This is a genomic window from Sphingomonas cynarae, assembly GCF_039537815.1.
GTDB classification, from domain to species: Bacteria; Pseudomonadota; Alphaproteobacteria; order Sphingomonadales; family Sphingomonadaceae; genus Sphingomonas; species Sphingomonas cynarae.
On the sequence record NZ_BAABBF010000002.1, the window covers coordinates 56,285 to 113,955 of the forward strand.

Annotated in this window: 49 protein-coding genes (2 of these 49 running past the window's edge); 36 read left to right on the forward strand and 13 right to left on the reverse strand. The window is 67.8% G+C overall.

Annotation, left to right across the window (positions count from 1 at the left end):
* The 4 genes from fliF to flhA all read left to right on the forward strand — a co-directional run.
* Positions 1–1,422: the 3' portion of a flagellar basal-body MS-ring/collar protein FliF gene (gene fliF, locus ABD719_RS03565; RefSeq protein ID WP_425567103.1), read on the forward strand. It extends 186 nt beyond the left edge of the window; 1,422 of the gene's 1,608 nt are visible here — the last part of the coding sequence; its start codon lies beyond the left edge, outside the window; it ends in the stop codon at positions 1,420–1,422.
* Positions 1,423–1,490: 68 nt separating this feature from the next.
* On the forward strand, positions 1,491–1,781 hold the full coding sequence (gene fliN, locus ABD719_RS03570; protein WP_344692564.1) for a flagellar motor switch protein FliN: 291 nt from the start codon (positions 1,491–1,493) through the stop codon (positions 1,779–1,781).
* A gap of 5 nt (positions 1,782–1,786) precedes the next feature.
* The gene (locus ABD719_RS03575; protein WP_344692019.1) at positions 1,787–3,085 is read left to right on the forward strand and encodes a sigma-54-dependent transcriptional regulator; all 1,299 of its coding nucleotides are present in this window, start codon (positions 1,787–1,789) and stop codon (positions 3,083–3,085) included.
* Between the two features lie 11 nt (positions 3,086–3,096).
* Positions 3,097–5,175: a flagellar biosynthesis protein FlhA gene (flhA, locus tag ABD719_RS03580; protein ID WP_344692020.1), complete on the forward strand. Its 2,079-nt coding sequence runs from the start codon at positions 3,097–3,099 to the stop codon at positions 5,173–5,175.
* A gap of 12 nt (positions 5,176–5,187) precedes the next feature.
* On the opposite strand, the gene ABD719_RS03585 is transcribed toward flhA, so the two are convergent.
* Positions 5,188–5,871, reverse strand: coding sequence for a hypothetical protein (locus ABD719_RS03585; RefSeq protein WP_344692021.1), 684 nt, complete (start codon positions 5,869–5,871; stop codon positions 5,188–5,190).
* 70 nt (positions 5,872–5,941) lie between these two features.
* On the opposite strand from ABD719_RS03585, the gene ABD719_RS03590 reads away from it, so the two are divergent.
* From ABD719_RS03590 to ABD719_RS03650, 13 genes are all read left to right on the forward strand, one after another.
* Entirely contained in the window at positions 5,942–7,447 is a 1,506-nt protein-coding gene (locus tag ABD719_RS03590; RefSeq protein WP_344692022.1) for a flagellar hook-length control protein FliK, read from the forward strand.
* An 11-nt stretch (positions 7,448–7,458) separates the two neighbouring features.
* The gene (locus ABD719_RS03595; protein WP_344692023.1) at positions 7,459–8,130 is read left to right on the forward strand and encodes a flagellar hook assembly protein FlgD; all 672 of its coding nucleotides are present in this window, start codon (positions 7,459–7,461) and stop codon (positions 8,128–8,130) included.
* A gap of 90 nt (positions 8,131–8,220) precedes the next feature.
* Complete coding sequence (locus ABD719_RS03600) at positions 8,221–8,796, forward strand: ATP-dependent Clp protease proteolytic subunit (RefSeq protein WP_344692024.1); 576 nt, start codon at positions 8,221–8,223, stop codon at positions 8,794–8,796.
* Between the two features lie 82 nt (positions 8,797–8,878).
* Positions 8,879–9,670, forward strand: coding sequence for a succinate dehydrogenase iron-sulfur subunit (locus ABD719_RS03605; RefSeq protein WP_192125142.1), 792 nt, complete (start codon positions 8,879–8,881; stop codon positions 9,668–9,670).
* A gap of 4 nt (positions 9,671–9,674) precedes the next feature.
* On the forward strand, positions 9,675–10,136 hold the full coding sequence (locus ABD719_RS03610; RefSeq protein ID WP_344692027.1) for a PaaI family thioesterase: 462 nt from the start codon (positions 9,675–9,677) through the stop codon (positions 10,134–10,136).
* Entirely contained in the window at positions 10,133–11,245 is a 1,113-nt protein-coding gene (gene zapE, locus ABD719_RS03615; protein ID WP_344692028.1) for a cell division protein ZapE, read from the forward strand. The genes ABD719_RS03610 and zapE overlap by 4 nt, the downstream gene beginning before the upstream one ends.
* 206 nt (positions 11,246–11,451) lie before the next feature.
* Positions 11,452–12,414, forward strand: coding sequence for a malate dehydrogenase (gene mdh, locus ABD719_RS03620; protein ID WP_344692029.1), 963 nt, complete (start codon positions 11,452–11,454; stop codon positions 12,412–12,414).
* Complete coding sequence (locus ABD719_RS03625; RefSeq protein ID WP_344692030.1) at positions 12,411–12,947, forward strand: hypothetical protein; 537 nt, start codon at positions 12,411–12,413, stop codon at positions 12,945–12,947. The genes mdh and ABD719_RS03625 overlap by 4 nt, the downstream gene beginning before the upstream one ends.
* Entirely contained in the window at positions 12,944–13,828 is an 885-nt protein-coding gene (sucD, locus tag ABD719_RS03630; protein WP_192125148.1) for a succinate--CoA ligase subunit alpha, read from the forward strand. The genes ABD719_RS03625 and sucD overlap by 4 nt, the downstream gene beginning before the upstream one ends.
* Before the next feature lie 150 nt (positions 13,829–13,978).
* Complete coding sequence (locus tag ABD719_RS03635; protein WP_344692031.1) at positions 13,979–16,951, forward strand: 2-oxoglutarate dehydrogenase E1 component; 2,973 nt, start codon at positions 13,979–13,981, stop codon at positions 16,949–16,951.
* 63 nt (positions 16,952–17,014) lie between these two features.
* Complete coding sequence (odhB, locus tag ABD719_RS03640) at positions 17,015–18,250, forward strand: 2-oxoglutarate dehydrogenase complex dihydrolipoyllysine-residue succinyltransferase (RefSeq protein ID WP_344692032.1); 1,236 nt, start codon at positions 17,015–17,017, stop codon at positions 18,248–18,250.
* A gap of 130 nt (positions 18,251–18,380) precedes the next feature.
* The gene (gene lpdA, locus ABD719_RS03645) at positions 18,381–19,778 is read left to right on the forward strand and encodes a dihydrolipoyl dehydrogenase (protein ID WP_344692033.1); all 1,398 of its coding nucleotides are present in this window, start codon (positions 18,381–18,383) and stop codon (positions 19,776–19,778) included.
* 231 nt (positions 19,779–20,009) lie between these two features.
* The gene (locus ABD719_RS03650) at positions 20,010–20,330 is read left to right on the forward strand and encodes a GCN5-related N-acetyltransferase (RefSeq protein WP_344692034.1); all 321 of its coding nucleotides are present in this window, start codon (positions 20,010–20,012) and stop codon (positions 20,328–20,330) included.
* Positions 20,331–20,338: 8 nt separating this feature from the next.
* On the opposite strand, the gene ABD719_RS03655 is transcribed toward ABD719_RS03650, so the two are convergent.
* Positions 20,339–20,749, reverse strand: coding sequence for a hypothetical protein (locus ABD719_RS03655; protein ID WP_344692035.1), 411 nt, complete (start codon positions 20,747–20,749; stop codon positions 20,339–20,341).
* Positions 20,750–20,875: 126 nt separating this feature from the next.
* Between ABD719_RS03655 and uvrA the strand changes: the two genes are divergently transcribed.
* From uvrA to ABD719_RS03685, 6 genes are all read left to right on the forward strand, one after another.
* Positions 20,876–23,779 (forward strand): excinuclease ABC subunit UvrA, encoded by a 2,904-nt coding sequence (uvrA, locus tag ABD719_RS03660; protein ID WP_344692036.1) that lies wholly within the window; start codon positions 20,876–20,878, stop codon positions 23,777–23,779.
* 192 nt (positions 23,780–23,971) lie between these two features.
* On the forward strand, positions 23,972–24,367 hold the full coding sequence (locus ABD719_RS03665; protein WP_344692565.1) for a T6SS effector amidase Tae4 family protein: 396 nt from the start codon (positions 23,972–23,974) through the stop codon (positions 24,365–24,367).
* Positions 24,364–24,780 (forward strand): hypothetical protein, encoded by a 417-nt coding sequence (locus tag ABD719_RS03670; RefSeq protein ID WP_344692037.1) that lies wholly within the window; start codon positions 24,364–24,366, stop codon positions 24,778–24,780. Before ABD719_RS03665 ends, ABD719_RS03670 begins: the two co-directional genes overlap by 4 nt.
* Before the next feature lie 156 nt (positions 24,781–24,936).
* Entirely contained in the window at positions 24,937–26,025 is a 1,089-nt protein-coding gene (locus ABD719_RS03675) for a glycoside hydrolase family 43 protein (RefSeq protein ID WP_344692038.1), read from the forward strand.
* 76 nt (positions 26,026–26,101) lie between these two features.
* Positions 26,102–29,350 carry a glycoside hydrolase family 2 TIM barrel-domain containing protein gene (locus tag ABD719_RS03680; RefSeq protein WP_344692039.1) on the forward strand — a complete coding sequence of 1,083 codons (3,249 nt, stop codon included), beginning with the start codon at positions 26,102–26,104 and terminating at the stop codon, positions 29,348–29,350.
* A complete protein-coding gene (locus ABD719_RS03685; protein ID WP_344692040.1) occupies positions 29,347–30,726 on the forward strand; it encodes a family 43 glycosylhydrolase in 1,380 nt (459 codons plus the stop codon). The genes ABD719_RS03680 and ABD719_RS03685 overlap by 4 nt, the downstream gene beginning before the upstream one ends.
* Before the next feature lie 18 nt (positions 30,727–30,744).
* Here the strand turns inward: ABD719_RS03685 and ABD719_RS03690 are convergent, their stop codons facing one another.
* Positions 30,745–31,503 carry an N-formylglutamate amidohydrolase gene (locus ABD719_RS03690; RefSeq protein ID WP_344692041.1) on the reverse strand — a complete coding sequence of 253 codons (759 nt, stop codon included), beginning with the start codon at positions 31,501–31,503 and terminating at the stop codon, positions 30,745–30,747.
* A gap of 24 nt (positions 31,504–31,527) precedes the next feature.
* On the opposite strand from ABD719_RS03690, the gene ABD719_RS03695 reads away from it, so the two are divergent.
* The 5 genes from ABD719_RS03695 to ABD719_RS03715 all read left to right on the forward strand — a co-directional run bounded on the left by ABD719_RS03695 (position 31,528) and on the right by ABD719_RS03715 (position 37,534).
* Complete coding sequence (locus ABD719_RS03695) at positions 31,528–32,460, forward strand: transglutaminase family protein (protein ID WP_344692042.1); 933 nt, start codon at positions 31,528–31,530, stop codon at positions 32,458–32,460.
* On the forward strand, positions 32,460–33,275 hold the full coding sequence (locus tag ABD719_RS03700; protein ID WP_344692043.1) for a transglutaminase-like domain-containing protein: 816 nt from the start codon (positions 32,460–32,462) through the stop codon (positions 33,273–33,275). Before ABD719_RS03695 ends, ABD719_RS03700 begins: the two co-directional genes overlap by 1 nt.
* Positions 33,276–33,351: 76 nt before the next feature.
* On the forward strand, positions 33,352–34,785 hold the full coding sequence (locus ABD719_RS03705; protein ID WP_344692044.1) for an amidohydrolase: 1,434 nt from the start codon (positions 33,352–33,354) through the stop codon (positions 34,783–34,785).
* Positions 34,782–36,071, forward strand: coding sequence for an amidohydrolase family protein (locus ABD719_RS03710; protein ID WP_344692045.1), 1,290 nt, complete (start codon positions 34,782–34,784; stop codon positions 36,069–36,071). Before ABD719_RS03705 ends, ABD719_RS03710 begins: the two co-directional genes overlap by 4 nt.
* A gap of 173 nt (positions 36,072–36,244) precedes the next feature.
* On the forward strand, positions 36,245–37,534 hold the full coding sequence (locus tag ABD719_RS03715) for a chymotrypsin family serine protease (RefSeq protein WP_344692046.1): 1,290 nt from the start codon (positions 36,245–36,247) through the stop codon (positions 37,532–37,534).
* On the opposite strand, the gene ABD719_RS03720 is transcribed toward ABD719_RS03715, so the two are convergent.
* The 3 genes from ABD719_RS03720 to ABD719_RS03730 form a co-directional block, all read right to left on the reverse strand.
* Complete coding sequence (locus ABD719_RS03720; RefSeq protein ID WP_344692047.1) at positions 37,506–39,950, reverse strand: S9 family peptidase; 2,445 nt, start codon at positions 39,948–39,950, stop codon at positions 37,506–37,508. The two genes, ABD719_RS03715 and ABD719_RS03720, sit on opposite strands and share 29 nt — an antisense overlap.
* A gap of 78 nt (positions 39,951–40,028) precedes the next feature.
* Positions 40,029–41,420 (reverse strand): UdgX family uracil-DNA binding protein, encoded by a 1,392-nt coding sequence (locus ABD719_RS03725; RefSeq protein WP_344692048.1) that lies wholly within the window; start codon positions 41,418–41,420, stop codon positions 40,029–40,031.
* 13 nt (positions 41,421–41,433) lie between these two features.
* Positions 41,434–42,681: a putative DNA modification/repair radical SAM protein gene (locus tag ABD719_RS03730; protein ID WP_344692049.1), complete on the reverse strand. Its 1,248-nt coding sequence runs from the start codon at positions 42,679–42,681 to the stop codon at positions 41,434–41,436.
* Between the two features lie 158 nt (positions 42,682–42,839).
* On the opposite strand from ABD719_RS03730, the gene ABD719_RS03735 reads away from it, so the two are divergent.
* Positions 42,840–43,604, forward strand: a complete 765-nt coding sequence (locus ABD719_RS03735; protein WP_344692050.1) for an outer membrane protein — start codon at positions 42,840–42,842, stop codon at positions 43,602–43,604.
* A 355-nt stretch (positions 43,605–43,959) separates the two neighbouring features.
* Here ABD719_RS03735 and ABD719_RS03740 read toward each other — a convergent pair whose 3' ends face one another.
* Genes ABD719_RS03740 through ABD719_RS03750 form a run of 3 tightly spaced genes read right to left on the reverse strand, consistent with a single transcriptional unit; the run spans position 43,960 to position 45,982 of the window.
* Positions 43,960–44,709, reverse strand: coding sequence for a DsbA family protein (locus tag ABD719_RS03740; RefSeq protein ID WP_344692051.1), 750 nt, complete (start codon positions 44,707–44,709; stop codon positions 43,960–43,962).
* A gap of 17 nt (positions 44,710–44,726) precedes the next feature.
* Positions 44,727–45,398: a thioredoxin domain-containing protein gene (locus tag ABD719_RS03745; RefSeq protein WP_344692052.1), complete on the reverse strand. Its 672-nt coding sequence runs from the start codon at positions 45,396–45,398 to the stop codon at positions 44,727–44,729.
* The gene (locus ABD719_RS03750; RefSeq protein ID WP_344692053.1) at positions 45,398–45,982 is read right to left on the reverse strand and encodes a DUF721 domain-containing protein; all 585 of its coding nucleotides are present in this window, start codon (positions 45,980–45,982) and stop codon (positions 45,398–45,400) included. Before ABD719_RS03750 ends, ABD719_RS03745 begins: the two co-directional genes overlap by 1 nt.
* Positions 45,983–46,008: 26 nt before the next feature.
* Here ABD719_RS03750 and ABD719_RS03755 point away from each other — a divergent pair, with 26 nt between their 5' ends.
* The 3 genes from ABD719_RS03755 to nudC are packed head-to-tail and all read left to right on the forward strand — an operon-like array spanning position 46,009 to position 49,294.
* Positions 46,009–47,094: an A/G-specific adenine glycosylase gene (locus ABD719_RS03755; RefSeq protein WP_344692054.1), complete on the forward strand. Its 1,086-nt coding sequence runs from the start codon at positions 46,009–46,011 to the stop codon at positions 47,092–47,094.
* Positions 47,091–48,425 (forward strand): serine hydrolase domain-containing protein, encoded by a 1,335-nt coding sequence (locus tag ABD719_RS03760; protein WP_344692055.1) that lies wholly within the window; start codon positions 47,091–47,093, stop codon positions 48,423–48,425. The genes ABD719_RS03755 and ABD719_RS03760 overlap by 4 nt, the downstream gene beginning before the upstream one ends.
* Positions 48,426–48,433: 8 nt before the next feature.
* Entirely contained in the window at positions 48,434–49,294 is an 861-nt protein-coding gene (gene nudC, locus ABD719_RS03765; protein WP_344692566.1) for an NAD(+) diphosphatase, read from the forward strand.
* 133 nt (positions 49,295–49,427) lie between these two features.
* Here the strand turns inward: nudC and ABD719_RS03770 are convergent, their stop codons facing one another.
* Positions 49,428–50,318, reverse strand: coding sequence for a prephenate dehydratase (locus tag ABD719_RS03770; protein ID WP_344692056.1), 891 nt, complete (start codon positions 50,316–50,318; stop codon positions 49,428–49,430).
* Between the two features lie 111 nt (positions 50,319–50,429).
* On the opposite strand from ABD719_RS03770, the gene ABD719_RS03775 reads away from it, so the two are divergent.
* Positions 50,430–51,128 carry a c-type cytochrome gene (locus ABD719_RS03775; RefSeq protein WP_344692057.1) on the forward strand — a complete coding sequence of 233 codons (699 nt, stop codon included), beginning with the start codon at positions 50,430–50,432 and terminating at the stop codon, positions 51,126–51,128.
* Between the two features lie 171 nt (positions 51,129–51,299).
* Here ABD719_RS03775 and ABD719_RS03780 read toward each other — a convergent pair whose 3' ends face one another.
* On the reverse strand, positions 51,300–52,184 hold the full coding sequence (locus ABD719_RS03780; RefSeq protein WP_192125204.1) for an LOG family protein: 885 nt from the start codon (positions 52,182–52,184) through the stop codon (positions 51,300–51,302).
* Positions 52,185–52,215: 31 nt separating this feature from the next.
* A complete protein-coding gene (locus ABD719_RS03785; RefSeq protein ID WP_344692059.1) occupies positions 52,216–52,863 on the reverse strand; it encodes an extensin family protein in 648 nt (215 codons plus the stop codon).
* 404 nt (positions 52,864–53,267) lie between these two features.
* Between ABD719_RS03785 and ABD719_RS03790 the strand changes: the two genes are divergently transcribed.
* The 3 genes from ABD719_RS03790 to ABD719_RS03800 all read left to right on the forward strand — a co-directional run bounded on the left by ABD719_RS03790 (position 53,268) and on the right by ABD719_RS03800 (position 56,414).
* Positions 53,268–54,422, forward strand: a complete 1,155-nt coding sequence (locus ABD719_RS03790) for a phosphoserine transaminase (RefSeq protein ID WP_344692060.1) — start codon at positions 53,268–53,270, stop codon at positions 54,420–54,422.
* Positions 54,423–54,531: 109 nt separating this feature from the next.
* Positions 54,532–56,109: a phosphoglycerate dehydrogenase gene (gene serA, locus ABD719_RS03795; protein WP_344692061.1), complete on the forward strand. Its 1,578-nt coding sequence runs from the start codon at positions 54,532–54,534 to the stop codon at positions 56,107–56,109.
* A 95-nt stretch (positions 56,110–56,204) separates the two neighbouring features.
* Positions 56,205–56,414: a hypothetical protein gene (locus tag ABD719_RS03800; protein WP_344692062.1), complete on the forward strand. Its 210-nt coding sequence runs from the start codon at positions 56,205–56,207 to the stop codon at positions 56,412–56,414.
* Between the two features lie 74 nt (positions 56,415–56,488).
* Here ABD719_RS03800 and ABD719_RS03805 read toward each other — a convergent pair whose 3' ends face one another.
* Positions 56,489–57,671: the end of a TonB-dependent receptor plug domain-containing protein gene (locus tag ABD719_RS03805; protein WP_344692063.1), read on the reverse strand. The gene runs 1,487 nt beyond the window's last position; the window shows 1,183 of its 2,670 coding nt (coding positions 1,488–2,670); its start codon lies beyond the right edge, outside the window; it ends in the stop codon at positions 56,489–56,491.

A 57,671-nucleotide genomic window follows, 5' to 3' on the forward strand; every position in this document is an offset into this window, starting at 1 on the left:
GCGCAGAACGTCGCCTTCCAGCTGTCCGCCGACGGCACCTCGATCATGGCGCCCGAAGAGAAGCTGGCCGAACTGCGCATGAGCATGGCCGGCGAAAAGCTGGGCGGCAAGATCGGTTACGACGTGCTGGACGAGGAGGAGCCGTTTGGCGTTTCCGCCAGCCGCGCCAAGATGAACGAGACGCGCGCGATCGAGGGCGAACTGTCCCGCTCGATCGCCACGCTCCAGAACGTGTCGAGCGCGCGCGTCCACCTCGTCATGCCCGAACGCGCGCTGTTCGCGACGACGCCGACCAAGGCGAGCGCGGCGGTGACGGTGAAGACCAAGGGTCGCCTGCCGGCCGAGGCGGTGCAGTCGATCCGCTATCTCGTCGCCTCGTCCGTGCCCGATCTGGTGCCCGAATCGATCTCGATCGTCGACCAGACCGGCGCGTTGCTGGCCCGTGCCGGCGATGCCTCGACGATGGGCGCGAGCGGTGCCGACGAGCGCCAGGCGCAGGTCGAGGGCAAGCTGCGCGACGAGGTCGAGGCGCTGCTCCAGCCGATCGTCGGCGAGGGCAAGGTCCGCGCCGAAGTGTCCGCCGATATCGATCGCGACCAGACGCAGGAGGAATCCGACGTCTTCGATCCCGACAAGCAGGTGATCGCGCATCAGGTGTCGGTCGGCAGCAAGAACCAGTCGAGCGACAACCAGCCCGGCCCGGAAGGCGCCAGCGTCGCCCAGCAGCTGCCCGAGGCACAGGGTCAGCCCGCCACCCCCGGCAGCAGCCGCACCGAAGGCCGCGAGGAAACGTCGGAGGACACCACCTACGACAACAGCAAGACGCACAGCGTCGTGTTGCGCGGCCCCGGCCGGATCAAGCGGCTGACCGTCGCGGTCATGGTCGATGGCGGCGCGAAGGGTCTGCCCCAGCCGCAGATCCAGCGGCTGACCCGGCTGGTCGAGAACGCGGTCGGCATCGATACGGCGCGTGGCGACAGCGTGGTGATCGAAAGCATGGCGTTCGCGGCGACCGATACCGGTGACGAGCCGTCGATGCTCGACAAGCTGCCGACCGATCAGATCGTCGGCTTCCTGAAGCTGGCGCTGATCGCCGCGGTCGGGCTTGTCGCGATCCGGATGATCCGTCCGTCGGGCGCCGCGGTTCCCGCACTCGCCGCCGCCGGTGTCGATGGCGGAACGACTGCTGCGGCGCTGACCGGTCCCGACCCCGCGACCGGCGAACCCGCCGCGCTTCCCGGTCCGGACGATGCCGCTGGCGCCCAGCGCCGGCTTCCCAGCCTGCAGGGGCTGGATGACGAGATCGCGCTCGCCCAGGTCGACGGGCGGGTGAAGATGAGTGCGCTGCAGCGCGTCGGCGATGCGATTTCCGCATCCCCGACCGAAGCAGCGGCGGTGGTCCGCCAGTGGATGAATTCGTGATGGAGACTTCGATGAGCGACCTGTCCCCCGCCCTGCAGCCGGACATCCCCGGTACGGACGTCGGATCGATGCTGGAGGAATTTGCCAGTGCCCCGCGCCAGGTGGATGACGAGCTGCTGACTGGGCTTGAGGCCGTGTTCGACGTGCCGGTGAAGGTGCAGGCGGTACTGGGCCGGTCGCGGATGCCGATCGGCGACCTGCTGCGCCTGAAGGCCGGGATGGTGATGGAACTGGACCGCCGCGTCGGCGAGCCCGTCGACATCTTCGTCAACGACCGCCTGATCGCGCGCGGCGAGGTGGTGATGATCGACGACTCGCTGGGCGTAACGCTCACCGAAATCGTGCAGCAGGAGCGTTGATTTCCGTGACGATCCAGACGGGCATCCGGTTATTGCTGGTCGGCACGCCGGGCGGTGAACTGCACCTGGCGGCGGCGATGGCGCGCGAAGCGGGGGCCGATGTCGTCTTGGCCGGTGACGCCACCGCCGCGCTGGCCGTGATGCGGCAGCGATCGGTCGGGCTGGTGATGTTCGACGTGATGGCCGACATCGCCAATTTCCTCGCGCGGCTGCGGCTGGAACGCTTCGCGGTGCCGGTGCTGGCGTGCGGGATCGATGCCCCGGCCGATCGTGCGGTGGCCGCGATCCGTGCAGGTGCGCGCGACTACGTACCACTCCCGCCCGACCGCGCACTGATCGCCGCGGCCCTGACGATCGCGGCAGCGGCCCCCGCCACCGAGATCGTCGGCGAGGATGCCACGTTCCGTCGTGCGGTGGATTATGCCCGCCGGATCGCGCCGGGCACCATGCCGGTGCTGATCGCAGGCGAGGCGGGGACGGGCCGGGCGATGCTCGCCCGCGCGATCCATGCCGCCTCCGGTCGTGGCGGTGCCTTCCTGATGGTCGAATGCGGCGGTGTCGCCGCGCCGATCGTCGAGGCCGAGTTGTTCGGTCATCGCCCGGACGAGCTGCCCGGGGTCGCCACCGCCCGCCTCGGCCGGCTGGAGGAGGCACTGGGCGGCACGCTGTTCATCCGCGATATCGATCGCCTGCCCGCCACCGCTCAGGCGCGATTGATGGCGGTGCTGCCGGCGGGGGACGCAGTGCGCCTGATCGCCTCCACCACCCGCGATCTTGCTGGGCTGGCACAGGATGGCGAATTTCGTGCCGATCTCGCCACGCGGCTAGCCGCCACGCAGGTCGTGCTGCCGCCACTGCGCGCGCGCGGGCATGATGTCGTGCTGATCGCCCGGCATCTGATCGCGGAGATCGAGGGTGCGCCGGCGCACGGGATCGATCGCGAGGCGACGCTGCTGCTCGCCGCGCATCGCTGGCCGTGCAACGTGCGCGAACTGGAGGACGTGGTACGCCGCGCCGCCGTGCTCGCTCGTGGCCCCGCCGTCGCCGTAGACGATCTGGTGCTGGCGGACGGCAGCCGTCTGAATGCCGCCGCTCCTGTGGGGCAGGAATGCGAAATGGCGGTCGACAGCCTGATCGGCCGCACCGTCGAGGATGTCGAACGCGCGCTGATCCTCAAGACGCTGGAGCGGTGCCGCGGCAACCGCACCTCCGCCTCCGGCATCCTCGGCATCTCGGTCCGTACGATGCGCAACAAGCTGAAGACGTTCATCGAGGCGGGCATCCCCGTCATGCCGGCGGCGTGAGGAACTGAACGATGGGCGGCATTCTCTCCACCTTCCAGCGCCTCGGCGCCAGCCGCGACATCGCGCTGGCGATCGGCGTGGTCGCGATCATCGCGATGCTGATCCTGCCGATGCCGGCATGGATGCTCGACATGGGCCTCGCCCTGTCGATCACGCTGTCGATCATGATTTTGATGACCTCGCTGTTCATCGAGAAGCCGCTGCAACTATCCGCCTTCCCGACGATCCTGCTGATCTCGACGATGCTGCGGCTCGGCCTCAACCTCGCCTCCACCCGGCTGATCCTGGCGCACGGGCACGAGGGGTCGCACGCGGCGGGTGGGGTGATCGGCGCGTTTGGCGAGTTCCTGATCGGCGGCGATACCGTGATCGGCCTGACGATCTTCGCGATCCTGATCGTCATCAACTTCGTCGTCATCACCAAGGGCGCGGGCCGCATCGCCGAGGTCGCGGCGCGGTTCAGCCTCGATGCGATGCCCGGCAAGCAGATGGCGATCGACGCCGATCTGAACGCCGGCACGATCGACGAGAAGCAGGCGCGCGAACGCCGGACCGAGGTGGAGGCCGAAAGCGGCTTCTACGGATCGATGGACGGTGCGTCGAAGTTCGTGAAGGGCGACGCGGTCGCCGCGCTGCTCATCACCGCGATCAATGTGTTCGTCGGCCTTATCATGGGCGTGCTGGTCCACGGCGTGCCGCTGGCGGAGGCGTTCCACACCTACACGCTGCTGTCGGTCGGCGACGGGCTGGTCAGCCAGGTGCCCGCGCTGATCGTGTCGATCGCCGCCGGCCTGCTGGTGACCAAGGGCGGCGCGGCGGGCAAGACCGGGGTGGCGCTGGGCGAACAGCTCGGCCGGTATCCCAAGGCGTTCGGGATGGTGTCGGTGATGATGGGCGGTCTCGCCATCATGCCGGGGCTGCCCTTCATCCCGTTCGCGGTGTTCGCCGGCGCCACCGGCTGGGCCGCGTGGAAGCTCAACAAGGACGCCAAGGCGCGCGTCGTGCAGGAAAAGGTCGCCGCCGCGCAGGCCATCGCCGCCGAGCCGATCCCGGAGGAGCCGATCAGCCGCACGCTCCAGATCGATGCGATCCGGATCGAGATCGGATATGCGCTGCTGCCGATCATCAACGATTCGGAGGCCGAACCCCGGCTCGACGATCAGGTCCGCGCGCTGCGCCGCCAGATGGCGATCGACTACGGCTTCGTGCTGCCATCGGTGCGGATCATCGACAACATGGCGCTGAAGCCCAACGAATATGTCGTTCACGTCAAGGAGACGGAGGCCGCGCGGGGTGAAATCCGGCTTGATCGCCTGCTCGTCATCAATCCCGGCGGTGATGCCCCCGGCCTGCCCGGCGAACACACGCGCGAGCCGGTGTTCGGCCTGCCCGCGCTGTGGATCGACCGGTCGTTGCGCGACGAAGCGGGGATGCGCGGCCTGACCGTGGTCGACTGCGGCACGATCATCACCACCCACCTGACCGAACTGGTCAAGGACAACATCGCCGACCTGCTGAGCTATACCGAGACGCAGAAGCTGCTGAGTGACGTGCATACCGAATCGGAAAAGCTGGTCGCCGACATCATCCCCTCGCGCATCAGCGTGTCGGGCGTGCAGCGCGTGCTCCAGAACCTGCTGGCCGAAGGGGTGTCGATCCGCGACGTGCCCACCATTCTGGAAGGCGTGGCGGAGGCGGCACCGGTGACGACCAACATCACCCAGATCACCGAGCATGTCCGCGGCCGTCTGGCCCGCCAGATCTCCGCGCAGCAGACCCGCGACGGCGCGATCCCGATCGTGACGCTGTCGAACGAATGGGACGAGGCGTTCGCCGAGAGCATCGTCGGGCACGGTGACGAGCGCCAGCTGGCGATGGCGCCGACCAAGCTTCACGCGTTCCTAGCGCATGTCCGCGAAACGTTCGATCGGCTGGCGGGGGAGGGGGAGATTCCCTGCCTTCTCACCAACCCGTCGATCCGCCCCTTTGTTCGTTCGATCATCGAACGGGTTCGCCCCGCTACCGTCGTGCTGTCGCAGAACGAGGTGCATACCCGCGCACGCATCCGTTCGCTGGGGACGATCGGGTGAGCATTCTCCTTCCTATAATGATGCTGGAGGCGACGCTGCCGCCGCCCCGGAGACCCGCATGATCACGTCCGCCGCGACCGACCCCTTCGCCGCGATCTTCGCGCCGCCGGGCGCCACCGCGCCGACCGGCGATGCGATCGCGACGCCGGCGGGCGGGCTGTTCGGCACGATGGTCGCCGCGACGCCCGCCGCTCCGCCAGTGACGCCTCTCACGTCGCCATCGTTTCGCGGCGCGTTGATGAACGCGACGCTGCCGGTCGGGGCGCTGGTGTCGACCGGGATGCCCGCCGCGCGCCCGGCGATCGCGACGCTGCCATGGCCGGGTGCATCGCCCGTCACGCCGACTGGCCCCATGGCGTCGACCACCATGGTCGCGAATGCCGTGCCAGTCGCGCCGCCCATGATCCCGACAGGCGCATCGCCGACGGACATCGTCCCGATCGCGACCGTCGCGCCTCTGCCCGCGTCGGTGGCACCGACGTCGCCGATGCGGACGGATGAGACGCCAGCTTCGCTTCCCCCCGCCGTCGTCGGGACCATGCCGGCCCCCGCGCCATCGCCAAGTCTACGCAGCGCTGCGGTTGTGGCATCGCTGCCGGCCGCTTGGCCACCGACGCCTGCGGGCGGATCGGCGCTGCCAACTGTAACGTCCACCTTGGCAAGCTTGCCGACCCCGACGGGGATAGGCCCCACCATCCCGCTGGCCGCCGCACCGCAGCCCGACGAGGCGCTGCGAGTCGCTTCCGAGGCAGGCCCTGTCGGGAATGTGCCGCTGCCCATCGTCCCGTTCTCAGGTTCGGAACTGCCCGGCTCGGCCAATGCCGCGCCGGCAGCTGGTCGGCTGTCCGGTGCATCGCCGTCCGATGTCATCACCCCTGTCCTGCCATTGACGGGCAACGCGGAGCAGGCTGCATCGGGCAAGCCGATGCTGGTCGCCGCGCCGTTGCCCGACCTCGTGTTGCGCACCGACCCCGATGCCGGACCGGCGCTGAACGATCCCACTGCCGATCCCGTACCGGCCATGTCATTGGCCAGCGGCGGCGAGCGGGCTGTTTCTGGCAAGCCGATGCTGGCCGCCGCGCCGTTGCCCGACCTCGTGCTGCGCACCGACCCCGATGCCGGCCCGACGCTGGGTGATCCCGCACCCGTCAATGCGCCGCCTGTCGTTGTTCCCCAGTCCGTTGACAGCACAACTGCACCGACACCGACACCGACACCGACACCGACCGGCGTCGACGTCGCCAAGCCATCTGCCCCGCGCAAGCCCGCTATGGCACCCGCACCGGTGCCTATGGTCTTCGCCCCGGCGCAGACGTCGCCGGTCGTCGCCCCCGTCGCGGTGAAGGGGGCGGGGGCCCCCGTCGAGCCTGCCCCGGTCGAGGACGGCGCATCGGCCGATGCCGAGGACATTGATCCGGCGGCCACCGCCTTCCCGCAGATGACGGCACTGCCGCCCTTGTTGCCCGACATCGCCGCCGCGCCGTTGCCGGAAGCCGCTGCTGCCACGCCGGATACGTCTGCCGACACCGATCCGGGCAGCTCTAAGCAAGACGCTCCGATGACCGCTCCTGTCGCCCCAGGCGCAACCCCCGCCCTCGGGCAGCCGCCCGCGATATCCGGCAAGGTCGAGGTCGCGGCATCTGCCGATCACCCGGCCGCCGTTGCCGCTACCGGGCTGCGTCCGGTGCGTGAGGAGGCGGCACCTGCCGATCAGAAGCCGGTGACGGCCGCCACCCCCGATCCACGTTCCTTCGCCGCGCTGGTCGAGCCGAAGGTGGTCACGCCCGCGCCGGCCCCCATGGCGACGGCAGCGTCGCCGGTGCCGGAAGCGCGCGTCGCGGCCGAGCGGGGGCGGATGGGGCATGAGATGGCGGTCGCCATTGCCCGCCATACCGCCGAGGGCGGCGGCGAGGCACTGACCGTCCGGCTCAATCCCGCCGAGTTCGGCCGGATCGACGTGACCCTGTCGTTCGACGATCGCGGCACATTGCGCGCGGTGCTGGCCGCCGAAACTCCGGCTGCGCTCGATCTGCTGCGCCGCGACAGTGCCGATCTCGGCCGGGCGCTCAGCGATGCCGGGATGCGCACCGACGCACAGAGCTTCCGCTTCGACACGCGACAGGGCGGGGCGGATGCCGGCGGGCAGGGCGCACAGGGCCAGCCGCGCTGGCAGGCGGCCGCCACCCCGCGCAACGCATCCACGACCACTGACCTGCCCGAACCCGAATATCGCCCGCTCCGCTCGCGCGGCGGCGTCGACCTGATGGCCTGAAGGATCGAATCATGACCACCACCACCGTCGTCACCGGCGCCACGACCTCCGCTGCCGGTACCCCCACCACCCTGGCCAAGGTCGGGGCGGATTTCGACATGTTCCTGAAGTTGCTCGTCACCCAGATGCAGAATCAGGACCCGTTGAAGCCGATGGATTCGACCGAATATACCCAGCAGCTCGCGCAATATTCACAGGTCGAACAAACCGTGAAGCAGACGACTGCGCTCAACGACATCCTGTCGCAGCTGTCGACGCAGAGCCTGACGCAGGCGAACGCGCTGATTGGCCGCGAGGTGGAGGTGGACACCAACGTCGCCGGCCTTGCCGGGCAGAGCGCGGCGCAATGGGGCTATCAGTCCACCCGCGCGGTCGCCACGATCGAGATGACGGTGAAGGACGCATCCGGCGTCACCATGTCGACCAGCACGGTCGACGCCAGCGGCACGACCGGCCGGTTGGCCTGGGACGGGACGACGAAATCGGGCGGTACGGCCAAGGATGGCGGCTACACGCTGTCGGCAGTGGGGCGCGACGCGTTTGGCGTCGAGGTGCCGATGACGCTGACTAGCGTCGGCAAGGTATCGACGGTGGAGGCGAAGGCCGGCGTGGTGACGCTGGGCGTGAACGGCTTGCAGGTGCCGATGGCCCGGCTGGTCCGGCTGGCCGATGGGGCGGAATGACGATGCCGACGGGCCGCCGCTAGGTATCGAATAGTCGAAAAAGACCAGCCAGGGCTGGAACCGCGTCCGTGCCGGTCGGTTGCCCGCGCCATGACCAACCAGAACGGCAAGGCCACACAATATCCGCTTCTCGCCAACCCGCATGTGCAGTTGCACGGGCCGGTCGACGAGGCGATGTACACCAGTTTCAAGGCGCAGGTGATCGATGCCCCGACCGAAGGACCGCTGGTGGTGTCGATCACCACGCTGGGCGGCGACCCGGAAATGGCACGGGCGATGGGAGACGGCATCCGCCTGATCCGCGAATATACCGGGCGCGACACATTGTTCCTGGGCAAGGTCGCGGTCTATTCGGCGGGTGCTACCTTCATGTCGGCCTTCCCGGTCGACAGCCGTTTTCTGACGCGGGGCAGCCGCATCATGATCCACGAACGGCAGATGCAATCGACCATCCAGCTGAACGGACCGCTCAACACGCTGGAATACACGTTAAAGGCGAAGCTGCACGAAATCGAGGATTCGATCCGTATCCAGAACGAGGGATTCGAGGCGCTGATCCGCGGGTCGCAGGTTTCGATGGACGAGCTTCTGGAAAAGGCGCCGTCCAATTGGTATATTGAGGCGGACGAGGCGAAACGCCTGGGGCTCGTACTCGACGTGATCTGAGTTACCGCGCCGCAACAGGAGGGTTTGCCCGGATCGCGCCCGTGTTGTAACGGCTCGGGCAATCACCTGACGGGAACCCTTCATGGCCGAATTCGCCCTCCCCAAGAACAGCAAGATCAAGCAGGGCGTCACCCATGCCGCGCCGAGCGCTCCGGCGGAAAAAGGCCGGCTGAAGAAATTCAAGGTCTATCGTTACGATCCCGACAGCGGCGAAAATCCCCGCTACGACACGTTCGAGGTCAATCTGGACGAGTGCGGGCCGATGGTGCTCGACGCGCTCATCAAGATGAAAGGCGAGCAGGACAGTTCGCTGACCTTCCGCCGCTCGTGCCGCGAAGGCATCTGTGGCTCCTGCTCGATGAACATCGACGGGCGCAACGGCCTCGCCTGCACCACCGCGATCGAGGATGTGAAGGGCGAGGTGCGTATCACCCCGCTGCCGCATATGGACGTGGTGAAGGATCTGGTGCCGGACTTTACGCACTTTTACGCGCAGTACAGTTCGATCAAGCCGTGGTTGCAGACCGTCACGCCGCCGCCCTCGGGCAAGGAGCGGTTGCAGTCGCCGCAAGACCGGCAGAAGCTCGATGGCCTGTACGAGTGCATCCTGTGCGCGTGCTGTTCGACCTCGTGCCCCAGCTACTGGTGGAATGCCGACAAGTTCCTAGGGCCGGCGATCCTGTTGCAGGCCTATCGCTGGCTGGCGGACAGCCGCGACGAGATGACCGGCGACCGGCTCGACGAACTGGAGGATCCGTTCCGTCTGTATCGCTGCCACACGATCATGAACTGCGCGAACGTCTGTCCCAAGGGGCTGAACCCCGCCAAGGCGATCGCCGAGATCAAGAAGATGGAAGCCGAACGGATCGTCTGAGGTCTTGAGCGACCCGTTCAGCGATGCTCCCGCCCCCGGCCAGCCGGGCTGGCGGGAGTGGAAGCCGACCGATCCGACGCGCTTCAATGCGGTCATGGGTCCGATCGTCTACCGGGCGGAGGGTGCCATCGTCCGGGTCCGGATGATGCCGGGTCGCGAACATTCCAATGTCCGCGATGCAGTCCATGGCGGCGTCACGCTGGCCTTCATCGATATCGCGCTGTTTGCGGCGGCCCGTGCGTCCGGCACGATCATCGCCGGCACCGGCGTGACGCTGGGGCTGGACACGCAATTCATCGGCGAAGGCGCGATCGGCGAACCGATCGAGGCGCAGGTCGAATTGCTGCGCGAAACCGGCCGTCTGCTGTTCCTGCGCGGACTGGTGGTGCAGGGGGATGACGACCGCCGGGTCGCAGCCTTCTCTGCCACGATCCGCAAGCCTCCGTCGGTCAGGAAGGACTCATGACCACCGACAACCTTGGCGTCATCGCCGCCTATGACGCGCTGATCGCCGCCGGCGAACTGCGCCCCGATCCCGAACAGGCCGCCGCCGCCGCCCGCCTCCAGTCGCTCGCGACCGAACTGGAACATCCCCGCACTACCGGCTTCTTCCGCCGCAAACCGGTGCCCGCGCGCGGCGTTTACATGTGGGGCGATGTCGGGCGCGGCAAATCGATGCTGATGGACCTGTTCTACGACCATGTGGCCGTGCCGGCCAAGCGCCGGGTCCATTTTGCAGAGTTCATGATCGAGGTCCATGGCCGCATCGCGGTGGAGCGGCGCAAGGAGCAGGGCGACCCGATCCTCCCCGTCGCCGCGGCGCTGGCGCAGGAAGCCCGGTTGCTCGCTTTCGACGAGATGATGGTGACCAACAGCCCCGACGCGATGATCCTGTCGCGGCTGTTCACCGCCTTGATCGAGGCGGGGGTGACGATCGTCACCACCTCCAATCGTGCGCCGGTCGATCTCTACAGGAACGGTCTCAACCGCGAACATTTCCTGCCCTTCATCGCGCTGGTGCAATCGCGTCTCGACGTGGTGACGCTGAACGGCCCGATCGATTACCGGCGCGACCGGCTGGGCAGCCAGCGGACCTGGCTGGTTCCCAACGGGGCGGCGGCGACCGCCGATCTCTCCGCCGCATTCTTTCGCCTGACCGATCATGAAGTGACCGAACCGATCCCGTCCGAGGATCTGGTGGTGCAGGGCCGCACGCTGCATGTGCCCAAGGCATTGAAGGGCGTCGCGGTCTTCTCGTTTAGGAAACTGTGCGGCGAGGCTCGGGGCGCGGCCGACTATCTTGCGATTGCCCGTCGTTTCCATACCGTCATCCTCGTCGGCATCCCCCGGCTGGGCCCGGAGAACCGCAACGAGGCCGCGCGCTTCGTCGCGCTGATCGACGCACTGTACGAACACAAGGTGAAGCTGCTTGCCGCGGCGGATGCCGAGCCGGGCGATCTCTATGCGGCGGGGGACGGCGTATTCGAATTCCAGCGGACGGTGAGTCGGCTGGAGGAGATGGGGTCCGACGACTATCTCGCGCAGGGTCACGGCGCGGATGGCGAGGCACGCTGACAATATTGACGCACATCTCGGCAGCCGGGCCAGCGCGACAAACCCCATGGTAAATGGCGGGGCTGCGAGTTCTGACGGGGCGCATTCATGGAAACCGGTCGCTATTGCACTTGCGAACCATCCGCAATAATGCCATTTAAGCCTTGCCCTACGCGCATTATGCGCGTACCCGCCGCTTCCAATCACCGCCACGGAGAAGGATTGGAATGGCCCGCAAGAAGATCGCGCTGATCGGCGCCGGTAACATCGGCGGCACGCTCGCGCACCTCGCCGCCCTCAAGGGCCTTGGCGATATCGTGCTGTTCGACGTGGTGGAGGGCGTGCCGCAGGGCAAGGCGCTTGATCTGTCGCAGTGCGGGCCGGTCGAGGGCTTCGATGCCACCATCACCGGGTCCAACGACTATGCCGATATCGCGGGGGCGGACGTCATCATCGTCACCGCCGGCGTCGCGCGCAAGCCCGGCATGAGCCGCGACGACCTGCTCGGCATCAACCTGAAGGTGATGAAGGCGGTCGGCGAGGGGATCAAGGCCAACGCGCCCGACGCGTTCGTGATCTGCATCACCAACCCGCTCGACGCGATGGTATGGGCGCTGCGCGAATTTTCCGGCCTGCCGACCAACAAGGTCGTCGGCATGGCGGGCGTGCTCGACTCGTCGCGGTTCAGCCACTTCCTCGCCGACGAGTTCAAGGTCGCGGTGAAGGACGTGAACACGTTCGTGCTGGGCGGCCATGGCGACACGATGGTTCCGGTCGTGCAGTATTCCACGGTTGCGGGCATCCCGGTGCCTGACCTGATCGCGATGGGCCGCACTACGCAGGACAAGATCGACGCGATCGTCCAGCGCACCCGTTCGGGTGGCGGTGAGATCGTCGCGCTGCTCAAGACCGGCTCCGCCTATTACGCGCCCGCCACCAGCGGCATCGCGATGGCCGAGGCGTATCTGTACGACCAGAAGCGCCTGCTGCCCTGCGCCGCCTATGTCGAGGGCCAGTACGGCGTTGACGGCCTCTATGTCGGGGTCCCCGTCATCATTGGTGCCGGCGGCGTCGAGGAGATCGTCGAGGTCAAGCTGGACGACGAGGCGAAGGCGAACCTTCAGGTGTCGGTCGACGCGGTCAAGGAACTGCTGGTCGCGTGCAAGGGCATCGACGAGAGCCTGAATTGATCATATTCCGCGCCATTGATTTGACGGTGCGGCGGGGGATGGCAGCGGCGTTATGCGCCGTGGCCACCCTAGCCAGTCCGGTGGTGGCCGAGGGCATGGGTATTGCCTCGCAAGATGAAATTCTCGCAGGCATCCGGTCCTGTACCAATGGTGTCGGCCCGGCGGGGCTTGATGAAGCGCATTTGATCGCCGATGGTTGGTCAAAAGGTTCGATGTCGTCAAAAGATGGAAAGCCCGTCGAAAACGGACTTATCGTTTACGGCAAGGGCCATTTGATGGTCCTTACGTCCAACGCCGGGCTTGGCCAAATGCAGTTATGCAATTTTGTGGCAAAGATCGCTTCTGTCCAAGCTTTTCCCAAGCTTCAGGCGGCGATGGCATCCACCTATGGCGTGCCATTCAAAGATAATGGCAAGGGCGATCAGTATTATCGCGCGTCTAATAGCCATTTGATCAATCTGGTATTTACCGGCAGCAGCGATAGGCCCTCTGTTCGAGTCGCCGTCGGCTATGTCTCTCAGGAGTCAAAATGAGTATTCTCGTCGACAAGAACACCAAGGTCATCACGCAAGGCATGACCGGCGAAACCGGCAGCTTCCATACCAAGGCGGCGCTGGAATACGGCACGCAGATGGTCGGCGGCGTCACGCCGGGCAAGGGCGGGACCGAGCATCTCGGCCTGCCGGTGTACAACACCGTCGCGGAGGCGAAGTCGAAGACCGGCGCCGACGCATCGGTGATCTACGTGCCGCCGCCCTTCGCCGCCGATTCGATCCTGGAAGCGATCGACGCCGAGATTCCGCTGATCGTCACGATCACCGAAGGCATTCCGGTCCTCGACATGGTCCGCGTCAAGCGTGCGTTGTCGGGCAGCAAGTCGCGGCTGATCGGCCCGAACTGCCCCGGCGTGCTGACGCCGGGCCAGTGCAAGATCGGCATCATGCCGGGTTCGATCTTCAAGCAGGGTTCGGTCGGCGTCGTCTCGCGCTCCGGCACGCTGACCTATGAGGCGGTGTTCCAGACCTCGAACGCCGGTCTGGGTCAGACCACCGCGGTCGGCATCGGCGGCGATCCGGTCAACGGCACCAACTTCATCGACGTGCTCGAACTGTTCCTGGCGGACGAGGCTACGCAGTCGATCATCATGATCGGCGAGATCGGCGGCGACGCCGAAGAGCAGGCTGCGCAGTTCCTGATCGACGAGGCGAAGCGTGGCCGCAAGAAGCCGATGGCCGGCTTCATCGCGGGCCGCACGGCACCCCCGGGTCGTCGCATGGGCCATGCCGGCGCGATCGTGTCGGGCGGCAAGGGTGATGCCGAGAGCAAGATCGCGGCGATGGAAGCTGCCGGGATCAAGGTCGCGGCCTCTCCGTCGGAACTCGGCTCGACGCTGCTGTCGGTGCTGAACGGCTGAAAATCCTTCTCCCCTTGCGGGAGAAGGTGGCGTCCGCAGGACGCCGGATGAGGGCGGGGGGGTCGCAATCGGCGTCCCCCTCGCTCTTCCGGGCCTTCGGCCTGGGTCCCTCCCGCTCCCGCAGGGGAGAGGGGTAGAAGGAAGAAGACGATGGGCTACGAAGGTCAGGATTTCAGCGACATCGCACAGGGCGTGAGCCCGGCGTTCATCGAGGCGCTGTACGCGAAGTTCGGTACCGATCCCGGCTCGGTCGATGCCGGCTGGCGGACCTTCTTCGAAGGACTGGAAGGCAGCGCTCAGGGGCCGAGCTGGCAGAGCAAGCGCTGGCCGCTGACCACCACCGACGACCTGACCGCCGCGCTCGACCCGACCCAGATGGAGCCCGCGCCCAAGCCCGCGCGCGGGGGCAAGCCTGCCGCGGCTGCCGCGCCGGCGCCATCGAAGGACGATATCGTCAAGGCGGCGGGCGATGCGATCCGCGCGCAGCTGTTGATCCGCACCTACCGCGTCCGTGGCCATCTCGCCGCCAATCTCGATCCGCTGGGCCTGACCAAGCGCGAGATGCCCGAGGATCTGAAGACCGAGCATTACGGTTTCACCGATGCCGATCTCGATCGCCCGATCTATCTCGGCGGCACGATGGGCTTCGAATGGGCTACCGTCCGCCAGCTCGTCGACACGTTGCGCAAGAATTACTGCGGCAATGTCGGTCTGGAATATATGCACATCGTCGACGTCGAGGAGCGTCGCTTTCTGCAGGAGCGGATGGAGGGCCAGGACAAGGCGATCGAATTCTCCATCGACGGCAAGAAGGCGATCCTCAACAAGGTGATCGAGGCGGAGCAGTGGGAGAAGTTCCTCGGCCGCAAATATGTCGGCACCAAGCGGTTCGGCCTCGACGGCGGTGAATCGATGATCCCGGCGCTGGAAAGCGTCATCAAGTACGGCGGCCAGTACGGCGTGCGCGAGATGGTGTTCGGCATGGCGCATCGCGGCCGCCTGAACGTCCTCGCCAACGTGATGGCGAAGCCGCTGCGCATCATCTTCCACGAATTCGCCGGCGGTTCGGCGAACCCCGACGATATCGGCGGTTCCGGCGACGTGAAGTACCATCTCGGCACCAGCCACGACCGTGAGTTCGACGGGCACAAGGTCCACATGTCGCTCGTCGCCAATCCGTCGCATCTGGAGGCGGCCGATCCCGTCGTCCTCGGCAAGACGCGCGCGATCCAGACGATCGCGAACGACCTGAACGATCACGTCGCCTCGCTGCCCGTGCTGATCCACGGCGACGCCGCGTTCGCGGGGCAGGGGATCGTGTGGGAATGCCTCGGCTTTTCCGGCATCCGTGGCTACAACACGGGTGGCTGCGTCCACTTCATCATCAACAATCAGGTCGGCTTCACCACCAGCCCGCAGTTCGCGCGTTCCTCGCCCTATCCGTCGGACGTGGCGAAGGGGGTGCAGGCGCCGGTTTTCCACGTGAACGGCGACGATCCCGAAGCGGTGACCTTCGCGACCAAGATGGCGATGGAATTCCGCCAGAAGTTCCATCGCGACATCGTGATCGACATGTGGTGCTATCGCCGCTTCGGTCATAACGAAGGTGACGAGCCCGGCTTCACCCAGCCGCTGATGTACAAGGTCATCAAGGATCACCCGCCGGTCAGCGACATCTACGCCAGGCGCCTGATCGGCGAGGGCGTGATCGACCAGGTATGGGTGGACGAGAACGTCCGGCAGTACGTCACCAGGCTGGAAGGCGAGTTCGAGGCGGGTACGAGCTACAAGCCCAACAAGGCGGACTGGTTCGCCGGTCGCTGGACCGGCCTGTCCGCGCCGACCGAGGGCAGCCCGACCCGGCGTAGCGCCGACACCGGCATCACGCCCAAGCTGTTCGACTTGCTCGGTCGCACGCTGACCACGGTGCCGGAGGGGCTGGCGATCCACAAGACGCTGGGCCGCGTGCTGGAGGCCAAGCGCCAGATGTTCGCCACCGCCAGCAATTTCGACTGGGCGACCGGTGAGGCGCTGGCGTTCGGCTCGCTGTTGTCCGAGGGATATGGCGTCCGCCTGTCGGGGCAGGATTCGGGGCGCGGCACCTTCTCGCAACGCCACGCCGTCTGGGTCGACCAGACCGACGAACACAAGTTCGTGCCGCTCCAGGGGATCGAGCATGGCCGGTTCGAGGTGCTGGACAGCCCGCTGTCCGAATATGGCGTGCTCGGCTTCGAATATGGCTATGCGCTGGCCGATCCGAAGACGCTGGTGCTGTGGGAGGCGCAGTTCGGCGACTTCGTCAACGGCGCGCAGATCATGATCGACCAGTTCATCGCGTCGGGCGAGGCCAAGTGGCTGCGCGCCAACGGCCTCGTGATGCTGCTGCCGCACGGGTACGAAGGGCAGGGGCCGGAACATAGCTCGGCCCGGCCGGAGCGGTTCCTGCAGCTGTGCGCAGGCGACAACATGCAGGTCGCCAACTGCACCACGCCGGCCAACTACTTCCACCTGCTGCGCCGGCAGATGCACCGCAGCTTCCGCAAGCCGCTGGTGGTAATGACGCCGAAGTCGCTGCTCCGCCACAAGCTGGCGGTGTCGGTGGCGGCCGATTTCCAGGGCGACAGCCACTTCCGTCGCCTGCTGTCCGACACCAACGGCGCCGCCGACGAAGCAACGACGCGGCTCGTCCTGTGCACCGGCAAGGTCGCCTATGACCTGATCGAGGCGCGCGACGCGGCTGGTGATACTGACACCCAGATCGTCCGGGTCGAACAGCTTTATCCCTTCCCCGGCGATGCGATCGCGGAGCGGGTGAAGCGGATGCCGAACCTGCGCGAAGTGGTGTGGGCGCAGGAAGAGCCGAAGAACAACGGCTACTGGTTCTTCGTCGAGCCCCTGATCGAGGAGGCGCTGGCGGAAGCGGGCGCGGCGGTGAAGCGCGCACGCTATGCCGGTCGTGCGGCCGCCGCGTCGCCCGCGACGGGCCTTATGAAGCGCCACACCGCCGAACAGGGGGCGCTCGTCGCCGATGCGCTCGGCCACAATGTGCGCGAGGAAATCCGCCGGACGCGCGCGGAGGGCAGCACCACCACCGCCCGCCCCGCGCAGGCCCCCGCCAGCTGATCGCCCACCCCCGATACCCCCGATAATCGCTCCGGTTCCGGCCGGGGTTGGAAGGATAGAATGATGGCCACCGAAGTCACCGTCCCCGTACTGGGCGAATCGATCACCGAAGCGACGTTGGGCGAATGGCTCAAGCAACCCGGCGACGCGGTCGCGCTCGACGAGCCGATCGCCAGCCTTGAGACCGACAAGGTGTCGGTCGAGGTGCCCAGCCCCGTCGCGGGCGTGATGGGTCAGCATGCGGTTGCGGTCGGCGATACGGTGCGGGTCGGCGCGATGATCGCCACCGTCGATGCCGGCGGCAGCGCCGCGCCCAAGGAGGCCGCGCCGCAGCCCGCCGTCACCCAGACGCCCGCCGCCCCGGCACCGTCGCCGGCCCCTGCCGCCGAGACCGAGCCGACCGGTGACAGCCCCGCCGCGCTCAGCCCCTCGGTCCGCCGCGCGGTGCTGGAGCACGGCGTCGATCCCGCCACGATCAAGGGCACCGGCAAGGACGGCCGCATCACCAAGGAAGACGTCGAGGCCGCCGCGCAGAACAAGCCTGCCGCCGCACCGGCGCCCGCTGCCGCACCGGCCCCTGGCGCCACTACGACCGGCGGGCGCAAGGAAGAGCGCGTCCGCATGACGCGTCTGCGCCAGACGATCGCCAAGCGCCTGAAGGAAGCGCAGAACACCGCCGCGATGCTGACGACGTTCAACGACGTCGATATGACCGCGGTGATCGAGGCGCGTGCCAAGTACAAGGACCTGTTCGAAAAGAAGCATGGCGTTCGCCTGGGCTTCATGGGCTTCTTCGTGAAGGCCGCGACGATGGCGCTGAAGGACATCCCCTCGGTCAACGCCTCGATCGAGGGCGATGACATCGTCTATCACGACTATGCTGACATCTCGGTCGCGGTTTCCTCGCCCGGCGGCCTCGTCGTGCCCGTGATCCGCGACGCGCAGGACCTGACGGTCGCCGGCATCGAGAAAACGATCGGCGACTTCGGCAAGCGCGCCAAGGAAGGCGCACTGAAGATGGACGAGATGAAGGGCGGTACCTTCACCATCTCGAACGGTGGCGTGTTCGGCTCGCTGATGTCGACCCCGATCATCAACCCGCCGCAGTCGGCGGTGCTGGGCCTCCATCGCATCGAGGACCGCCCGGTAGTGGTGAACGGCCAAGTCGTGGTGCGTCCGATGATGTACCTCGCACTCAGTTACGATCACCGCCTGATCGACGGCCGCGAAGCGGTGAGTTTCCTCGTCGCGCTCAAGAATGCGATCGAGGACCCGACCCGCATTCTGATCGACCTGTAAGGCATAGCACGCAGCCTGTTCCCCGGCGGAGGCCGGGGCCCAGTTGGGAAGGCGGATGTAACGGGGCGCGGCGTTCACCATATATGCCCCGCAACTGGGCCCCGGCCTCCGCCGGGGAACGGAGATGAAGATGGCTAACGAATACGACTATGACGTCCTCGTGATCGGCGCCGGCCCCGGTGGCTATGTCGCCGCGATCCGGGCTGCGCAGCTGGGGCTGCGCACCGCCTGCGCGGAAAGCCGCGAGACGCTGGGCGGCACCTGCCTCAACGTCGGTTGCATCCCGTCCAAGGCGCTGCTCCATGCGTCCGAACTCTATGCGGAGGCGACCGGCGGTCACCTCGCCAAGTTCGGCGTCGAGATCCAGGGCGCGACGCTCAACCTTGATCAGATGCACGCTGAAAAGGCCAAGGCGGTCGGCGAGCTGACCGGCGGCATCGAATATCTGTTCAAGAAGAACAAGGTGACGTGGCTGAAGGGCAAGGCCGCGTTCAAGGATCACACCACCGTCACCATCGGCGACCAGACCGTCACCGCGCGCGACATCGTGATCGCGACCGGATCCTCCGTCACCCCGCTGCCCGGCGTCGAGATCGACCAGAAGATCATCGTCGACAGCACCGGCGCGCTGGCGCTGCCCAAGGTACCCGAACATCTCGTGGTGATCGGCGGCGGTGTGATCGGGCTCGAACTCGGCAGCGTGTGGAAGCGACTGGGCGCGAAGGTCACGGTCGTCGAATATGTCGATCAGATCCTGCCCGGCTTCGATGGCGAGGTCCGCAAGGAGTCGGCCAAGCTGTTCAAGAAGCAGGGCTTCGAGCTGATGACCTCGACCAAGGTCACCGGCGTCGCGGTCGATGGCACCGCGGCGACCATCTCGATCGAGCCCGCCGCCGGTGGCGAGGGCACGACGCTGACCGCCGATGCCGTCCTCGTCGCGATCGGCCGCAAGCCGAACATTGATGGCCTTAACCTGGAAGCGGCCGGCGTGAAACTGACCGAGCGTGGGCAGGTCGGCATCGACCATGATTTCCGCACCAATGTCGACGGCATCTGGGCGATCGGCGATGTCGCCCCCGGCCTGATGCTGGCGCACAAGGCCGAGGACGAGGGTGTCGCGGTGGCGGAGAACATCGCCGGCCAGACCGGTATCGTGAACCACGACGTGATCCCCAGCGTGGTCTACACCATGCCCGAGATCGCCGGTGTCGGCTTGTCCGAGGAAGCCGCCAAGGCAAAGGGCGAGATCAAGGTCGGCAAGTTTCCCTTCGCTGCCAACAGCCGCGCCAAGACCAATCGCGACACCGACGGGTTCGTGAAGGTGATCGCGGATGCCAAGAGCGACCGGGTGCTGGGCGTCTGGATCATCTCGTCGCTCGCCGGCACGATGATCGCGCAGGCCGCGCAGGCGATGGAGTTCGGGGCGACCAGCGAGGACATCGCCTATACCTGTCACGCGCACCCGACCCATGCCGAGGCGCTGAAGGAAGCCGCGATGGCGGTGCAGGGCAAGCCGATTCACATTTGAGCCCGGTCGCGCGCCGTCGCAGCAAAGCAGCGGCGCGCCAAAGGTGGCCGGGCCGGCCGGCGGCGCCCAGGCGCCGTCCGACGTCACGGGATTTACTCCCGTGACGTCCCGCTGTTGTTTGGCCCGACTTCAGATGCACCGCAGATCATGCCGCAAATTGCTTCATCACACTCACAATGACGGCGTGAAGGCGAGCGATATCGTCGCACGGAAACCGCATCGGCTGGGCCGATGATCCATGATTCGCCTCGCCTCGCGCTGGAAGCCGAGTGCCTTCATCTGACCCGCGTCTATCTTCCCGCCCTTGCGACCGCACGGGGATGGCCAATCCGGGCGGATCATTGTTTCCAGCGTATCCTGCTCGACCATAGCTATGGCGGCTGTTGGTACGATCACGTCACCGGTCGCCCCGCCTTTGCCCACGCCGATACCGCAGCCCTGATGCGGGCCGTTTCCCTCGGCCGCGCCGCGATCGCGGGCGACGCGGATATGGCGATGCTGAATCGACAGTCGCTGATCTGGCGCCGCAAGCCTGCAAGCCGGGCAGGGTAAGACCGACGCTACCCCTTCTTCCCGAACAACCGCGCCAGCACCAGTTCCGCCGCCTCACCGATCGCACCGGCGATCGCGTCCGGATTGGGCGAGCGGGTAGTGCCCTGTGGCGCGGCGGGCTGCACGGGTGGCACCGTATCGGCCGCCTCCGGCCGGGGCGGAACCGGCGGCACGGGCGGGGTCGGCGGACTAGCGGACTTCGCCAGCGCATCGGCAGCGGCGCGCAGGCCGGTCGCCATTGCGACACGGGCGGCGGGGGATTGCAACTGCTGGGTCACCATCGCGGCAATCCCGGCGAGCGGCAGCGAAAACGAACCCGATCGTGCCGCGCCATCGCCATGCTTCGCATCATGGCCGGTTTCGTGCTTGTGGCCATGCTTGTCGCCGTGGCGATCCTTGTGCTTCTTCTTGCCCATCATGCGGCTCCGCCATTTGTGTATCAGGGATATAATACACGGATCGCCGCTCGCAACTGGTGACCGTGCGGCAGCGTTCCTATCTTGCCGCTCTGGCGTTTCACGTGGAACAGAAGTAGAACCCTCCCCATGCTGACCAAGATATCCGTCCGCGGCGCGCGCGAGCACAACCTCAAGGATGTCGACATCGACATTCCCCGCGATACGTTGACGGTGATCACCGGCCTGTCCGGTTCGGGCAAGTCGAGCCTCGCCTTCGATACCATCTATGCCGAGGGGCAGCGCCGCTACGTCGAATCGCTGTCGGCCTATGCACGTCAGTTCCTGGAACTGATGCAGAAGCCCGATGTCGACCATATCGAGGGCCTGTCTCCCGCCATCTCGATCGAGCAGAAGACGACGAGCCGCAATCCCCGTTCAACCGTGGCGACCGTCACCGAAATCTACGATTACATGCGCCTGCTCTGGGCCCGCGTCGGCATCCCCTATTCGCCGACCACGGGGGAGCCGATCGCCGCGCAGACCGTCAGCCAGATGGTCGACCGGGTGCTGGCGCTGCCGGAGGGGACGCGCGCCTATCTGCTTGCCCCCGTCGTGCGCGGGCGCAAGGGCGAGTATCGCAAGGAACTGGCCGAATGGCAGAAGGCGGGCTTCACCCGCGTCCGCATCGACGGCACCATTCACGAGATCGACGAGGCGCCCGCGCTCGACAAGAAGTTCAAGCACGATATCGAGGTCGTCGTCGATCGCATCGTCATCAAGGCCGACATCGCGACGCGGCTGGCGGAGAGTTTCGAGACCGCGCTGAAACTCGCCGATGGCCTGGCATATTTCGACCCCGCCGATCCGGTCGAGCCCCACACCCCGAAATCCGAGGTGCTGGGCGACAATGCGCCGCCGGGCCGCATCGTGTTCTCCGAAAAGTTCGCCTGTCCGGTGTCGGGCTTCACCATTTCGGAGATCGAGCCGCGCCTGTTCTCGTTCAACGCGCCGCAAGGCGCATGTCCGGCCTGTGACGGCCTTGGCGAGAAGCTGATCTTCGACGAAGACCTTGTCGTCCCCAACCATGCGTTGACGATCAAAAAGGGCGCGGTGGTGCCATGGGCCAAGTCCAACCCGCCGTCGCCCTATTACATGCAGGTGCTGGGCAGTCTGGCCAAGGCGTATGATTTCAGCCTCGATACGCCGTGGTCCGACCTGCCGGTCGATGTCCAGGCGCTGATCCTGCACGGGTCGAAGGGCAAGCCGGTCACGCTGACCTTCGTCGACGGCAAGAAGAAATACGACGTGTCGAAGCCGTTCGAGGGGGTGATCGGCAACCTTAACCGCCGCCTGCTCCAGACCGAGAGCGCGTGGATGCGCGAGGAACTGGTGAAATACCAGTCGTCGCGCCCGTGCGAGGTGTGCGGCGGCGCGCGCCTGAAACCGGAGGCGTTGGCGGTGAAGGTCGCGATGCAGGACATCGCCCATGCCACCCGCCTGTCGGTGGTCGATGCGCTGGCGTTCTTCACCGATCTGCCGACGCATCTCGGTGACCAGCAGCGCGCGATCGCGGAGCGTATCCTGAAGGAAATCGTCGAGCGGCTCGGCTTCCTCAACAATGTCGGGCTCGATTATCTCAACCTCGACCGCACCAGCGGCACGTTGTCGGGCGGCGAGAGCCAGCGTATCCGGCTGGCATCGCAGATCGGCAGCGGCCTGTCGGGCGTGCTCTACGTACTCGACGAACCGTCGATCGGGCTGCACCAGCGCGATAACGACATGCTGCTCGCCACGCTGCGGCGGCTGCGCGATCTCGGCAATACCGTGCTGGTCGTCGAACATGACGAGGATGCGATCCGCACCGCCGATTACGTGATCGACATGGGGCCGGGCGCGGGCGTCCACGGCGGCCAGATCGTCGCGCATGGCACGCTGAAGCAACTGCTGAAATCGAAGACCAGCATCACTGCCGATTATCTGAACGGCACGCGCGAAGTGCCGGTGCCCGCCAAGCGGCGCAAGGGCAGCGGCAAGAAGCTGACCGTCCACAACGCCACCGCCAACAACCTGACCGGGGTGACCGCGTCGATCCCGCTCGGCACCTTTACCTGCATTACCGGCGTGTCGGGATCGGGCAAGTCGAGCTTTACGATCGACACGCTCTACGCCGCCGCCGCGCGCGAACTGAACGGCGCGCGCATTCTGGCGGGCAAGCACGACAAGGTGACGGGCCTCAACCATCTCGACAAGGTCATCGACATCGACCAGTCGCCGATCGGCCGCACCCCGCGATCCAACCCGGCGACCTATACCGGCGCCTTCACCCAGATCCGCGACTGGTTCGCCGGCCTGCCGGAATCGCTGGCGCGCGGGTACAAGCCCGGCCGGTTCAGCTTCAACGTGAAGGGCGGCCGGTGCGAGGCGTGCCAGGGCGACGGCGTGCTGAAGATCGAGATGCACTTCCTGCCCGACGTCTATGTCGAATGCGATGTGTGCCACGGCGCCCGCTACAATCGCGAGACGCTGGAGGTGAAGTTCAAGGGCCACAGCATCGCCGACGTGCTGGACATGAACGTCGAGGATGCCGCCGAGTTCTTCAAGGCGGTGCCGCCGATCCGCGACAAGATGGCGATGCTGGTCGAGGTCGGCCTGGGCTACGTCAAGGTCGGGCAGCAGGCGACGACGCTGTCGGGCGGCGAAGCGCAGCGCGTGAAGCTGGCCAAGGAACTGGCGCGCCGCGCCACCGGCAACACGCTCTACATCCTCGACGAACCCACGACGGGCTTGCATTTCGAGGATGTCCGCAAGCTGCTCGAAGTCCTCCACGCCTTGGTCGAACAGGGCAACACTGTGGTGGTGATCGAACACAATCTCGATGTCATCAAGACCGCCGACTGGGTGCTCGACCTGGGGCCTGAAGGCGGCGTGAAGGGTGGCGAGATCGTGGCCGAAGGCCCGCCGGAGGTGGTGGCCAAGGAACCGCGCAGCTTCACGGGGCGGTATCTGGCGCCGTTGCTTAAGGGGCGGGGGGAACAGGTGGCGGCGGAGTGACGGGGCCGAGCGTGGGTTTGGGGCGCCCCCCCTTGAGGTCGTTGGCTAACCTAGGTTGACGGGAATAGATGAGGGACATCGCGATATGGCCAAGCCTGTTCTTTCCAGCATCTGGGCGGCGTTTCCCGATCATGTCGCCTACCCCAGCCTTCGCGACCTCTACACGCATCTGGGTGGTACGGCCGCGCGTAAATCGAAACCCCCGGCTTCGGGCCGAACGGCAATACCTGCGCCAGTAGATTGAGCATGGCATTCAACGCCGGTGGTACGCCGATCACCATCGCTGCCGCCCGTGCTCAGACGCTCGGTGCAGCCGATGGGTCGCGGATCATCTTCCGTGTCACCGAATTTCGCGCCTATCTCATACGACTGCTCGGCAAGCCGTCGCTCGACGATGCCAGTCCCTATGACAGCGCATTTCGGGGCAAGCGCGGCATCGTAGCCTTCACCGTCAGTTGGTCCGATGCCAGCGGACATATCGCGTTGTGGGTCGGCGCACGGTATCGTGAACCCAAGCATGATAATTATACCAGCTATGCCAGTGGCAGCGCGAAGACTTCGCGTGGCGAGTTCTGGAAGCTAGCATGATGCGTTCGGCGATGATGGCCTTGTCGCTGCTTGCCGCTTGTGGCGGTCATGCCGCATCGACCGGCGCTGGTGCCCGGTCACCCTTGCAGGACGATCTGGTCGCCTATGCGACGGCCAGTTGCTTTACGATGCAGCAGAATAATTATCTGAAGGACCAGGGGCAGCGATGGGCTGGCGCGATCATGCAGGGAGCGCATGGACCAATTGAGAAATGGGTGCCGGTTACTACTGCCGTGAAAGCAGAGCTCGCCCGATCGGGTGTAGCGGAGGGCCAGGGTGAAGGCCCGATGGCACCGGCCGTGACACTTCCCGTAATGACATGTGGACGGATCGCCACGACTTCGGGCGTTCGCCAGGCAATCGGGGCAGCCGTAACGGCATTGGCAAACGATTATGCCGTCAAGTCGCGCTAGGCAGGACAGGGCGGCCTGACGATCAGCCCGCCGGTATCTCGCCTATCCAATGTGGCTGCGCATACAAAGTCTTGCTTCAAGGAAGGGCAGCGTCGCAGCTTGCCCTTCTTTCCACCGCCTGCGACAATCCGTCCGACAAATTGGTGGGAGAGACGGATGCGGTATCGAACCTTGTCGGCGATCGCCGGCATCCTGCTGGCGGCCGCGCCGGTTGCACTGGCCGCACAACAGCCGCCCGCCCCCGCCGCCGATATGCTCCTCATGCCCCAGATGCGGCTGCACGATCCGTGGATCGTCGCGGACAAGGCGGCCGGTACCTATCACCTATTCACCCGCAACGACGCCCGGATGACGGGGGACGCGCGGCTGGGGATCATGGCCTATACCAGCCGCGATCTGAAGCATTGGACGACGCCGACTCTGGTCTTCGCCTGGCCGAAGGGTGGCTGGGCAACCGACGGGGCCTGGGCACCGGAGGTGCATCCATGGCGCGGGAAATGGTATCTGTTCGCCACCTTCCACAACGAGAAGCTGCCGCTGCCGTCCAGGGGCGCCCGCCCGCTGCATCGCCGGTCGACGGTGCTGGCGGTGGCGGATCGGCCGGGCGGGCCGTTCACGCTGGTGCGCGGCGGCGAGTCGGTGGCGCCGGCGGCACAGATGACGCTCGACGGATCGCTCTATGTCGATCCGGCGGGCAAGCCGTGGATGGTCTATGCGCACGAGTGGGTTCAGACCGATATCGGCACGATCGAGGCTGTGCCGCTGAACGACGACCTGTCCGCCGCCGGCTCGCCCCGCGTGCTGTTCCGCGCGAACGAGGCGCCTTGGGCGCTGGCGCAGCCGCAGGCGGATGGCACGAACATCTACGTCACCGATGGCCCCGAGCTGTTCCGCACGCGCACCGGCACGCTGCTGATGCTGTGGTCCAGTTACGGCAAGGGCGGCTATATCCAGGGGATCGCGCGATCGAAGACGGGCGATCTCGCCGGGGGGTGGGAGCATCTGCCACCGCTGGTCCGGCGCGACAGCGGCCATGGCATGGTCTTCCGCGCGTTCGACGGGCGGCTGATGATGATCCTCCACCGCCCCTTCACCCGCGCGCTGGGGAAGTTGTATGAATTGCGCGACGAGGGCGACACCGTCAGCGTGGTGCGCGAGGCGACCGAACTCGATCTGGAGGCCTATCCCACGCATCCCTGCGGACCGGGAAAGCGGCCGGCAGGGGGTGATCCCGACGAGTGCTGACCGGGCGGCGGGTTGCGTCGGCCGGGGTGGCCTGTATTGTCATACAAGAAGACGAAATGGTCGGGAGAGGAACGACGTGAAAAAGGGATCGGTCACGCTGGGGATCAGCGCGCTGGCGCTTGCCACCGCCACCGCGCAGGCACAGCAGGGAGCGCCGCAGGTACAGCCGGTGCAGGTCGATCCCGCCCGGCCCGATTGGGAGAACCCGGCGGTCTATGCACGCGGTAAGCTGCCCGCAAGCGCGACAGGCTTTCCCTTCGAAAACCGCGAGCGGGCGCTGGCCGGCCACCGCACCCAGTCGTCGCGCTTCCTGCTGCTGAACGGTGACTGGAAATTCTCGTTCTCCCCCGATGCGGACCGGCTGCCCGCCGGGTTCGAGCGGCCGGATTACGACGTGTCGGCGTGGAAGAGCATCAAGGTGCCGTCGGACTGGCAGACGCAGGGTTATGACCAGGCCCGCTACAATAACATCACCTATCCCTTTCCCGCCAACCGCCCGCTGATCCCCCATGCGACCAACCCGGTCGGCTCGTACCGCCGCGATGTCGAGGTGCCGGCCGGCTGGACCGGGCAGGACGTGATCCTGCACATCGGCGCGGCGGGATCGGCGTATAAGGTCTGGGTAAATGGCCAGGACGTCGGCTATTCGGAGGACAGCAAGCTGCCGTCCGAATTCGACGTGACGCGGTTCGTGAAGCCGGGCCGCAACACCGTGGCGATCCAGGTCGTCCGCTGGTCGGACGGCAGCTATCTGGAGGATCAGGACTTCTGGCGCGTCTCGGGCATCGAGCGCGAGGTGTTCATGATGGCCGCGCCGAAGACGCGGGTGCGCGACGTGTTCGTTCATGCCGGGCTGGACAAGGCGTATCGCGACGGCGTGCTGTCCACCGACCTCGCCGTCACGCCCGCCACGCAAGGAATGACCGCGCGCATAACGCTGATGGACGGCGACCGGCCGGTGCTGGTGAAGGAGGCACGCGTCGCGCCGGGCAAGGCGGAGCGCGTCGTCACGCTGGCCGCGACGGTGTCGGGCGTGCGTGCGTGGACCGCAGAAACGCCGAACCTCTACACGCTGATGGTCGAACTGCTCGATGCAAAGGGGCAGGTGGTGCAGGCGACGCCGCAGAAGATCGGCTTCCGCACTGTCGAGATGCGCGACGGGCGTGTCTCGGTCAACGGCCGCCCGATCGTCATCCGCGGCGTCAACCGGCACGAGCATGATCCCGAGACGTTCCACGTCATCTCGCTGGAATCGATGCGCCGCGACATCGAGTTGATGAAGCGCAACAACATCAACGCGGTCCGCACCTCGCACTATCCCAACGATCCGCGCTGGTATACGCTGGCCGACGAATATGGCCTGTACGTGATGGACGAGGCGAATATCGAAAGCCACGCGTACATGGATTACGCGAACAAGCATCCCGAACTGCGCCCAAAGCTGCAGATCGGCTTCGACCCGGCATGGGAGGGCGCGCATGTCAGCCGCGTCACCAACATGATGGAGCGGGACAAAAACCATCCCTCGATCATCTTCTGGTCGTTGGGCAACGAGGCGGGGATCGGCTCGAATTTCGAAAAGGCCGCCGCGGCGCTGCGCGGGCGCGATCCGGGCCGGCTGATCTCGTACCTCGGCTGGGGCACGCTGGATCGCGGCACCAACAAGCCCAATCCCTATGTCGACATCTATGCGCCGATGTACGACGAGATCGAAAAGATGGTCGACTGGGTGAACGACACCACCCAGACCCAGCCGATGATCCAGTGCGAATATGCCCATATGCAGGGCAATTCCGGCGGCAATTTCAAGGATTACTGGGACACGATCTACGCCCATCCCGCCAAGTTGCAGGGCGGTTTCGTGTGGGACTGGGTCGACCAGTCGATGTACCGCTACACGAGGGACGGGCGGCGTTACTGGGGTGACGGCGGCGAATACGGCCCCAATCCGGGCGGCGATATCGAATTCGGGGACGGACTGACCCAGCCCGATCGCACGCCCAACCCGCATCTCTACGAGGTACAGAAGGTCTATGCGCCGATCCAGTTCGAGGGGTTCGACCCCGCCACCGGCCGCGTCACGGTGCGTAACCGGCACGACTTCCGTGACCTGTCGGGCTTCGCGTTCGACTGGGTGATGGAGGAGGACGGCGTGGCCGTCGCGCAGGGGCCTTTGCCCGCGATGACCACCGCCGCCGGGGCGACGCAGGCGGTGACGCTGCCGCTGCCGACGACCGCGCGCAAGCCGGGATCGGAATATTGGGTCACCGTCCGCGCCCGGGCGAAGGCGGGATCGGTACCGCTGGTACCCGCCGATTACACGATCGGCTGGGACCAGTTCGCGCTGGCGGCCACCCCGAAACCGGCGTCGGCGTCGGCGCGGGCCGGCGCGGTGGCGGTGCGCGATGCGGGCGGCGCGGTGCGGCTGTCGGCGGGCGACGCGGTGCTGACGATCGACCGCAAGACCGGGTTGATCGACGGCTATGCCCGGGGCGGCGCCACGCTGGTCAGCGGCGGCGCGCCCAATTTTTGGCGCGCGGAGACGGACAACGACACGCTGACCGGCACCATCGCGCAGATGAAGCCGTGGAAGGGCATGTCTGAAACCCGACAGGTGCGATCGGTCACCGTGCGCAAGCTGGGCGGCGGTGCCGCGGAGGTGCGGGTCGACCATGCGCTGGGCGACGGCGCGGCGCGGTTCGTGACCAGCTACACGATGGCGGGCGACGGATCGGTCGCGGTGGCGGGCGAGTTCACGCCGCTGAAGACCGATCTGACGCCGCCGATCCGCATCGGCCTGTCCTATGCGATGCCCACCACGATGAAGACGGTGGAATGGTTCGGCCGTGGCCCGCACGAAAGCTATGTCGATCGCAAGACCGGCGCTGCGATCGGCCTGTGGCGCGGGGCGATCGCCGACCAGAATCACGATTACATGCGCCCGCAGGATACCGGCAACAAGGTCGACGTGCGCTGGATGGAGGTGTCCGGCACCGCCGGGACGGGGGCGGGTGGCCTGCGGGTAACCGGTGAGACGCCGCTGATGATGAACGCGCTCGCCTTCCCCTATACCGACCTCTATCGCCGCGCGCCGGGGACGTGGAAGTCGAGCGACATCGTGCCGCACGGTCAGGTATCGCTGCTGATCGACGCCGCGCAATGGGGCGTCGGTGGCGACACCGCGTGGAGTGCGATCGGCCAGCCGCGCAAGGAATACCGGACGAAGCTGGCGCCGACCCGCGTCGCGTTCCGTCTGGAACCGTTCGTGGGCGAGGGCACCACACCCGCCAAGGCACGGCCTGCCCGCGCGACGGAAGTGCAGTGAAGGCCGCCGCGATCGCCCTCGCGGCGCTGGTCGCGGGGGCGGCCACGCCCGTCGAGGCGCAGGCACCGGTAGCACCGGCAGAGGCGCGGTGGGATGCACCCGGTGCGCGCAACCCGTTGCTGCCGGGCTATTTCGCCGATCCATCGATCGTTCGCCACGATGGCCGCTGGTACATCTATGCGACGATCGATCCCTGGGGCGACGACCGGCTGGGGCTGTGGCAATCGACCAATGGCCGCGACTGGACCTTCTCGACGCCCGACTGGCCGACCAAGGCGGCGGCGACCGGGCCTACCTCAAACGGGTCGAAGGTCTGGGCGCCCTCCGTCGTGCGGGGCAAGGACGGCCGCTGGTGGATGTACGTATCGGTCGGCAGCGAGGTCTGGGTGGGCACCGCCCCATCGCCTGCCGGGCCATGGCGCGATGCGAACGGTGGCAAGCCGCTGATCGCGAAGACGTTCGATCTGCGCTACCACATGATCGACGCCGAGGCGTTCGTCGACGATGACGGGCAGGCGTATCTCTATTGGGGGTCCGGGCTGAACTGGGTCAACGGCCACTGCTTCGTCGTGAAGCTGAAGCCGGACATGGTGACGTTCGACGGCACCCCGCGCGACGTGACCCCCGGTCATTATTTCGAAGGCCCGTTCATGTTCAAGGCGAACGGGCGTTACTTCCTGACCTATAGCGACGGCAACACGACGAAGGACACCTATCAGGTCCGCTACGCGACCGGATCGTCGCCGCTGGGGCCGTTCACCGAGGCGGCGGGGAACCCGATCCTCGCCACCGATGCTGCGCGCAATATCGTCAGCCCCGGCCATCATGCGATCTTCCGGTCGGGTGGTCAGCCCTATATCCTCTATCACCGGCAGGGACTGCCCTGGCCGACCGGCGGCGATGCGGTGTTGCGGCAGGTGGCGGTCGATCCGCTGACGGTGCGCGGCGACGGTACGCTGGCCCGCGTCGCGCCTTCGCACGGTAGCGACGTGAAGGGTTTTGCGGCCAGGCGCACGCCGGGCCTGCCATGGACGGCGAGCGGAGCGGGGCTGGATGCGCTGCATGGCGCGGCGCACGCGGCGGACGATAATTACGCGACGTTATGGAAGCCGCCGGTCGCAGGTCCGCAGACGATCGTCGCCGATCTGGGCCGCAGGCGGGCGGTACGCGAAAGCCGGCTGCGCCCCGAATATGCGACCCGCGCCTACCGGTTCGGGATCGATGCGTCTGACGACAGGCGCACGTGGCGGACGGTGGCGGCGGTGGCCGAGCATCGCGGCTCGCCGATCGTCGTGCCCCATGCCGGCACCGCGCGGTATCTGCGGGTGACGTTCGCCGGGGCGGATGCGGGATTGTGGGAGTGGGGGATCGACTGATCCATCCCGCTATCGTTCCTACTCTCCCAGCACCGTTGCCAGCCGCCGCGCCCATGCCGCCACCCCGGCCGCATCGGCCAGCAGGTCCTGCCGCACTTCAAGTTCGACATAGGGACGGTCGGGATAGGCGTGGCGGGGCACGGTATGATCGATGCCATCCATCCGGTACGGTTCGTTGTCGCCCACCGTCAGCGCCGGTTCGGCGCGCAGCCGGGCCAGCGTGCGGTGGGTCAGGCTCAATTCGCCGCGATCGTGCAGCACGCCGACCTGCCATGGCCGCGCCACGCCTGCCATCACCGGGGTGAAGCTGTGCAGCGACACCAGTTGCGTGCGCCGTCCGCCCGCATCGCGCCGTGCCAGTTCGGCGGCGATCGCCGCCTGATAGGGCGCGTGGATCGCCGCCCTCCGTGCCGCGCGATCCGCATCGGTCAGCCCTTCATTGGCTGGAATGGGGGTGCCGTCGCTGACCGCCGGTATCGCATCGGCGCGGTCGGGATCGCGGTTGCAGTCGATCACCAGCCGTGAATAGGTCTGGCGGATGAAGACGGCATCCAGCATCGCCGCCAGCGCCTCGCCCAGACCGGCGATGCCGATATCCCAGCCGATGTGCCGGTCGAGATCGCCCGACCCGATCCCGAGTGATCCGAGCGCCGCCGGCACGACCTTGCCGGCATGATCGCCGATCAGCAGCAGGTCGGATCGGCCGCCCGGATTGACGATCTGCACGGGATCGGGATCGTTAAGCCCCAGTAACGGTTCTACGGGGGTATCAAGCATTATGGGCCATGGGGGGTCTGCCGGTTGCCGTTCCTGAACCTGTCCCATGTCACGGCCTACAGCTATCGTCACCCCGTGTCGTTCGGCGAACACCGGGTGATGGTGCGTCCGCGCGAGAGTTTCGACCAGCATCTGCTCGACGCGCGGCTGACGATCTCGCCCGAACCCGCCGATGTGCGGTGGTTGCAGGACGTGTTCGGCAACGCGGTGGCGATCGCCACGTTCGACCGGCGCGCGAAGGAACTGGTGTTCGACAGCCGGGTGCGGGTGCTGCACACCCCCGCCGAGTTGCAGCATGTCGATATCGAGGAATATGCCCGGTCCTATCCCTTCACCTATTCGTCGGAGGAGATGCCGGACCTGTTGCGCTCGATCGAGCGGCAGCATCATGATCCGCTACGGCTGATCGACAGCTGGGCACGCCGCTTTGTCAACCCGGCCGGGCGCACCGACACGCTGGCGATGCTGTCGGACATGACCACCGCGATCCGCCGCGAATTTACCTATGTCCCCCGCGCCGAAAAGGGCACGCAGAGCCCGATCGAGACGCTGTCGCGGATGAAGGGCACCTGCCGCGACTATGCGATGTTCATGATCGAGGCGGTGCGCGCGCTGGGGTTTGCGGCACGGTTCGTATCCGGCTACGTCTATGGCCCATCGAGCGGCGACATGCCGGTGGGCGGCGGCAATACCCATGCCTGGGTGCGGGTGTACCTGCCGGGATCGGGCTGGGTCGAATTCGATCCGACCAACGGCATCGTCGGCAATCGCGGGCTGATCCGCGTCGCCGTGGTCCGCGATATCTATCAGGCGGTGCCGGTGTCGGGGACGTGGAGCGGGTTTCCCGGCAGCTTCCTCGACATGACCGTCACCGTCGACGCGCGCATCGATCCCGCCGACGCGCCCCCTGCGCTTGCTGCCCCCACCGCTGCCCCCGACATGAGGAAAACCGGCTGATGCTGATCCGTGCTGGCTATGACATCGCCTTCGATGCCGAGGTGGCGACACCGATGCTGGCGATGCTGAGCGTCCATCCGTCCCGCAACAAGGATCTGCGCACGCTGCACCGCATCGCCGCCGATCCGGCGGTGCCGATGTACGATTACCAGGACGCGTTCGGCAATGTGTGTACCCGGATCACGATCCCGGCGGGCGGCGTGACGCTGTCGTGCGATTTCGTGGTGGAGGATGACGGCCTGCCCGATCCCGCCGCGCCCGATGCGGTGCAGCACGCGGTGGAGGACCTGCCCGACGACGTGCTGATCTTCCTGCTCGGCAGCCGGTATTGCGAGACGGACCGGCTGTCGGACACCGCCTGGTCGTTGTTCGGCCATATCCCCGCCGGGTGGGAACGGGTGCGCGCGATCGTCGAGTTCACGCACAACCATGTCGAATTCGGCTATCACCATGCCCGCGCGACCAAGACCGCATGGGATGCGTATCAGGAGCGGCAGGGCGTGTGCCGCGACTTCGCCCATCTGGCGATTACGCTGTGCCGCTGCATGAACATCCCGGCGCGCTACTGTACCGGCTATCTCGGCGATATCGGCATCCCGCCGGTCGATGCGCCGATGGATTTCTCCGCATGGTTCGACGTGTATCTGGGTGGGCGTTGGCATACCTTCGACGCACGGCACAACCATCCGCGCATCGGCCGCATCCTGATGGCGCGGGGCCGCGACGCCACCGATACCGCGCTGACCACCGCGTTCGGGCGGACCACCCTGGTCCGGTTCGACGTCCATACCGACGAGGTCGATGCCGTCGCCTGACGCGTAATCGCCCGGCAGGCCATTTACGCTGCCCGATCGGTCGCTTACCATCCCCGCCAACGACCAAGGGGGCGACATGGCGATACGGGGTTTGTGGGCGGCGACGGCGCTTGCCGGGGCATTGGTGCTGGGTGGCTGCGCAAGCAAGGGCGACGAGCGGCCGCAGACCGCATCAGCCAAGCCCAAGGCGCCCGCGCCCGGCCGGGGCAAGGGGTACGACCACGATCCCTTCCCCTCCACCTATCGCGCCTATCCCGGCGTGCCGACGCTGGTCACCAACGTCACCATCTATGACGGCGAGGGCGGCCGGATCGAGCGTGGGTCGGTGCTGTTCGCGGACGGCAAGGTGGTGGGCGTCGGGCAGGGCCTGACCGTTCCGGCCGGCGCGACCGTGATCGACGGCACCGGCAAATGGGTGACCCCCGGCATCATCGATATCCACAGTCATCTGGGCGATTACCCCAGCCCCGGCGTGCAGGCGCTGTCCGACGGCAACGAGGCGACCGATCCGGTGACGGCGGACGTGTGGGCCGAACACAGCGTGTGGCCGCAGGACCCCGGCTTCGGCCGCGCGCTGGCCAATGGCGGCGTCACCACGCTTCAGATTCTGCCCGGCTCCGCCAACCTGTTCGGCGGACGATCGGTGGTGCTGAAGAACGTCTATGCCCGCACGATGCAGGGGATGAAGTTTCCGGGAGCGCCCTATGGCCTGAAGATGGCGTGCGGCGAGAATCCGAAGCGCGTCTATGGCAGCAAGGGGCGCAAGCCTGCGACCCGGATGGGCAATGTCGCGGTCGATCGGCAGACCTGGGCGAAGGCGGCCGACTACAAGCGCAAATGGGACCGGTACGAGGATCAGGGCGGCGACGAGCCGGGCCGCGACATCGCGATGGATACGCTGCGCGGCGTGCTGTCGGGCGAGATCCGCGTCCAGAACCACTGCTACCGCGCCGACGAGATGGCCATCGTGATGGATATGGCCAGGGAGTTCGGATACAAGGTGACGGCGTTCCACCATGCGGTGGAGGCGTACAAGATCGGCGATCTGCTGAAGCAGAACGACACCTGCGCGGCGGTGTGGGCCGACTGGTACGGCTTCAAGATGGAAAGCTATGACGGCATCGGCGAGAATCTCGCGCTCCTGCACAAGGCGGGGGCGTGCGTGATGATCCATTCCGACGACGCCAACGGTATCCAGCGCCTGAATCAGGAAGTGGCCAAGGCGCTCGCCGCCGGTCGCCGCGCGGGTATCGAGGTGTCGGACGCGGCGGCGTGGCGGTGGCTGTCGTTGGCGCCGGCAAAGGCGCTGGGGATCGACGATCGCACCGGCAGCCTGAAACCCGGCAAGATGGCCGATGTGGTGCTGTGGAACGGCGATCCGCTGAGCGTCTACACGCGGCCGGAGAAGGTATGGGTCGACGGCGCGCTGCTCTACGATGCGGATGATCCCAAACGACGGCCGGTCAGCGATTTCGAGCTGGGCCAGCCGGGCGAAGGAGACGTGAAGTGAAGGCGCTCCTGCTCCTCGCCGCCGCATTCGTGGCCGTGCCCGCTGCGGCGCAGACCATCGCCATCACCGGCGGCACCGTGGCGATCGGCGACGGTTCCGCACCGATCCCCGGCGGCACCGTCGTGATCCGCGACGGCCGCATCGTCGCCGCCGGGCGCGGCGTTGCGGTGCCGGCGGGCGCGCAGACGGTGGACGCCACCGGCAAATGGGTGACGCCCGGCATCGTCGCGGGGATCGGCAGCCTCGGGCTGGTCGATGCCGGCGGCGTCGGCGAAAGCAACGATGGCGGTGCGCGCACCTCGCCGTTCAACGCCGCGCTCGACGTGTCGACCGCGCTCAATCCCAATGGCGTCATCATCGGCAACGAACGCGCCGGCGGCGTGACGCGCGCGATCGTGACCAGCGACGCCAGCACGTCGATCTTCGGCGGGCAGGGGGCGATCATCGATCTGGGCGCCGATCCCGATCCTGTCACGAAGCCCCGCGCGTTCCAGTATGTCGAGCTGGGCGAAAGCGGCGCGGACCATGCCGGCGGCAGTCGCCCCGCCGCCTATGCGATGCTGTTCGACGCCTTCGCGCAGGCCGCCGATTACCGCCGCAACCCCGCCGCGTTCGACGGGCGCGGGCGCGACGCCCTGTTGAAGCGCGCCGATGCGGAGGCGCTGTTGCCGGTGCTCGACGGGCGGATGCCGCTGGTGGTCCATGTCGAGCGTGCCAGCGACATCCGGCAGGTGCTGACCCTGCCGCGTCGCTATCCGTCGCTGAAGCTGGTGCTGGCCGGCGCGGGCGAGGGCTGGATGGTGGCGCAGGAGATCGCGGCGGCGCGGGTGCCCGTGATGGCGTCGGCGATCGCCGACCTGCCCGCCTCGTTCGAGCAACTGGCGGCGACCGAATCCAACGTCGGCCGGATGACGCGGGCGGGGATCACCGTCGGCGTGCTGTTCGACGGCAGCGGTGGCGAACACGGCCTGACCCAGTTCGCGGGCAATCTGGTGGCGATCGGCAAGGTGCCGGGGGCGACCGGGCTCGACTGGGGTCAGGCGCTGGCGACGATCACGTCGAAACCCGCGCAAGTGATGGGGCTGGACGCCGAGATCGGCTCGCTGCGCCCCGGCCGCCGTGCGGACGTGGTACTGTGGAGCGGCGATCCGCTCGAACTGTCGTCGGCGGCGGAGGCGGTGTGGATCGACGGCCGTTCGCAACCGATGAATTCCCGCCAGCGCCGCTTGCGCGACCGGTATCTGACGCCGGGCGAGACGGCGCTCCCCAAGGCGTATTCGCGGTAGGGGCAGTCATCGATCTTCCACCCCGGCGGAGGCCGGGGTCCAGTTGCGATAGCGGTGGTGATGCCCAACTGACGTTCCCCCAACTGGACCCCGACCTCCGCCGGGGTGGTGAATCGGTGGGGCTGATGGGCCTCATTCAGCAATGATTTATAGCGATCCGGTAGGAAGGGTGCGTGTCTATTTTTCGCCCCTCGACCGCAATCCGCCTCGCTGCCGCACTGATCTTCGTCGGCTCCACCGGCGCGGTCGCGCAGACTCCGCCGGTCCACCTCCAGACCGTCGACGAGGCGGTGGCGCAGGATGCCGCCGCCTATGCGGGGCGATACGCGGTGCCGCTGGACGATGCGGTGCGGCGGTTGCGGGCGGAAGCGGAGACGGTGGCGGCGACCGATGCGATCGCCGCCGAATTCGGCGACCGGCTGGCGGGGATCGCGATCGAGCATGTACCGGCGTTCCGCATCGTTGTGCTGCTGACCGCCGGCGATCCGGTGCCGGGGCGCATCCTGCCGGCGGGCGGGATGACGGTGCCGGTCGATTTCCGGGTCGCGACCTCGGCGACGCGGGCACAGTTGCTCGCCGCGCTGACGCAGCATCAGCCGGCGATCCGCGCCGCGTTGCGCCGCCCGCCCGGTATCGGGATCGACCAGCGGACGGGCGAGCTGGTGGTGATGGTTGCGGGGGTGGACGCGGATCATGACGGGGTGGCGACGTTGCAGGCGCGCTTCGCCGCGATGACCGGGGTGCCGGTGCGGGTGCGCGCGGTCGATCGGGCGGACTTCGACATGGCAGGCGACATGCAGGACACCGGCACCGACATGGTGGCGGTGGAGGGCGGTGCCCGCGTGGTCGGCACCAGCCCGGTCGATGGCCGGCGCTATGCCTGCACCACCGGCTTCTCGGTGACGGACGGGGTGCGGCAGGGCGTCGTCACCGCCGCGCACTGCCCGGACACGCTGTCCTATATCGATCCGGCGGGCGGCGCGGCGGTGGCGTTGCCGATGGTCGGGCAATGGGGCTGGGGCCATCAGGACGTGCAGGTCAACGTGACCGCCGGGGCGGCCAGCCCCTATTTCTATGCCGACACGCCCAAGCGGCTGGCCCGCCCCGTCACCGGCCAGCGCCGCCGCACCTCCGCCCGCGCGGGCGACACCGTGTGCCATCGCGGCGAACGGACCGGCTATAGCTGTTCGCCGGTCGAACTGACCGACTTCGCGCCCGCCGGCGACCTGTGCGGGGGCGCGTGCCTGCCGACCTGGATCACCGCCGCCGGCCCGACCTGCAAGAGCGGCGACAGTGGCGCGCCGGTGTTCGCGGGCACCACCGCGCTCGGCGTGTTGAAGGGCGGCAGCTACCGTAGCGACGGCAGCTGCGCCTTCTACTTCTATATGTCGACCGACTATCTGCCGGATGGCTGGTCGCTGATCCGCGCTCCCGTCATCCAGCCGGTGCCGCCGCGACCTTGACCGGCTTGACGTAGCGGTCGAGCCAGTCGGTCATCTGCCACAGCGTCTCGCCGGTCGATTCCGCCGCGCGGTAGCCATGCGGCTCGCCCGGCAGCACGACGTAGCGCACGGTGGCGCCATTGCCCTTCAGTGCGGCGTACATGCGTTCGGACTGGATCGGGAAGGTGCCCGAATTGTCGTCCGCCTGCCCGTGGATCAGCAGGATCGGTTCCTTGATCCGGTCCGCATAGGAGAAGGGCGACATCGCGTTGTAGGTCGGTGCCGCCTGCCAGTAGGTGCGCTGTTCCGCCTGGAAGCCGAACGGGGTCAGCGTGCGGTTATAGGCGCCCGAGCGGGCGATGCCGGCGCGGAACAGGTCGGTATGCGCCAGCAGGTTGGCGGTCATGAACGCGCCGTAGCTGTGCCCGCCGACCGCCATCCGGTTGCGATCGCCGACCCCCAGCGCGACGACCGCATCGACCGCCGCCTTCGCATCGGCGGTCAATTGCTCGACATAGGTATCGTTGGGCTCCGCGCCGTTTTCGCCGACGATCGGCATCGCCGGATCGTCGAGCACCGCATAGCCCTGCGTCAGCAGGAACAGGTGGCTGATCCCGCGCGGCCGGGTGAAACGGTTGCCCTGATCCACCGTCTGCCCCGCGGTCGCGGCGCTGGTGAATTCGGACGGGTAGGCCCAGAGCAAGGTCGGCAGCGGGCCGTCGCGCTTCGCCTCGTACCCGGCAGGTAGGTACAATGTGCCCGACAGCGGCAGGCCATCGGCGCGCTTGTAGGTGATCGTCCGCTGCGTCACCCCCGCCATTGCCGGTGCGGGATCGGGGAAGCGGGTGATCGGTTTGGCCGATCCGCCCTTCGCCGCGCGGACATAGTAATTGGGCGCGTCCTTCGCGCTTTCGCGGCGGGTGAGCAAGCGCTTGCCGTCATCGTCGAGCAGCGCGACGACATCTTCGTAATAAGGGGCCTTGGCGGTCCATAGCCGTTCCTGCGCGCCGCCCGCGACCGGCAGCGTGGCGAGGAACGGGAAGGCACCGTCCTTCGTCGCGCCCTCGCCGGTCACGAACACCGCGCGGCCGTCGCGGGTGAAGCGCATCACCGGTTTGCCCGCCGCGTTGTTCTCGGTGATCGGCTGGCCGGGATCGCCATATTGATCCTGATAATTGCGCGTCAGCATCAGCCGCGCGGTGCCCGGCCGGCCCGGCGACACGGCATAGCGATGCTCGGTGCGGGTGCGCCATTCGGCATCGGCCACGATCGCGAACCCGTCATTGCCCCATGACGTGCCGCGATAGCGCGCCTGCGTTTCCGCCAGCGTGACCGGCGCGGCGGCGAAGGGCGCGGCCTGCATCAGGACGCGGTCGTGCAGCGCCACCTTCGCGCGGGGGTTGCCGCCGTCGAGCGCCTCCGCCCAGACGAGCGTCGCGGGGGCGTCGGCGCGCCATTCCACCTCGCGCGGGCCGGTGACGACCGCGTCGAAATCGACCGCGAGATCGTCGGCGAGCGGCCGGTCGACGATGGTGCGGACCGGCTGGCCGTCGATCGTCGATACCGCGATCTCGGTCGGGAAGAAGCGCGCGGGCAGCAGATAGCTGTAGGGGCGCTTCAGCCGCTCGGTCATGAGGTAGCGGCCATCGGGGGAAGCGGCGAAGTCGGTCCACAGCCCCGCCTTGCCGATCGTGGCGGCGGCCCCGCCGTTCACCGGTACGCGGGTGAGCAGGCCGGTGAAATAATAATCGAACAGCCGTTCGTCGGCGGCGTCGCGGATCAGATCCTCATAGGTGCGGGCGGCGGCGGTGCGGCCGGTGCTTTCCTGCACGATCGGGCCGCCCGGCGCGTCGCCCGCCACCGGCGCGGGGCCGCGTGCGGGATCGACGGTGCGGACGATCACCGCGCTGCTGTCCGGCAACCATGCATAGGGCGCGCCGGAAAAGGCGGCGTTGACGTGATCGACCAGTTGCGTCGCGGTGCCGTCGCGCGTCACCGTCCACAGCGCCAGCCCGGCCGGACCCTGCACCACCATCGCCAGCCGCTGGCCATCGGGGGACCAGCTGGCGTTGCTGAACCGCGCGCCGGCGGGCAGCGCCACCTTCACCTGTTTGCCGCTGGCCAGATCCTGCAGCGTCAGCGCGTTCAGCCACTGGACGCGCACCTCCGCCTGACCGTTGGTGGCGGGATCGATGCGATAGCCGCCCAGCCGCAGAATCGGGCGCGACAGGTTGGCGATCGTCGGCAGGTTCTCGCGACCCCAGATCGCGATCACGCGGTGATCGGGGCTGACCGTGACGCCCGGCGTGGGTGCCTGCGCCAGTATCCGGGCGATGGCGGGCGGCGCGGGGTGATAGGTGGCCGGGGCCTGGGCATGGCCGGGAATATGGGTGGTGGTGGCCAGCAGCAGCGCGGCGGCGATCGGATATGGCTTCACGGATAGGGTCCCCTGAACGATGGCCGGAGTGTGCGGGGCGGAACCGCCCGCCGCAACCCCATTCTTCAGGCCCATTCTTCAGGCGAGCAGCGCGTGCGCCTGTCGCAAGTCCTCGACAAAGCGGCCGAATTCCTCATCGGCCATCGCCTGATCGGGCAGGCGCAGCAGATAGCTGGGGTGGACGGTGATCCACGCCGCGCCGCCATCGGGCAGCCGCAGTTCGCGCCCGCGTTCCCGCCCGATCGTGACGACGCGGCCGAACAGCGAGCGGGCGGCGGTGGCGCCCAGCGCCACCGTCATCTTCGGGCGGACCAGCATCCGTTCCTGATCGACCCACCAGCGGCACGCCTCGATCTCGCCCGCGCCGGGCTTGGCGTGGATGCGGCGCTTGCCGCGCTGTTCGTATTTGAAATGCTTGACCGCGTTGGTGACGTACACCCGCGACCGGTCCACCCCCGCCGCCGCCAGCGCGCGGTCGAACACCTGCCCCGCCGGGCCGACGAAGGGGCGGCCGGCGATATCCTCCTGATCGCCGGGCTGTTCGCCGACGAACATCAGCGGCGCATCGACCGGCCCCTCGCCGAACACGGTCTGCGTCGCGGGCTTGTAGAGCGGGCAGCGGGTGCAGCCGGCCGCCTCCTCGCGCAGGGCATCCCAGGCGATCACACCGTTGCCGCCGACGGTATCGCGGGCCGTATCGATCATCCTTGTCTCCCGTGCCTGCGCGCCGGCGATCAGTTGCGGCACCAACGCGGTTTCGGGCATGTTTTTCCAGTATTTGCGCGGCATCTCCTTCAGCATCGCGCCGACCTTCACGCGGGCGGGATTGAAGATGCTGGCGTAATAGGTCTTCCACACCTCCTCGACCGGATCGCCGTCGGGCGCCTCCGCCTTGGTGGCGCCGGGACCCTCGCTGAGCGAGGTGCCGTCCCAGTGGAGCGAGGCGGCGGGGGTCAGGATCGACCATCTCATGCTGGCGAAACGGTTGACGAAGAAGGCGGCGTTGGCGCGCAGGATGTGGTGTTCGGGCTCGAACCACGCGACGTAGCGCGAGCCGTGATCGTCAGGCATGTCGCGGAAGCGCAGAAAGGCGCGCATCTTGTGGATGTCGCGGCGCACCCCCTTGGCGATGGTATCGAGCCGGCGGACCAGCGGATCGGCGCGGTCCTCGATCAGTTTCGGTTGCCGCCGCAGCCGGACCAGCAGCGTGTAGAGCAAGGCGAAGCGTTCGGGATCGGCGGCCAGCACGACGCTGCGCGCCAGATCGACGAAGGCACGGGGTACGGAGAAGGCGATCGTGGTCGAAGGCGGCGGCGCATCGGCATTGCCCTCGCCCGCGAACAGGTCGGTGGGCACGGTGCCGACCTGCCAGACCACGTCGTCGGGGGGCACGCCCTGTGCGGTGAGACGACGGGCGGCGTCGCGCCAGCCGTCGAAATCGTCGGGATCGGTCAGCGTGACGGTGTGCATCAGGATCGACGCATCACGCCGCGAACAGCTCCAGTTGCTCCTTCTTCGGCGCGACCAGCGGTTTCAGGTCGGCCTGATCGGACAGCACCACCGGCCGCCAGTCCTCCGCGACGATGAAGGGGCGCAGCCGGGCGATCGAGACGGTGAGGCGGGCGACATCCTCCAGCCGCAGCTTGCGCCAGCGGCGGGTGGCGAGGATGCCGTTCACCGCCTTCACCCCCAGACCGGGAATACGCAGCAGCATTTCGCGGGGGGCGCGGTTGACGTCGACGGGAAAGCGGTCGCGGAACTTGAGCGCCCAGGCCAGCTTGGGATCGATGTCGAGCGGCAGCATCCCCGTCGCGTCGTCGGCGGCGGCGACCACCTCCTGCGCGGAGAATTCGTAGAAGCGCATCAGCCAGTCGGACTGGTACAGCCGGTGTTCGCGCATCAGCGGCGGGCGTTGCAGCGGCAGCACGTCGCTGGCATCCGGGATCGGGCTGAACGCGGAATAATAGACGCGGCGGAGCGCGAACCGGTCGTAGAGCGACGAGGCGCGGCGGACGATATCGCCATCGGTGGCGGCATCCGCGCCGACGATCATCTGGGTCGACTGGCCGGCGGGGGCGAAGCGGGGGGCGGACTTGTACCGCTTCACCGCATCCTTGTTGTCGACGATCGCATCGGTATTGGCGGCCATCGCGCCCTCGATACGGGCGGCATCCTTTTCGGGGGCGAGCCGCTTCAGTCCGCCCACGGTCGGCAGTTCGACGTTGATCGAGATGCGGTCGGCGTACAGCCCGGCCTGATGCACCAGTTCGGGATCGGCATCGGGGATCGTCTTCAGGTGGATGTAGCCGCGAAAGTGATGATCCTCGCGCAGGGACCGCGCCACCTCGACCATCTGTTCCATCGTGTAGTTGGACGAGCCGATGATGCCGGACGAGAGGAACAGCCCCTCGATATAGTTGCGGCGGTAGAAGGAGAGGGTGAGGTTCACGACCTCCTGCGCGGTGAAGCGCGCGCGGCGGACGTTCGAGGACTTGCGGTTGATGCAGTAATGGCAGTCGAAGATGCAACTGTTGGTCAGCAGGATCTTGAGCAGCGAGATGCAGCGGCCATCGGGCGCATAGGCGTGGCAGATGCCCATACCCTCGGTCGAGCCGATGCCCTTGCCGTCCGCCGAATTGCGCTTGGCGGTGCCGGACGACGCGCAGGACGCATCGTATTTCGCGGCATCGGCGAGGATCGCCAGCTTCTGTCGTGTGTCCAGCTGCGCCATGCGTTCGATATACGTTCCGGGACAGGCGCTCACAAGGGCGGGCCGGGCGGCGGATTATCCTGCGTTACATCAGGGGGATCGGGGCGGAATCGGGATGAGTCCGGAACGGGGGCGCGTGCCTGACGGTTGGCGGGGATCGATCGAACGGGGAGACGGTGGTGAAGGCAGGAGTGACGGCGAGCCTGTTGGTGATCGCGGGATTATCGGGGGCGACGCCGGCGTCGGCGCAGACCTTTATCGATGTGTTCGCGGGACGATCGATGCCGGAGGACACGGCGGCGACGATCACCGCTGACGAGGCGCGGATCAACGGCACGATCGTGCCGGCGCGGCTGCGGATCGACGTGGCGTCGCTGGAGCCGACCAGCTCGACGATCTACGGCGTGCGGATCGGGCACTGGTTCGGGCGGATCGGGCTGGCGATCGATGCCGCGACGCTCGATCCCGATGTCCGGCGGCAGACGATCCGGGCGACCGGCAATCTGCGGCTGGAGGAGGAATTGTTCGGCGAGCCGGTGACGATCGATCCGGGCCGGTCGGTATCGGTCGATATCCCGCGCGTGACGGTGCCGACCACCGGCACGGTCGCGGCGCTGGCGATGGTGCGGCTGCCGATCGGCGCGACCCCGGCCCGACCGGCGGGTAGATTCGCCACCTATGCCTTTGCCGGTCCTGCCTATCTGGTCACCGATTCGGACCTGTCGGGCAATTGGGGACTGCGGGCGGGCGGCGGCGTGAAGCTGGCGCTGACGCGGACGCTCTCGCTGTTCGGGGAGTATCGCTACACCCGGATCGCCGCCGATGCGGTGGCGGGGCGGATCGGCGGCGAGGCGATGGGTGTGCGCGGCAGCACCGGCGATATCCGCATTGATCTAAATGTGCGCAATCACAGCGCGGTAGGGGGCGTGGGCCTCAGTTTCTGACGGCGTGGGGCCGTGGAAAGTCACGGTGGAAAGTCACGAACGTCGCATCCTACAGGGGTGCGGGCGGCCGGTCGTGGGGGGGACGGGAAGGGGCGTGGCCGGTCGGTGAGGGGCGGTGGTGGGCACCATAGCGCTGATCGTGGGGTGTAGGACAGGGGGCCGTGCCGTATCCGCCCGTCATTGCGAGCGTAGCGAAGCAATCCAGGCCGCGCGCGTGACGCTCTGGATTGCTTCGCTGCGCTCGCAATGACGGAAAGGGGGGGGCGGTAAAAGGGGGGCGAGGGCAGTGACGGGGGCGTCGCCATGAGGGCGGCGGGGCGAGGCGCTCGCCGCCCCATCCCGCCACCCGCCGCGCTTACGCGCCGGCGGCCTTCAGCGCGGTTTCGAGCTGCGACCACGTCACCGTGTTGGGCACGGTGTTGCCGTTGATGATGAAGGTGGGGGTGCCGGTGACGGTGCCGTCCTGCGTTGCCTTTTCGGTGGGCTTGGCGACCTCTTCCAGCCGGGCCTGGCTGGACAGGCACTGGCGGGCCTTCGCCTCCGGGATGCCGCGCTGCTTGACGAAATCGATCGCGCCCATCGCCTCGGCCAGCGTCATGACCTGTTGCAGCGGGGTCTGCGACTGGAGCGCCTGCTGCTGCGCGGGGCTGATCGCCTGCAGCTTGTCGAGGAACCCGTTCTGGTTGGCATACATCTGTTCGAGGACGGGGAAGAACGCCGCCTCCGTGGTGCAGGTGCCGAGCAGGGTCAGCACCAGATCGGGCGCGCCGTGGACCAGATAGTCGCGGAATTCGAAGCTGACCTTGCCGCTGGCGACATAATTGTCGGTAAGCGGCTTGAACCCCTCGCGCGCGAAGGCGCCGCAGGTGGGGCAGGTGCGTGCGCCATATTCGACCAGCTTGATGGGTGCGTTGGGGTTGCCCATCACATAGCCCTGTTCGGTCTTGCTGACGGTTTCCGCCCAGCTGCGCCCCGCCGGCGGGGTGACGGCGGCGACCGGCGCGGCGGTGGCGGTGCCGGTGTCGTTACCGCCGGTGCCGCCGCCCGAACAGGCGATCAGCGCGAGGGGGGCGAGGAACAGGGCGGGCAGGGTGGCGAACTTCATGGGAGAGGCTCCTGGAATTAGCGGGCGCCGGCGGCGCGCAGCAGCGGCATCAGTTGCGGCCAGCCGACATTGGGGGCGAGCTTGCCGTTGATGAAGAAGGTGGGCGTGCCCTGTACCTCGGCCGGCAACGAGCCGCTGAGGGCCAGCAGCTTCTCGGTCGCGGCCTTGTCGGCGAAGCAGGCGGCGATACGCGGTTCGGCCAGCCCCTGCGCGGTGGCGATCGCGGTCAGCCCGGCGGCATCGGCCAGCCTGCGCGCCGCGACCTCCGGCGCCATCGCCTGCAACGCAGCGGCGTTGGTGCGGATATAGGTGCCGCCCTTGTCCAGCCACTGGTCCTGCGCGGCCATCACCGCGGCATGGGCGGCGGCGAAGCGACGCGGCCCGCCGCAGCGCGCCACCGTCGCCGCCGCGAAATCGAGCGGATCGCGGACCAGATGCCGCACCTCCAGGCTGGTCGAGCCGGAGCGGATCATCTGCCCCTTCAGCACCGGTTCCGATTCCACCGAGAAATGCGCGCAGTGCGAACAGGTGTAGCTGGCCCATTCGGTCAGCTTCACCTTCGCCGCCGGATTGCCGACGACATAAGCGCCGTCGGGCTTCATCGTCGCGGTTCCCCGCCAGTCGCGGGCCGGGGCCGCGAAGGACAGGGCGGGAACGAGGGCGAGCAGGGCGAGGAGACCGAAGCGCATCACGATACCTTGGGCAGGCCCCGGGTCGCGGCGACCCCGGCGGCGAGGGATTCCAGCACCGCCCGCAGTTCCGGGTCGGCGATCGATTTCAGCCCCTCGCCCATCTCGACGGGTACGGGGCGCAGCGCGGCGGGGGCGGTGCGGGCGGCGGGACGGGCGATCACCTCGCCCTGCCTGATCTGGATGCGCGCGACGGCGGGATAGCCGAAGAAGCGGTTCACCCGCTCCATGATCTCCGGGATGACATGCTGCATCATCGGCGCATGGGCACCGCGCACGGTGAGAGTCAGCGTGCCGTCCTGCTTCTGACCGATCGGGAAGCGCAGCGATTCGGGGGCGGAGGCGCGGGCCAGTTTCTCGCCGACGATATCGGGCCAGCGGCTGACGATCGACGACTGGACGAAGCCGAACCGGCGAAACGCCGCGCCGCCGATATCGGGCAGCAGTTCGGCGACCGCACGCGAGCGATTCGACCGTTGCGGCTCGGCGATCCGGGTGCGGATGGTGGAGGGGGATTTGGGGGAAGGGCCGGGTGCCTGACCGGATACTTGATTGGATTCGGGGACGCCGACGCGCTTGCTCATGCCGCGTCCCATGCCATAGCGATCCCGTGGACGCCAAGCACTCTTCGATCGCGGAGCAATCGATCCCGGCGCAACTGCTGGCCTGGTACGATGTCGCCGCGCGCGACCTGCCGTGGCGCAGCCGGCCGGGGCAGGCGGCCGACCCGTACCGGGTCTGGCTGTCGGAGGTGATGCTGCAACAGACCACGGTCGCCACGGTGCGCCCGCGCTTCACCGCCTGGGTGGACCGCTGGCCGAGCGTGGCGGCGCTGGCGGCGGCGGACGAGGCCGATGTGATGGCGGCCTGGGCGGGGCTGGGCTATTATGCCCGGGCGCGCAATCTGGTGAAGGCGGCGCGCGCGGTGGTCGCGGATCATGGCGGCGCGTTTCCGGATACCGAGGCGGGGCTGCGCGCGCTGCCGGGGCTGGGCGCCTATACTGCCGCGGCGGTGGCGGCGATCGCGTTCGGGGAACGCGCGGTGGTGGTCGACGCCAATGTCGAGCGCGTCGTGGCGCGGCTGTTCGCGATCGAGACGCCGCTGCCCGCCGCGCGGCCGGCGATCCGCGCCGCCGCCGACACGATCACGCCGGACGCTCGTGCGGGCGATTTCGCGCAGGCGATGATGGATCTGGGCGCGACGATCTGCACGTCGCGCCGGCCCCGGTGCCTGCTGTGCCCGATCCGTGCCGATTGCCGCGCGCATGCCGCCGGGATCGAGGAACGCCTGCCCGCCAAGGCGGCGAAGCGCGCGAAGCCGCAGCGATACGGCACGATCTTCTGGCTGGAGCGCGGGGCCTGCGTGCTGCTGGTCCGTCGACTGGACAAGGGGCTGCTGGGCGGGATGCGCGCGCTGCCGACGGGGCCGTGGGTGGAGGCGCCGCCGGGGCTGGCGGGGGCGCCCGTCGCCGGCCGGTGGCGGCTGCTGGACGACCGCGTGGCGCACGGCTTCACCCATTTCGATCTGGAGCTTGCGCTGGCGACGGGCGTTGCGCAGGCTGGAGACGAACCAGCGGGGGAGGGGAGCGAATGGTGGCCGATCGCCGACCTGCCCCGCGCCGGGTTGCCGACCCTGTTCGCCAAGGCCGCCACCGCCATCACCACCGCTACCCCATCGACCGGAGACCGTGAATGACATCGATCCGCGCCGTCACCACCGCGCTGCTGGCGCCCCTGTTGCTCGCCGCCCCGCCGCTGGCGGCGCAGGCGGTCCGGCAGGATGCGCCGCCGCGCACCGTGCCGTCGATCCGGTCGAACCGGCCGACCCCGGCGCCCGATCCGCGGCCGCTGCCCGCGACGGCGAACCTGTTCGATGGCTATGTCCGCGCCGGCAAGATGCCCGGCATCGTCGGCCTGTTCGGGTTCGGCGCGATGCCGGCGATCACGGTCGCGGCGGGGCGGATCGCCGATGACGGTGCGGTCGCCGGGCCGGACAGTTTGTGGCGGATCTATTCGATGACCAAGCCGATCACCGGCATGGCGGCGATGCTGCTGGTGGAGGAGGGCAGGATCGCGCTCGACGATCCGGTGTCGAAATACATCCCGGCGTTCGCGAAGATGCGGGTGCTGACCAGCCCGGACACCAGCCTCGCCGCCGTCCCCGCCACGCGGCCGATCACGATCCGCCACCTGATGACGCATACCGCTGGCCTGAGTTACTCGATCGTCGCCAGGGGGCCGCTGCTGCGGGAATATGAGCGGCTGGGCCTGTTGCCGCTGGCGATCAATCCGGCCGCCGAGGCGAAGATGCGGCTGGTGCGGCCGAAATCCCTCGCCGAATTCGCCGACCGGGTCGCGACGGTGCCGCTGGTCGCGCAGCCGGGGACGAAGTGGAGCTATTCGATCGGGCTGGACGTGCTGGGCCGGGTGATCGAGGTGGCATCGGGGATGCCGTTCGACCGGTTCCTCCAGACGCGGTTCTTCACGCCGCTGGGCATGAATTCGACCTTCTTCACGGTGCCGGCGGCGCAGGCGGCGCGGTTGGCGACCAACTACACCTTCGTCGGCGACGATCGCGTGCCGCTCGATCCCGGTGCGACCTCGATCTTCCGGCAGCCACCGGCCTTTCCCTATGGCGGGGCGGGGCTGGTGTCGTCGGCGCGGGATTACGACCGGTTCCTCGCGATGCTGGCGAACGGCGGCACGCTGGACGGCACCCGCGTGATGAAGGCGGAAACGGTGCGGCTGGGCATGTCCAACCTGCTGCCCGCGGGCGTGTTCTTCGAAACCGACGGGGTGAAACAGGGATATGGCGCGGGTGGCTTCGCGTACATCGTCGACCAGCCCGGCGGGCTGGCGAAGGGCGCCTATGGCTGGAGCGGCGCGGCAGGGACGCTGGGCTGGGTCGATCCGGCGCGGCAGGCGCGCGGCACGGTGATGGTCAACTACATCCCCGGCCAGCGATACCCGCTGGCCAAAGAAGTCGGGGCGGCCTTGCAGCAGGATGTCGCGACGGCGTTGCGGTGACGGGGGCGATGACCGGAACCGCGATCGGCTTCACCGGCGGCGTGCTCGACCGGGGCGATGCGATCCGCCACGACCCCGCCGCCTTCGCCGCGCTGCGCCGCGATCCGGCGGCGCGGTTGCTGGTGCTGGACGGGTACGAGCCGGCGATGGCGGCGGGCGAACTGGGCTGGACGGCGATCGATCCGGGGATTGCGGACGGCGATCTGGTCCTGCTCGGTCTGCGCGATGGGACCGGCCATTTCGCGCGACTGGCGGACGGACCGGCGCGGGGCCGATCGTTCGAACTGATCGCGGCGCTGCACGGCCTGCGGGCGGGGGAGGCGGCGACCTATGCGGCGGCGCGCAGCGTGCTTGACTGGCATGCCCGCCACCGCTTCTGCGCGAATTGCGGACAGGCGACCGCGGCGTTCCGCGCCGGCTGGGGCCGCGCCTGCGCCGCCTGTTCGACCGAACATTTCCCGCGCGTCGACCCGGTCGTCATCATGATCGCCGAGCATGACGGGCGCGCGCTGCTGGGCCGGCAGCCCGCCTTTCCGCCGGGGCGCTATTCGGCGCTGGCGGGGTTCCTGGAACCCGGCGAATCGATCGAGGAGGCGGTGGCGCGCGAGATCGGCGAGGAGGCGGGGATCGCGGTCACCGACGTGCGCTACGTCGCCAGCCAGCCCTGGCCGTTCCCGTCATCGCTGATGATCGCCTGCACCGCGAGGGCGACGGACGACGAGATCGTGCTGGACCGCAATGAGCTGGAGGACGCGATCTGGGTCCCGCGCGAGGTGGTGCGCGCGGTGCTGGCGGGAGAGCCGGGACCGTTCCTGCCGCCGCCGCCCTATGCGATCGCCTATACCCTGCTGACGGCGTGGGCGGGGTGACATTGCCCCGTTTCATCCCGTCATTGCGAGCGTAGCGAAGCAATCCAGTGCCGGATCAGGAACGCCCTGGATTGCTTCGCTACGCTCGCAAGGACGGATGGGCGGGTGTCCGTTTCCATCCTCCGGCGCGGCCTTACCCCCGCTCGCGTGCCTGTCGGTAGGTGCCGAGGATGCGGACCCATTTGGAGTGGAAGCCGAGTTCCTCCAGCGCTCGGTCGAAGCCCGCGTCGCCGGGGCGGCCGTCGACATCGGCAAAGAACTCGGTCGCCGCGAAGCTCCCGCCCCGCTGGTAGCTTTCCAGCTTGGTCATGTTGACGCCGTTGGTCGCGAAGCCGCCCATCGCCTTGTACAGCGCGGCGGGGATGTTCTTCACCTCGAAGATCAGCGTCGTCATCCATGGCCCGTCGCCCAGCGGCGGGCGGCTGCCGCGCGCCAGCGTGACGAAGCGCGTGGTGTTGTGATCCGCATCCGCAATGTCGGTCGCCAGCAGATCGAGGTCGTAGAGCGCGGCGGCGCCCGGCGGCGCCAGCGCGGCAACCGCGGGGTCGCCCAGTTCGCGCACCAGCGCGGCGGCGCCGGCGGTGTCGGGATAGGCGACGGGTTCGATCCCGTGCGCGCGCAGCCAGTGGCGGCACTGGCCCAGCGCCTGCGGATGGCTCATCGCCTGTCGCACCCCGGCGATCGGGCCGCCGCCCATCAGCGCGTGGCGGATCGGCAGGAAATGTTCGCCGGTGATCGCCAGCCCCGATTCGGGCAGCAGGAAGTGAATGTCGGCGACGCGGCCGTGCAGCGAATTCTCGATCGGGATCACCGCGCAATCGGCGCGCGCATCCTTCACCGCATCCAGCGCATCGGAAAAATCGAAACAGGGCAGGGGCAGCCCGTCCGGGAACGCCTGCACCGCGGCGACGTGGCTGTTGGCGCCGGGCGCGCCCTGGAACGCGACGGTGCGCTCCGGCTCGGCGGCGGCGGCGCGGGTCATCGCGGTGACGAGCGACAGGGCGGGTGCGGCGAAACTCTGCATGGGCGCGCGGGGTAACAGGTGATCCGTCAGGATCAAGAGAGCAGGCAAGCGCGGCTTGCGGACGGCCCCCGGCTTTCCTAAGGATTGGCGAAGACAGAATTGGGGCGAGCGATGGACCTGAAGACCAACACGATTGCCGGCTGGGCATTGGGAGCCGGCATGATCGCGCTCGGTTCCACCATCGCCGGCACGATGATCTTCGAAGGGCACCGGCCCGAAAAGATGGGCTACGCCATCGAGGGCGTCGAGGCGGAGGGTGGCGCCGGCGGCGCGCCCGAGGTCGCGATCGCCTCGCTCCTGCCCACCGCCGACGTGGGCAAGGGTGCGGAAGTGTTCAAGAAATGCGCCGCCTGCCATACGGTCGCGCAGGGCGGGGCGAACGGGATCGGCCCCAATCTGTACGGGACGCTGGGCGAGGCGATCGCGCAGGGCAAGGCGGGTTACGCCTTCTCCGACGCGCTGAAGGGCGTGGGCGGCAAGTGGACGTTCGACGCGATGAACGCATGGCTGACCAGCCCGCGCAAATTCGCCAACGGCACCAAGATGACCTTCGCCGGCCTCTCCAACCCGGAAGACCGGGCGAACGTGATCGCCTATCTGAACAGCCAGGGTTCCAACCTGCCGCTGCCCGCCGCGCCGGCGGCCGGCGTGGCCCCGGCCGAGGAGGCGGGCGGCAACGTGGCTGCGGCGGCCAATGCGGTCGAAGAGGATACCCGGGGCGAGACGGGCGATATCGCCAACACCGGCACCCCCGCCAGCGGTGCGCCCTCGGTCGATCCGGAAGCGGCGCGCAAGGGCGCGCGGCAGTAACGGCGGGCGGCTACCTCTTCCCGTTGGGGGAGGGGTCAGACCCTCTGCCGTCATTGCGAGCGTAGCGAAGCAATCCAGCAGCGTCATGCGCGCGGCCCCTGGATTGCCGCGTCGCTTCGCTCCTCGCAATGACGGGAGGGGCGTCGTCGGGGTGATGGCGCGTTGGGGGTGTTACTCCCCCGCCGCGTCCTTCTTCGCCTGTTCCTCGTAGAAGAGGCGGACGAAGTCCCAGGCTTCCTCGGCGGTTTCGACATAATGGAACAGGGCGAGATCGCGTTCGGAGACGACGCCTTCCTCGACCAGCGCCTCGAAATTGACCACGCGTTCCCAGAATTCGCGGCCGAACAGCAGGATCGGAATCGGCTTGATCTTGCCGGTCTGGATCAGCGTCAGCAGTTCGAACAACTCGTCGAAGGTGCCGAACCCGCCCGGAAACGCCGCCAGCGCGCGGGCGTGGAGCAGGAAGTGCATCTTGCGCAGCGCGAAATAGTGGAATTGCAGCGACAGCGACGGCGTGACGTAGGGATTGGGCGCCTGTTCGTGCGGCAACACGATGTTGAGCCCGACCGATTCCGCCCCGACATCGGCGGCGCCGCGATTGGCCGCCTCCATGATCGACGGGCCGCCGCCCGAACAGACGACGAAGTGACGCTGCCCCGCCTCGTCGCGCGGCAGGCGGCTGGTGATGCGGGCCAGTTCGCGCGCGATCTCGTAATATTTGCTCTTGGCGACGAGGCGTTCGGCGATCTTCCGCGATTTGTCGTCGCTCGCCATCTCCAGCAGCGCGTGCGCCTTGTCCGGCTCGGGAATGCGCGCGGAACCGTAGAAGACGAAGGTGGAGGCGATCTTCGCCTCGTCGAGCAGCAGTTGCGCCTTCAGCAGTTCGAGCTGGAAGCGGACCGGGCGCAGATCGTCGCGCAGCAGGAAGTCCATGTCCTGAAAGGCGAGTTTGTAGGCGGGATGCTGCGTCTGCGGCGTCGAGATGACGGTTTTCGCGCTGGCGGCGTCCTGGCTGGCGGGCGGGAAGACGCGGTTCGGGGCTCGTGGGTCAGTCATCCAAGGGCTTTACGGCAAAGTCCGGCGCCTCTCAACGGCAGAAGCGGGCGCGATCGTCCTCCAGATGCAGGTGGTTGGCGTGCGCGGCGTTGTAGTCCGGCGACAGCACGGTGCCGAACCGGCGGCAGGCGGAGGCGCGGACGGTGCGCAGGAAATCGCGGGTGCGCTGATCAGGCGAATTCCAGTCGCGCAGGATCGAGATGCGTCGCCCGTCCTTCAGCACGAAGCTGCCGACATCGACCGCGTTGGCGAGGGCATGGCCCGACCGGCGCGCGGCGTTGCGGGCCGAGCCGACGACGTTGCGGCAGGCATAGGTGCCCATCCCCTCCACCCGCGCCAGTTCCGACCCCAGCATCTGGTAGGCGCCGGGCGCGACCGCGTTGCGCACCCAGCCGGCAAAGGCGCGCGCGGTGCCGCAGCGCATCGCGGTGATGCCCGTCACCGGCACGCCGATATCGATCAACTGCACCGCGCCGAACACGCCGCAGCCGGTGCCGTAATCCCTGTCGGGCAGTTCGCGGTAGGACACGCCCTCGCGCCGCAAATCGGCCTGACATTGCGCGGTGTCGTGCGGCGAGGGGCGCTGCGGCTCGGCGCGCGGCCCGGACGCGGCGGGGCGATCGGCACGACCGCACGCGGCGAGGGCGAGGAGCAGGGCGGCGGGGAGCAGGCGACGCATCGGGGCCTTCATCCGGTGCGGGGGCGGGGTTGTCAGCCGTTATGCGACGGGGCGTTGGGTTGGTGGCGCGAAGCCGCGACGCCGCGAAAAGGAGAAGGTTTTGTTCGCGCGGAGACGCGGAGACGCGGAGAAGAAGGGGAAGGGGGATCGCGCCGGGCGGGTCGCACCTTCATCCGCCTGGCGTGGAGCGGATGGCTGCCTGCGGCGCTGGTTCACGCGAAGCGCCTCGAACCTTATTCTTCTCCTCCGCGCCTCCCCGCGAACCACCTTCTTTTTGCCTCGCCGTAGCGGCGTCGCCTGAACCCGACGGCAAGTTCGGCTTGACCGCTTCGGCCATATCGCTAAGGGCGTCGGCGGGCCACGCCGCCCCAACGCGGCGCGTGCTCTCTGTGAGGAGAGATACATTGACGGATACCGTTACCGCAGCCGACGTTCGGCCTGCGCACAAGCCGACCACCAAGCCGGCCCGCCCCTTTTTCAGCTCCGGTCCCTGCGCCAAGCCTCCGGGCTGGGATGCCGCCGCGCTCGCCACCGCCAGCCTTGGCCGGTCGCACCGCTCGAAGATCGGCAAGCAGCGCCTGCAATATTGCATCGACCTGATGCGCGAGGTGCTGAAACTCCCCGACACGCATCGCATCGGCATCGTCCCCGGATCGGATACCGGCGCGTTCGAGATGGCGATGTGGACGATGCTGGGCGCGCGCGGCGTGACCGCGCTGGCCTGGGAAAGCTTCGGCGAGGGCTGGGTGACGGATGCCGTCAAGCAGTTGAAGATCGATCCCGTCGTGGCCCGCGCCGATTACGGGCAGTTGCCCGATCTGGCCGCGATCGACTGGTCGACCGACGTGCTGTTCACCTGGAACGGCACCACCAGCGGCGTGCGCGTGCCGAACGCCGATTTCATTCCGGACGACCGCGAGGGCCTGTCCTTCGCCGATGCCACCTCGGGCGTGTTCGCCTATGACATCGACTGGGCGAAGATCGATGTCGCCACCTTCTCGTGGCAGAAGGTGCTGGGCGGCGAGGGCGCGCACGGCGTGCTGATCCTGGGGCCGCGCGCGGTGGAGCGGCTGGAAAGCTACACGCCGGCATGGCCGCTGCCCAAGGTGTTCCGCCTCGTCAGCAAGGGCAAGCTGGCCGAGGGCGTGTTCAAGGGCGAGACGATCAACACCCCGTCGATGCTGGCGGTGGAGGATGCGATCTTCGCGCTGGAATGGGGCAAGTCGCTGGGCGAGGGCGGGCTGATCGCGCGGTCCGATGCCAATGCGGCGGCGCTCGACGCGATCGTCGAGACGCGCGACTGGCTGGGGCATCTGGCCGCCGATCCGGCGACGCGCTCGAAGACCAGCGTGTGCCTGACCGTCGCGGGCGCGGACGAGGCGTTCATCAAGAAGATGGCGTCGTTGCTGGAGGCGGAAGGCGCGGCCTATGACGTCGCCGGTTACCGCGACGCGCCGGCGGGCCTGCGTATCTGGTGCGGCGCGACCGTCGATACCGCCGATATCGAGGCGCTCGGCCCGTGGCTCGACTGGGCCTACGCCACCGCGAAGGCGGGCTGAGTCCTATCCCCTTTGAGGCAGGGGAGGGTGCGAGCCACCTTTTCCTGTCTATTCCCCATTCCCCGGCCCTCTTCCCTGAAGGGAAGAGGGCGCAGAAGGACGTATTCCCATGCCCAAGGTACTGATTTCCGACAAGATGGACCCCAAGGCCGCGCAGATCTTCCGCGAGCGCGGCGTCGAGGTCGACGAGATCACCGGCAAGACCCCGGCCGAACTGATCGCGATCATCGGCGAGTATGACGGCCTCGCCATCCGTTCGTCGACCAAGGTGACGAAGGAAATCCTGGAGCACGCGACCAACCTGAAGGTCGTCGGCCGCGCCGGGATCGGGGTCGACAATGTCGATATCCCCGCCGCCAGCGCCAAGGGCGTGGTGGTGATGAACACCCCGTTCGGCAATTCGATCACCACCGCCGAACACGCGATCGCGCTGATGTTCGCGCTGGCGCGGCAGTTGCCGGAAGCGGATGCCAGCACGCAGGCGGGCAAGTGGGAGAAGAACCGCTTCATGGGCGTCGAGCTGACGTCGAAGATGCTGGGGCTGATCGGCGCGGGCAATATCGGCTCGATCGTCGCCGACCGTGCGCGTGGGCTGAAGATGAAGGTGGTCGCGTTCGATCCGTTCCTGACGCCGGAGCGCGCGGTGGAGATGGGCGTGGAGAAGGTGACGCTGGACGAGCTGCTGGCCCGCGCCGACTTCATCACGCTGCACACCCCGCTGACCGACCAGACCCGCAACATCCTGTCGGCCGAGGCGCTGGCCAAGACGAAGAAGGGCGTGCGGATCGTCAATTGCGCGCGCGGCGGCCTGATCGACGAGGCGGCGTTGAAGGCCGGGCTCGATTCGGGGCATATCGGCGGCGCCGCGCTCGACGTGTTCGTCGAGGAACCGGCCAAGGCATCGCCGCTGTTCGGCACCCCCAATTTCGTCTCCACCCCGCATCTGGGCGCATCGACCACCGAGGCGCAGGTCAACGTGGCGATCCAGGTCGCCGAGCAGATGGCCGATTTCCTCGTCTCGGGCGGCGTCACCAACGCGCTCAACATGCCGAGCCTGTCGGCGGAGGAGGCCCCCAAGCTGAAGCCGTACATGGCGCTGGCCGAAAAGCTGGGCGCGCTGGTCGGCCAGTTGACCACCGGCGCGATCACCCGACTGTCGGTGCATAGCGAGGGCAGCGCCGCCGACCTGAACCAGAAGCCGATCACCAGCGCGGTGCTGGCCGGGTTCCTCGGCACCCAGACCGCGACGGTCAACATGGTCAACGCACCGCTGCTGGCGCGTGATCGCGGCATCGAGGTGCGCGAGATCCGGAGCGAGCGCGAGGGCGATTACCACACGCTGGTGCGCGTGTCGGTGAAGACGCAGGACGGCGAACGCTCGGTCGCGGGCACGCTGTTCGGCGATCAGGCGCCGCGGCTGGTCGAGCTGTTCGGCGTGAAGATCGAGGCCGATCTGGCGGGTGCGATGCTCTATGTCGTCAACGAGGACGCGCCGGGCTTCATCGGTCGCCTCGGCACGACGCTGGGCGAGGCGGGCGTGAACATCGGCACCTTCCACCTCGGCCGCCGTCAGGCGGGTGGCGAGGCGGTGCTGCTGCTGTCGGTCGACGAGCCGGTGACGGCGGACCTGCTGGCGACCGTGAAGGCGCTGCCGGGCGTGAAGACCGCGATGGGGCTGGCCTTCTGAGCGACGACGACAGGGGGCCGCTGCACAACCGGCTGAAGCTCTGGCTGGCGACCACCACCGGGCTCGATCACGCGACGCTCCACGTCCATATCGGCTTGGCTGTATGGGTCGTGGGGGTCGCGGTGGCGGGGGATGTCGGCGCGATCTGGCCGCTGGCGGTGGCGATCGTCGCCGAACTGGCGAACGAGACGCTCGACCGGCTGCGCACGGGATCGTGGCGGATCGCCGACACGACGCAGGACATCGTCAATTCGGTGCTGTGGCCGGTGGTGCTGTTCACGCTGGCGCGGGTCGGGGTGATCTGAGGGGGCGATTGACCGGCCCGGCCTGCTGCCGGGCGGAAACGGCGGGGCGGCGATCGCCGCCCCGCCGCATCGGGTCAGTACTTCACGCGAAGCCGCGTATAGTAGAACCCGCCGTTGAACCCGAACGGGCCGCCGTTGCGCGGATAGACCTGACCGTCGATCGCGCCGCCGGTGATCGGATAGATCGGGATCGTCGCGGTCGGCGTCAGCCGGTCGGGACGCTCGTCGGTGAAGTTCTGCGCGCCCACCGACAGCGTGAAATGATCGGCAAAGGTGTAGCTCAGCTCCAGATCGGTGGTGAACTTGCCCCCGAAAACCTGGTTCGGCACCCCGTTGGTCTGCCCGTAATCCTGCGCGCTGGTGAACGAACTGTAATAGTTCTCCCGCACGTTGAAGGTCAGATTCTCCAGTGACCAGTTGGCGTTGAACACGACGCGGTGTTTCGGTGCGAGGTTTTCCGCGTCGATCAACTGCGCGGGGCTGATGACCCGTGCGTTGAAATCGCCGACCTTGGTGTCGTTATAGTTGTAGGCCAACGAGAAGTTGAGCAGCGCCTCGCTGAGGCGGGTACGCCAGGTGCCAACCACATCGACGCCGCGGGTGCGCGTCTGGAAGCCGTTGGTGAAATACTGCACCTGCCCGCCGATGCCGACCGGCAGCAGCGCCGGTTGCGCCGCCAGATCCGCCGCGTTGACGCTGAACGGCTGGGTGACGCCGATCCGGTTGCGCAGGTCGATCCTATATCCGTCGACCGTGATCGTCATCCCGGCAACGGGTTCCAGTATGAACCCCACTCCGTAATTGGTCGACTTTTCCGGCGTCAGGTCGGTCGCGCCATAATAGCGGGCGACGGCGGTACCGGTCGGGTAGGTCCCGCTTTGCCGGGCAAGGCCGGCGACGAAGGCGGTCGTGACGATCGACACGTTCGACTGGCCAGGCGACGGTGCATGGAAACCGGTGCCGATGCTGCCGCGTACCGAGAGGAAATCGGCGACCTTGTAGAGCGCGTTGACCTTGCCGACCCAGGCGTCGCCGAACGTGTTGTAATGCTCGTATCGGCCGGCCGCGCCGACGGTCAGCGCCGCCGTCAGGTCGGTTTCCAGCCCGACATAGGCGGCATAGGCCTGTTGGCTGAACTTGCCCGCAGTGGCGGCGCTGGTGCCGGCATAGCCGCTGGCCCCGACACCCTGCGCAGCCGTCGTGCCGGAGAAAGTGTAGGTGCCCGGCGCGGTCAGCGTGTAGAGTTGCTGTGCGACC

Excerpts from the sequence above, each read along its gene's own strand:
- ABD719_RS03670 (WP_344692037.1), top strand. The coding sequence starts at position 24,364 with ATGATGCGTTCGGCGATGATGGCCTTGTCGCTGCTTGCCGCTTGTGGC.
- ABD719_RS03745 (WP_344692052.1), bottom strand. The coding sequence starts at position 45,398 with ATGCGCTTCGGTCTCCTCGCCCTGCTCGCCCTCGTTCCCGCCCTGTCC.
- mdh (WP_344692029.1), top strand. The coding sequence starts at position 11,452 with ATGGCCCGCAAGAAGATCGCGCTGATCGGCGCCGGTAACATCGGCGGC.
- ABD719_RS03600 (WP_344692024.1), top strand. The coding sequence starts at position 8,221 with ATGACCAACCAGAACGGCAAGGCCACACAATATCCGCTTCTCGCCAAC.
- odhB (WP_344692032.1), top strand. The coding sequence starts at position 17,015 with ATGGCCACCGAAGTCACCGTCCCCGTACTGGGCGAATCGATCACCGAA.
- ABD719_RS03655 (WP_344692035.1), bottom strand. The coding sequence starts at position 20,749 with ATGATGGGCAAGAAGAAGCACAAGGATCGCCACGGCGACAAGCATGGC.
- ABD719_RS03780 (WP_192125204.1), bottom strand. The coding sequence starts at position 52,184 with ATGACTGACCCACGAGCCCCGAACCGCGTCTTCCCGCCCGCCAGCCAG.
- ABD719_RS03730 (WP_344692049.1), bottom strand. The coding sequence starts at position 42,681 with ATGGCGCAGCTGGACACACGACAGAAGCTGGCGATCCTCGCCGATGCC.
- ABD719_RS03705 (WP_344692044.1), top strand. The coding sequence starts at position 33,352 with ATGGCGATACGGGGTTTGTGGGCGGCGACGGCGCTTGCCGGGGCATTG.
- nudC (WP_344692566.1), top strand. The coding sequence starts at position 48,434 with ATGACCGGAACCGCGATCGGCTTCACCGGCGGCGTGCTCGACCGGGGC.
- ABD719_RS03700 (WP_344692043.1), top strand. The coding sequence starts at position 32,460 with ATGCTGATCCGTGCTGGCTATGACATCGCCTTCGATGCCGAGGTGGCG.
- uvrA (WP_344692036.1), top strand. The coding sequence starts at position 20,876 with ATGCTGACCAAGATATCCGTCCGCGGCGCGCGCGAGCACAACCTCAAG.
- fliN (WP_344692564.1), top strand. The coding sequence starts at position 1,491 with ATGCTGGAGGAATTTGCCAGTGCCCCGCGCCAGGTGGATGACGAGCTG.
- ABD719_RS03635 (WP_344692031.1), top strand. The coding sequence starts at position 13,979 with ATGGGCTACGAAGGTCAGGATTTCAGCGACATCGCACAGGGCGTGAGC.
- ABD719_RS03605 (WP_192125142.1), top strand. The coding sequence starts at position 8,879 with ATGGCCGAATTCGCCCTCCCCAAGAACAGCAAGATCAAGCAGGGCGTC.
- flhA (WP_344692020.1), top strand. The coding sequence starts at position 3,097 with ATGGGCGGCATTCTCTCCACCTTCCAGCGCCTCGGCGCCAGCCGCGAC.
- zapE (WP_344692028.1), top strand. The coding sequence starts at position 10,133 with ATGACCACCGACAACCTTGGCGTCATCGCCGCCTATGACGCGCTGATC.
- ABD719_RS03675 (WP_344692038.1), top strand. The coding sequence starts at position 24,937 with ATGCGGTATCGAACCTTGTCGGCGATCGCCGGCATCCTGCTGGCGGCC.
- ABD719_RS03725 (WP_344692048.1), bottom strand. The coding sequence starts at position 41,420 with ATGCACACCGTCACGCTGACCGATCCCGACGATTTCGACGGCTGGCGC.
- ABD719_RS03770 (WP_344692056.1), bottom strand. The coding sequence starts at position 50,318 with ATGCAGAGTTTCGCCGCACCCGCCCTGTCGCTCGTCACCGCGATGACC.
- serA (WP_344692061.1), top strand. The coding sequence starts at position 54,532 with ATGCCCAAGGTACTGATTTCCGACAAGATGGACCCCAAGGCCGCGCAG.
- ABD719_RS03650 (WP_344692034.1), top strand. The coding sequence starts at position 20,010 with ATGATCCATGATTCGCCTCGCCTCGCGCTGGAAGCCGAGTGCCTTCAT.
- ABD719_RS03585 (WP_344692021.1), bottom strand. The coding sequence starts at position 5,871 with ATGGTGGGGCCTATCCCCGTCGGGGTCGGCAAGCTTGCCAAGGTGGAC.
- ABD719_RS03595 (WP_344692023.1), top strand. The coding sequence starts at position 7,459 with ATGACCACCACCACCGTCGTCACCGGCGCCACGACCTCCGCTGCCGGT.
- ABD719_RS03775 (WP_344692057.1), top strand. The coding sequence starts at position 50,430 with ATGGACCTGAAGACCAACACGATTGCCGGCTGGGCATTGGGAGCCGGC.
- lpdA (WP_344692033.1), top strand. The coding sequence starts at position 18,381 with ATGGCTAACGAATACGACTATGACGTCCTCGTGATCGGCGCCGGCCCC.
- ABD719_RS03760 (WP_344692055.1), top strand. The coding sequence starts at position 47,091 with ATGACATCGATCCGCGCCGTCACCACCGCGCTGCTGGCGCCCCTGTTG.
- ABD719_RS03690 (WP_344692041.1), bottom strand. The coding sequence starts at position 31,503 with ATGCTTGATACCCCCGTAGAACCGTTACTGGGGCTTAACGATCCCGAT.
- ABD719_RS03740 (WP_344692051.1), bottom strand. The coding sequence starts at position 44,709 with ATGAAGTTCGCCACCCTGCCCGCCCTGTTCCTCGCCCCCCTCGCGCTG.
- ABD719_RS03750 (WP_344692053.1), bottom strand. The coding sequence starts at position 45,982 with ATGAGCAAGCGCGTCGGCGTCCCCGAATCCAATCAAGTATCCGGTCAG.
- sucD (WP_192125148.1), top strand. The coding sequence starts at position 12,944 with ATGAGTATTCTCGTCGACAAGAACACCAAGGTCATCACGCAAGGCATG.
- ABD719_RS03785 (WP_344692059.1), bottom strand. The coding sequence starts at position 52,863 with ATGCGTCGCCTGCTCCCCGCCGCCCTGCTCCTCGCCCTCGCCGCGTGC.